The sequence below is a fragment of the Actinomadura scrupuli genome (assembly GCF_050971785.1).
Lineage (GTDB): Bacteria > Actinomycetota > Actinomycetes > Streptosporangiales > Streptosporangiaceae > Actinomadura_E > Actinomadura_E scrupuli.
Genome location: NZ_JBPCCU010000001.1, coordinates 1456568 through 1514238, shown reverse-complemented (window position 1 = coordinate 1514238; position 57671 = coordinate 1456568). Strand labels below are relative to the sequence as shown.

Annotated in this window: 48 protein-coding genes and 1 tRNA gene (2 of these 49 running past the window's edge); 24 read left to right on the top strand and 25 right to left on the bottom strand. The window is 71.5% G+C overall.

What is annotated here, in order from left to right:
• Positions 1–143 carry the 5' portion of a hypothetical protein gene (locus ACRYCC_RS06910; RefSeq protein WP_433809731.1) on the bottom strand. It extends 76 nt beyond the left edge of the window, so only the first 143 of its 219 coding nucleotides appear in the window; it begins with the start codon at positions 141–143; its stop codon lies beyond the left edge, outside the window.
• Between the two features lie 19 nt (positions 144–162).
• Here ACRYCC_RS06910 and ACRYCC_RS06905 point away from each other — a divergent pair, with 19 nt between their 5' ends.
• A complete protein-coding gene (locus tag ACRYCC_RS06905) occupies positions 163–888 on the top strand; it encodes a hypothetical protein (RefSeq protein WP_433809730.1) in 726 nt (241 codons plus the stop codon).
• 302 nt (positions 889–1190) lie between these two features.
• Here ACRYCC_RS06905 and ACRYCC_RS06900 read toward each other — a convergent pair whose 3' ends face one another.
• Entirely contained in the window at positions 1191–1508 is a 318-nt protein-coding gene (locus ACRYCC_RS06900) for a hypothetical protein (protein WP_433809729.1), read from the bottom strand.
• Between the two features lie 300 nt (positions 1509–1808).
• Here ACRYCC_RS06900 and ACRYCC_RS06895 point away from each other — a divergent pair, with 300 nt between their 5' ends.
• On the top strand, positions 1809–2219 hold the full coding sequence (locus ACRYCC_RS06895) for a hypothetical protein (RefSeq protein WP_433809728.1): 411 nt from the start codon (positions 1809–1811) through the stop codon (positions 2217–2219).
• A gap of 97 nt (positions 2220–2316) precedes the next feature.
• On the opposite strand, the gene ACRYCC_RS06890 is transcribed toward ACRYCC_RS06895, so the two are convergent.
• The 3 genes from ACRYCC_RS06890 to ACRYCC_RS06880 form a co-directional block, all read right to left on the bottom strand.
• The gene (locus ACRYCC_RS06890) at positions 2317–2619 is read right to left on the bottom strand and encodes a hypothetical protein (RefSeq protein ID WP_433809727.1); all 303 of its coding nucleotides are present in this window, start codon (positions 2617–2619) and stop codon (positions 2317–2319) included.
• Positions 2616–2894, bottom strand: a complete 279-nt coding sequence (locus tag ACRYCC_RS06885) for an isoamylase early set domain-containing protein (protein ID WP_433809726.1) — start codon at positions 2892–2894, stop codon at positions 2616–2618. The genes ACRYCC_RS06890 and ACRYCC_RS06885 overlap by 4 nt, the downstream gene beginning before the upstream one ends.
• 159 nt (positions 2895–3053) lie before the next feature.
• A complete protein-coding gene (locus tag ACRYCC_RS06880) occupies positions 3054–3503 on the bottom strand; it encodes a hypothetical protein (protein ID WP_433809725.1) in 450 nt (149 codons plus the stop codon).
• Between the two features lie 321 nt (positions 3504–3824).
• Here ACRYCC_RS06880 and ACRYCC_RS06875 point away from each other — a divergent pair, with 321 nt between their 5' ends.
• Positions 3825–4559 (top strand): class I SAM-dependent methyltransferase, encoded by a 735-nt coding sequence (locus ACRYCC_RS06875; protein WP_433809724.1) that lies wholly within the window; start codon positions 3825–3827, stop codon positions 4557–4559.
• A gap of 29 nt (positions 4560–4588) precedes the next feature.
• On the opposite strand, the gene ACRYCC_RS06870 is transcribed toward ACRYCC_RS06875, so the two are convergent.
• Positions 4589–5461: a TrmH family RNA methyltransferase gene (locus tag ACRYCC_RS06870; protein WP_433809723.1), complete on the bottom strand. Its 873-nt coding sequence runs from the start codon at positions 5459–5461 to the stop codon at positions 4589–4591.
• Positions 5462–5518: 57 nt separating this feature from the next.
• The gene (locus tag ACRYCC_RS06865) at positions 5519–6496 is read right to left on the bottom strand and encodes an endonuclease/exonuclease/phosphatase family protein (protein ID WP_433809722.1); all 978 of its coding nucleotides are present in this window, start codon (positions 6494–6496) and stop codon (positions 5519–5521) included.
• A gap of 342 nt (positions 6497–6838) precedes the next feature.
• On the opposite strand from ACRYCC_RS06865, the gene ACRYCC_RS06860 reads away from it, so the two are divergent.
• Positions 6839–9139 (top strand): substrate-binding and VWA domain-containing protein, encoded by a 2301-nt coding sequence (locus ACRYCC_RS06860; RefSeq protein WP_433809721.1) that lies wholly within the window; start codon positions 6839–6841, stop codon positions 9137–9139.
• Between the two features lie 272 nt (positions 9140–9411).
• On the top strand, positions 9412–10881 hold the full coding sequence (locus ACRYCC_RS06855; RefSeq protein ID WP_433809720.1) for a sigma-70 family RNA polymerase sigma factor: 1470 nt from the start codon (positions 9412–9414) through the stop codon (positions 10879–10881).
• Positions 10882–10931: 50 nt separating this feature from the next.
• On the opposite strand, the gene ACRYCC_RS06850 is transcribed toward ACRYCC_RS06855, so the two are convergent.
• A complete protein-coding gene (locus ACRYCC_RS06850) occupies positions 10932–12014 on the bottom strand; it encodes a phosphotransferase family protein (RefSeq protein WP_433809719.1) in 1083 nt (360 codons plus the stop codon).
• Between the two features lie 526 nt (positions 12015–12540).
• On the opposite strand from ACRYCC_RS06850, the gene ACRYCC_RS06845 reads away from it, so the two are divergent.
• Positions 12541–13080 (top strand): hypothetical protein, encoded by a 540-nt coding sequence (locus ACRYCC_RS06845; protein ID WP_433809718.1) that lies wholly within the window; start codon positions 12541–12543, stop codon positions 13078–13080.
• Here the strand turns inward: ACRYCC_RS06845 and pdxR are convergent.
• Positions 13019–14449 carry a MocR-like pyridoxine biosynthesis transcription factor PdxR gene (gene pdxR / locus ACRYCC_RS06840; protein WP_433809717.1) on the bottom strand — a complete coding sequence of 477 codons (1431 nt, stop codon included), beginning with the start codon at positions 14447–14449 and terminating at the stop codon, positions 13019–13021. The two genes, ACRYCC_RS06845 and pdxR, sit on opposite strands and share 62 nt — an antisense overlap.
• A 67-nt stretch (positions 14450–14516) precedes the next feature.
• Between pdxR and ACRYCC_RS06835 the strand changes: the two genes are divergently transcribed.
• From ACRYCC_RS06835 to ACRYCC_RS06820, 4 genes are all read left to right on the top strand, one after another.
• Positions 14517–15182 carry a pyridoxamine 5'-phosphate oxidase family protein gene (locus ACRYCC_RS06835; protein ID WP_433809716.1) on the top strand — a complete coding sequence of 222 codons (666 nt, stop codon included), beginning with the start codon at positions 14517–14519 and terminating at the stop codon, positions 15180–15182.
• A 24-nt stretch (positions 15183–15206) separates the two neighbouring features.
• Positions 15207–16379, top strand: a complete 1173-nt coding sequence (locus tag ACRYCC_RS06830) for a DUF2510 domain-containing protein (RefSeq protein ID WP_433809715.1) — start codon at positions 15207–15209, stop codon at positions 16377–16379.
• Between the two features lie 27 nt (positions 16380–16406).
• Positions 16407–17009, top strand: coding sequence for an oligoribonuclease (gene orn / locus ACRYCC_RS06825; protein WP_433809714.1), 603 nt, complete (start codon positions 16407–16409; stop codon positions 17007–17009).
• Positions 17010–17060: 51 nt separating this feature from the next.
• Positions 17061–17133 (top strand) — tRNA-His (locus ACRYCC_RS06820).
• Between the two features lie 545 nt (positions 17134–17678).
• On the opposite strand, the gene ACRYCC_RS06815 is transcribed toward ACRYCC_RS06820, so the two are convergent.
• The 13 genes from ACRYCC_RS06815 to ACRYCC_RS06755 all read right to left on the bottom strand — a co-directional run bounded on the left by ACRYCC_RS06815 (position 17679) and on the right by ACRYCC_RS06755 (position 34632).
• Positions 17679–20024, bottom strand: a complete 2346-nt coding sequence (locus tag ACRYCC_RS06815) for an ATP-binding protein (RefSeq protein WP_433809713.1) — start codon at positions 20022–20024, stop codon at positions 17679–17681.
• 209 nt (positions 20025–20233) lie between these two features.
• The gene (locus ACRYCC_RS06810) at positions 20234–21670 is read right to left on the bottom strand and encodes an FAD-dependent oxidoreductase (RefSeq protein WP_433809712.1); all 1437 of its coding nucleotides are present in this window, start codon (positions 21668–21670) and stop codon (positions 20234–20236) included.
• Positions 21667–23769, bottom strand: coding sequence for a molybdopterin oxidoreductase family protein (locus tag ACRYCC_RS06805; protein WP_433809711.1), 2103 nt, complete (start codon positions 23767–23769; stop codon positions 21667–21669). The genes ACRYCC_RS06810 and ACRYCC_RS06805 overlap by 4 nt, the downstream gene beginning before the upstream one ends.
• Before the next feature lie 54 nt (positions 23770–23823).
• Positions 23824–25011, bottom strand: a complete 1188-nt coding sequence (gene ispG, locus ACRYCC_RS06800) for a flavodoxin-dependent (E)-4-hydroxy-3-methylbut-2-enyl-diphosphate synthase (protein WP_433809710.1) — start codon at positions 25009–25011, stop codon at positions 23824–23826.
• Positions 25008–26843 carry a 1-deoxy-D-xylulose-5-phosphate synthase gene (locus ACRYCC_RS06795; protein WP_433809709.1) on the bottom strand — a complete coding sequence of 612 codons (1836 nt, stop codon included), beginning with the start codon at positions 26841–26843 and terminating at the stop codon, positions 25008–25010. The genes ispG and ACRYCC_RS06795 overlap by 4 nt, the downstream gene beginning before the upstream one ends.
• 29 nt (positions 26844–26872) lie before the next feature.
• Positions 26873–27286, bottom strand: coding sequence for a DUF6917 domain-containing protein (locus ACRYCC_RS06790; protein ID WP_433809708.1), 414 nt, complete (start codon positions 27284–27286; stop codon positions 26873–26875).
• Positions 27283–28221 (bottom strand): Gfo/Idh/MocA family protein, encoded by a 939-nt coding sequence (locus tag ACRYCC_RS06785; RefSeq protein ID WP_433809707.1) that lies wholly within the window; start codon positions 28219–28221, stop codon positions 27283–27285. Before ACRYCC_RS06785 ends, ACRYCC_RS06790 begins: the two co-directional genes overlap by 4 nt.
• Complete coding sequence (locus ACRYCC_RS06780) at positions 28221–29372, bottom strand: Ldh family oxidoreductase (protein WP_433809706.1); 1152 nt, start codon at positions 29370–29372, stop codon at positions 28221–28223. The genes ACRYCC_RS06785 and ACRYCC_RS06780 overlap by 1 nt, the downstream gene beginning before the upstream one ends.
• Positions 29369–30697: a M20/M25/M40 family metallo-hydrolase gene (locus ACRYCC_RS06775; RefSeq protein ID WP_433809705.1), complete on the bottom strand. Its 1329-nt coding sequence runs from the start codon at positions 30695–30697 to the stop codon at positions 29369–29371. Before ACRYCC_RS06775 ends, ACRYCC_RS06780 begins: the two co-directional genes overlap by 4 nt.
• A complete protein-coding gene (locus ACRYCC_RS06770; protein ID WP_433809704.1) occupies positions 30697–31563 on the bottom strand; it encodes a sugar phosphate isomerase/epimerase family protein in 867 nt (288 codons plus the stop codon). The genes ACRYCC_RS06775 and ACRYCC_RS06770 overlap by 1 nt, the downstream gene beginning before the upstream one ends.
• On the bottom strand, positions 31556–32590 hold the full coding sequence (locus tag ACRYCC_RS06765) for a Gfo/Idh/MocA family oxidoreductase (protein WP_433809703.1): 1035 nt from the start codon (positions 32588–32590) through the stop codon (positions 31556–31558). The genes ACRYCC_RS06770 and ACRYCC_RS06765 overlap by 8 nt, the downstream gene beginning before the upstream one ends.
• A gap of 9 nt (positions 32591–32599) precedes the next feature.
• Positions 32600–33631, bottom strand: a complete 1032-nt coding sequence (locus ACRYCC_RS06760) for a polyprenyl synthetase family protein (protein WP_433809702.1) — start codon at positions 33629–33631, stop codon at positions 32600–32602.
• A gap of 5 nt (positions 33632–33636) precedes the next feature.
• On the bottom strand, positions 33637–34632 hold the full coding sequence (locus tag ACRYCC_RS06755; RefSeq protein WP_433809701.1) for a 4-hydroxy-3-methylbut-2-enyl diphosphate reductase: 996 nt from the start codon (positions 34630–34632) through the stop codon (positions 33637–33639).
• A gap of 270 nt (positions 34633–34902) precedes the next feature.
• On the opposite strand from ACRYCC_RS06755, the gene ACRYCC_RS06750 reads away from it, so the two are divergent.
• From ACRYCC_RS06750 to ACRYCC_RS06700, 11 genes are all read left to right on the top strand, one after another.
• Positions 34903–36102, top strand: coding sequence for a DegT/DnrJ/EryC1/StrS family aminotransferase (locus ACRYCC_RS06750; RefSeq protein ID WP_433809700.1), 1200 nt, complete (start codon positions 34903–34905; stop codon positions 36100–36102).
• Entirely contained in the window at positions 36099–37214 is a 1116-nt protein-coding gene (locus tag ACRYCC_RS06745) for a DegT/DnrJ/EryC1/StrS family aminotransferase (protein WP_433809699.1), read from the top strand. The genes ACRYCC_RS06750 and ACRYCC_RS06745 overlap by 4 nt, the downstream gene beginning before the upstream one ends.
• Positions 37215–37276: 62 nt before the next feature.
• A complete protein-coding gene (locus tag ACRYCC_RS06740) occupies positions 37277–38080 on the top strand; it encodes a class I SAM-dependent methyltransferase (RefSeq protein WP_433809698.1) in 804 nt (267 codons plus the stop codon).
• Between the two features lie 22 nt (positions 38081–38102).
• On the top strand, positions 38103–39722 hold the full coding sequence (locus tag ACRYCC_RS06735; protein WP_433809697.1) for a class I adenylate-forming enzyme family protein: 1620 nt from the start codon (positions 38103–38105) through the stop codon (positions 39720–39722).
• Between the two features lie 213 nt (positions 39723–39935).
• Positions 39936–42122 (top strand): MMPL family transporter, encoded by a 2187-nt coding sequence (locus ACRYCC_RS06730; protein ID WP_433809696.1) that lies wholly within the window; start codon positions 39936–39938, stop codon positions 42120–42122.
• Positions 42119–43381 carry a nucleotide sugar dehydrogenase gene (locus ACRYCC_RS06725; protein WP_433809695.1) on the top strand — a complete coding sequence of 421 codons (1263 nt, stop codon included), beginning with the start codon at positions 42119–42121 and terminating at the stop codon, positions 43379–43381. The genes ACRYCC_RS06730 and ACRYCC_RS06725 overlap by 4 nt, the downstream gene beginning before the upstream one ends.
• 39 nt (positions 43382–43420) lie before the next feature.
• Positions 43421–44638, top strand: coding sequence for a cytochrome P450 (locus tag ACRYCC_RS06720; RefSeq protein WP_433809694.1), 1218 nt, complete (start codon positions 43421–43423; stop codon positions 44636–44638).
• Positions 44639–44669: 31 nt separating this feature from the next.
• A complete protein-coding gene (locus ACRYCC_RS06715) occupies positions 44670–46013 on the top strand; it encodes a cation:proton antiporter (RefSeq protein WP_433809693.1) in 1344 nt (447 codons plus the stop codon).
• A gap of 43 nt (positions 46014–46056) precedes the next feature.
• On the top strand, positions 46057–47796 hold the full coding sequence (locus ACRYCC_RS06710; protein WP_433809692.1) for an NAD(P)/FAD-dependent oxidoreductase: 1740 nt from the start codon (positions 46057–46059) through the stop codon (positions 47794–47796).
• Positions 47797–47826: 30 nt separating this feature from the next.
• Positions 47827–49485, top strand: coding sequence for an NAD(P)/FAD-dependent oxidoreductase (locus tag ACRYCC_RS06705; RefSeq protein WP_433809691.1), 1659 nt, complete (start codon positions 47827–47829; stop codon positions 49483–49485).
• Entirely contained in the window at positions 49485–50045 is a 561-nt protein-coding gene (locus ACRYCC_RS06700; RefSeq protein WP_433809690.1) for a flavin reductase family protein, read from the top strand. Before ACRYCC_RS06705 ends, ACRYCC_RS06700 begins: the two co-directional genes overlap by 1 nt.
• A gap of 121 nt (positions 50046–50166) precedes the next feature.
• Here the strand turns inward: ACRYCC_RS06700 and ACRYCC_RS06695 are convergent, their stop codons facing one another.
• The 3 genes from ACRYCC_RS06695 to ACRYCC_RS06685 form a co-directional block, all read right to left on the bottom strand.
• Complete coding sequence (locus tag ACRYCC_RS06695) at positions 50167–51699, bottom strand: FAD-binding oxidoreductase (RefSeq protein ID WP_433809689.1); 1533 nt, start codon at positions 51697–51699, stop codon at positions 50167–50169.
• Positions 51700–52144: 445 nt separating this feature from the next.
• On the bottom strand, positions 52145–52891 hold the full coding sequence (locus ACRYCC_RS06690; protein ID WP_433809688.1) for a nuclear transport factor 2 family protein: 747 nt from the start codon (positions 52889–52891) through the stop codon (positions 52145–52147).
• A gap of 211 nt (positions 52892–53102) precedes the next feature.
• Positions 53103–53870, bottom strand: a complete 768-nt coding sequence (locus ACRYCC_RS06685; RefSeq protein WP_433809687.1) for a nuclear transport factor 2 family protein — start codon at positions 53868–53870, stop codon at positions 53103–53105.
• A 248-nt stretch (positions 53871–54118) separates the two neighbouring features.
• Between ACRYCC_RS06685 and ACRYCC_RS06680 the strand changes: the two genes are divergently transcribed.
• The 3 genes in view from ACRYCC_RS06680 to ACRYCC_RS06670 are tightly spaced (at most 34 nt apart) and all read left to right on the top strand, a layout consistent with a single transcriptional unit that may run on beyond the window.
• Positions 54119–55063 carry a UbiA family prenyltransferase gene (locus ACRYCC_RS06680; RefSeq protein ID WP_433809686.1) on the top strand — a complete coding sequence of 315 codons (945 nt, stop codon included), beginning with the start codon at positions 54119–54121 and terminating at the stop codon, positions 55061–55063.
• A 25-nt stretch (positions 55064–55088) separates the two neighbouring features.
• Positions 55089–56702, top strand: a complete 1614-nt coding sequence (locus ACRYCC_RS06675; protein WP_433809685.1) for a class I adenylate-forming enzyme family protein — start codon at positions 55089–55091, stop codon at positions 56700–56702.
• Positions 56703–56736: 34 nt separating this feature from the next.
• Positions 56737–57671 carry the 5' portion of an NAD-dependent epimerase/dehydratase family protein gene (locus tag ACRYCC_RS06670; RefSeq protein WP_433809684.1) on the top strand. 10 nt of this gene lie beyond the right edge of the window, so only the first 935 of its 945 coding nucleotides appear in the window; it begins with the start codon at positions 56737–56739; its stop codon lies off the right edge, out of view.

Genomic DNA, 57671 nt, shown 5'->3' with positions numbered 1-57671 from the left:
ACGCCGTCACCGAGTCCGGGGACGGCCACACCGGTCACGACACCGACCGCCTCGGCGACGCCGAGCACGCCCACGGTGACGAAGACCCCGACCTCTCCGGCGACGAAGACCCCTACGCCGACACCGACACCGACGCCGACCAAGCCGCCTCCCCCGGTCCCGGTGCTGGAGGTCTCGACCACCCCCGTCGCGGCGGCCGCGCATCCCGGCGACAAGGTCACGCTGTACGTCGTGGTCCACGCGAACAAGGCCGTCGCGCACAAGGCGACTCTGGTGCTGTCCGCCAAGCCCAAGGCGGCCACCACTCCCACCGGCTCGTACGCCCTCGGCGATCTCACGACCACCAACAAGACGGTGACGGTGACGGTGACCGTGCCGAAGGCCATGAAGCCCGGCAAGCTCGTCCTGACCGCCAAGGTGGCGGCCGCGGCTGCCGACAAGGCCGCGCCCAGGTCCACCACCCGCACGATCAACGTCGCCGCGGCGCCCAAGGCGACACCGGCGACGACGCCGCCGGCGACGCCCGCCCTGCCCGCCACGCCCACCGGGGCCGGCGGCGCGGGGGGCTACACCCCGCCGAGTCCGGCGGGGTCCATCCAGCCGGCCGGTGTGCCGGAGGTCGCGCTGCCCCAGGTCGCGGCGGGGTCACCGTCGAGCCCGGCGGCCACGGGCCTGTCGGGCAGCACCACGGCGATGCGCGACGGTTCACCGGATGCCCAGGAGCTCACGTTCCAGCGGGTGGCCGGCACGCAGGCGGCCTGGCTGGCGGCGTTGCTGGTGATCTTCTCGGTGCTGCTGACCCAGGTGCGGCTGGTCGGCGCCCGCTCCGTGCGGCCCCGCGCCAAGGGCGGCCACCGCCGCGGCAGGCGCGGTCTCTTCGAGGGTTAGCCGGCGGCGAGCGCCGGGCCGGTGGCGACGCCGGGCGGCCGGGCGGCATCTCTCCGTCCGGGCCCGGTCGAAGACCGGCTGTTCGTCATGGCGGCTCGACGTTCCACCACCCCGATGGTCGCCGTCCGCCGCGGTCCACGTCGTCCGCGTGGCACCCATCGCATGTTCCGGGGCCCTGCCTCCGTGTCGCCTTCCGTCGCGAAGCGCGCCGTGCCTCTCACCGGCCCGGCGGGGCAGCCCTCAGGTGGCCCGGTCGGTGTGCACCGCCGGGGGCGGCGCACCCTCGTCGAGTGCGCCGTGACTCACGCGGTCGCCTGGGTCGGCAGCACTCCCAGGTGCCGGGGCGGCGGGAGAGGCTGGCCGTGCTGGCCCTGCTGGCCCTGCTGGCGCGGCGGCGGCTGCGGCGCCGCGGGCTGCTGCTGGTCCAGGCTGCGCACCATGGCGAGGGCGAGCGGGGAGTCCATGGTGATGATCACACTGGGCTTGCCGGTGGGATCGACGAAGGGCGAGATGGAGAAGGAGCCGTTCGCGCCATGCCGGGCGAGCCACTGCTGCATGTGCGCGCGGAGATCTCTGGCGAGCTCGAGGGCCTGTCGGTCGTTGTCTGTCAGGTGTGACATGCGGCTGCCTCCGGGCAGATGGGACTGTGAGAGGCGGGGCGGTTTCGAGGCAGATCGGATCGGGGAGCGGATGCGGCGGTAAGACCTATCTTGCTCCCGATCCCGTGCAGGTGCAAGCATCGATGCACGTGCGAGTGCACGTGCACTTGTGATCCGGGCGGCGTTCATACCGTCTAATCCACTAAAAAGTGGACGTCTGCCCTTATGGGACAGCAAACCATCGCTCAATCCCTCCGGGGCAGCGCCCGAAGAGATACGGTCAGTCCTGTGCCGATGATCCTTAGCATCGAGGGATGAGCCATGGATCAAATAGACGTAGACGTCGAGGACGTCAGAGATCACTTCGTGGACTACGTGAATCACGCGGTGCACCACGGAGGGATCACTCACATCACCAGCGGTGGCCGCCGGATCGCCGCCATCACCCCCACCTGGGTCGCCGAACAGGTGACCTCGATGAGCACCACGCCCACCCACCGGGCGGTGCTCGAGGCATCACGCGAGAACGACGGATACACGATCTTCATCTACCGGATCGTCACCGACGAGGACACCGGCGAGCCCCTGACCGGTGCCCCGGTCGCCCAGGATCATCCCTCCCCGAGCCTGGGCATGGCCGAACTCACCGCCTATACCGAACAGCGCCTGCCCGAGCTCGGGTACCGGGTGGTCAACCACGGAGGCGTGATCTTCGACCTGCTCGAGATCTGATCTCCCCGGGAGCCCGGCACGGCTCCCGGTCACGCCCGAGCACGGCGCCCCCGGCGCCGCTCATGGTCCTGGCACGGCCTCCCGGCCGGGAGGCCGGCTAGCGCCGGCCCTGAGGTGGTCGTCCGCGGCCGCGTACGGGCCGCATGAGGTCGAGCGATCCGTCCAGCGCGATGAGGTGTTCCCGGGCGAGCTCCTCGACGAGGTCCGGTGTCACGTCCGCACCCAGATGCAGGGCGCAGTTCCAGGTGTCACGCACCTGACGGTCGACAATCTGCCGGTCGACGGCGGGAAACTCGCCGGCGAGCCGGGAGACGATCCGCGGCGCGTCGGGCGGCGTGGCGTTCGCGTGGCGGGCCGGTACGTGCTCGGGCTGCACCTTCGGCGCGGCCCGCGAGGTCACGTGCGGATCACCCCGCCGCGATGATCGAGCAGGTCGGCGGACTCGTCGTCGAACCACTGTCCGGCGTCGCCCAGATACCGGAAGACGTACAGGCCGCCCCTGCGGAGCCCGACGGTGGCACGGCGCAGATCGCCCTCCGGCACCAGCGGGTGCGCGTAGGGATCCCAGTCATTGAAATCACCCACCACCGAAACGGGCCCGTCCGGCTCATGTGCCGGCAAGGTGAAAGTGACTTTGACCGTGCCGCCGCGTTTTGACTCTTCACGTTCGATCATCGACGCCCCCCGTCCCCGACCATTTCGGTCACTCTGCCGCGATCAGCACCTCTGTGCACGCGACGACTGAGACCGTACATACCCCGCAGAAACACACGACACGCAGCGCGTTCGTTTCCTTACCGTGAGCACGCGAAAGATCTCCCGTGGGGGCGCCGCTCAGGAGCCGGGGGTGTGGGCGTGCGGCTTGCCGGTACCGCTGTGGTCGTCGCCGGCCTGGATGGTGCCGCCGAGCTTGGCGCGGAAACCCTGCAGCTGCTGGGGAGTGCCCACGACGACCCACCGGGGGCCGACGAGGTAGGTGCCGCCCCAGTTCTTCGCCTCCGCCAGCCACTCGTCGCCGGCCTGCTGGGTGGCGAACGTCAGCACCACGTAGCGGCCCTTGTCGGTCTTGCAGGCACCCTGGCGGAATTCGGCGACGTTGTTCTGCAACTGCATGCGGCAGTCGGTCTGGGCCGCGATCTGCTCCAGGCTGAACTGTTTTCCGGTGGGTCCGGAGGGACCGTCCGAGGGGGACTTCTGCCCGGAGCAGGCGACGGCGGACAGCACGGCGACGGCCGCCGCGCAGAGTCGGACGCGGCCGCCGGTGAAGCGGTGTGGTCGTCCCATCGGAGGCTCTCCCTCGTTCGAAATACCTGAAGCTCGCCAGGACGTACGCATCCCCGCGGCGCCCGGTTCACCGTGCCGGGCCGGCACGTGTGATGGACATCTTCGTCCCGGTCGACGGTGGAGCACACCGAAACGAGAAGACTGTCATCGTGAGGCCCTTCTCGGATGGAGGGTGGCCTCGTCCTTGGTGCGTTCGGCGGTGGCCCCGCCTCGCGGTGGCCGTGACCTGCCTTCACTCACTCGTCGCCCGGCGGACCGCCGGACCGACATGCCGCCGGGCCCTTTCCCGGCCGGTTCCCGCGACGGTGAGATCGTGGACGGATGGACGAGCACTCATTTCAGGCGCAACGGCTGTCGTTCGGCGCGGCCGCCGACTCCTATGACCAGGTCCGTCCCTCGTATCCGCCCGAGGCTGTCGCCTGGGCACTCGGTGACACGCCGGTGCGGGTCATCGACCTCGGGGCGGGCACCGGCCTGCTGACGCAGGTCGTGGCCGGGCTCGGGCACGAGGTGACCGCGGTCGAGCCCGACCCGGGCATGCGGGCACGGCTGGCCGTGCGGCTGCCCGGCGCCACCGCCGTCGAGGGGTCCGCCGAGCGGATCCCGATGCCGGACGGATCGGCGGACGCGGTGGTGGCGGGCCAGGCCTACCACTGGTTCGACCCCGAGGTGGCACACGCGGAGATCGCGCGGGTGCTCCGGCCCGGCGGGGTCTTCGCCCCCGTCTGGAACCTCCGTGACGAGTCGGTGGCCTGGGTGGCCCGGCTGTCGGAGCTGGCGGGAGCCGACCGCGACGGGTCGGCGCACGCCCGGGGGCTGGCCCGGGACCAGTTCGGGGAGGCCTTCGGGCCGGCCGAGCACCGCGACTTCCGGCATGGTCAGCCGCACACTCCCGGCTCACTGCTGGCGTTGCTGAAGTCCCGGTCCTACTACCTCGTCGCGGGGCCGGAACTCCGCAGGGACATCGAGGCCGGAGTCCGGCGGCTCACCGCGGACCTCCCCGATTCGTTCGAGCTGCCGTACGTCACCAGGGTCTACCGGACGATCCGCCGCTGAGACGCGGCGCTGCGCGATGACCGGCGGTGTCAGTGCGTCATCAGACCGTGGCACGCGATGGCGGCGGCGGCGACCACGTTGAGGGAGTCGACGCCGAGTGCCATCGCGCCCGCGCTCATCGGGATGCACACCGGCTCGTCCGCCTCGTGCAACCAGCGGGACGAGAGACCGTCGCCCTCCGAGCCCAGCATGAGCGCGACCCGCTCCCCCATCGCCACCTTGTCCATCGGCACCGCCGACTGGTCCGGAGTGAGGGCGAGTAGCTGGAAGCCCGACTCACGCAGGTCCGCCAGTCCGTCATGCCAGTTGGTCATGCGGGCGTACGGGATCGCGAAGACCGCGCCCATCGAGACCTTGACCGATCTGCGGTAGAGCGGGTCGGCGCAGCGCGGCGACAGGACGATCGCCTCGATGCCCAGGGCGGCCGCGCACCGGAATATCGCGCCGACGTTGCCGTGGTCGGCCAGATCCTCCAGCACCAGGATCCGCCGGAGCGGTGCGGCGGCTCGTCCGGACGCGGTCTCACCGGGCTCCGCCGCCGGGCGGCCGGCACCGGCCAGCATCTCGGGCACCGAGGGCAGCGGCAGCCGCGCCATCGAGGCGAGCGCGCCGCGGTGCACGGCGTAGCCGGTCACCGTCTGGGCGGTGGCGTCGTCCACGACGTAGACGGGCGCGTCGACCCGGTCGAGCAGGTCCGACAGCGGCTCGACCCACTTCGCGGCCATGAGCAGCGAGCGGACGCGGTGACCGGTCTCGACCGCGCGGCGCACGACCTTCTCCCCCTCGGCGATGAACAGCCCCTCGTCGACCTCCAGGGTCTTGCGCAGCTGCACGTCGGTCAGCCGGACGTAGTCGCGCAGGCGCGGATCGCGAGGGTCGGCGACGGGAACGAGGTGGGCCACACCGCCCAGTCTGCCGTGCCTCGCCGTACGTGCCCGCCCGGGGGGGGTGACCTCGCGCTACGGCAGGCGGAGCTCGGTGAGGATCGCGCGGTGGTCGCTGCCGGGCAGGTCGTGGATCGACACCCGCCGTACCGCGCATCTCCGGTCGACCAGGATGTGGTCGAGGGAGAGCGGCGGGCCGTAGATGTCCACCCCCCACGTCGGGACCAGGCCCTTGCCCACCTGGTCGGCCACGTCGACGTAACCTCGGCTGAGGACCGATCGCAGCATCGCGTGGTCGAGGCTGGCGTTGTAGTCGCCGGCCAGGACGCGCACCGGGCCGTGCGGGTCGGCGGCGGGCAGCCCGCGAAGGTCGTGGCGCCACCTCTCGAACGCCGGGCCCGAGATCGGCGGCAGCGGATGCACCGCGGTCACCTGGAGCCGGCGCCCGCCGGGCAGGTCGATTTCGGCGTTGGGCATCGCCATCGCAGTGCCGGGCTGCGACGGCAGCGGCTTCAGCGGGAAGCGCGAGTAGATGCCAGAGCCGCCGGCCTCCCAGCGCGGGTCGAGGTTGTGGTACGGCAGCAGCCGGCCGAGTCCCGCCTTCGCCAGGCCGTCGGCCGCGTCCTGGTTGAACTCCTGGAGGCTGACCACGTCGGCGCGGGTGCGCTCGATCAGGCCGTACAGATATTCGGGGTCGACCCGGCTGAACATCAGGTTGCCGCTGAGCACCCGGAGCGCCGGGCCGGCGACCCTGGGTTGGTCGGCGGCGACGACCCTCGGCAGCACGGCCGCCACCAGCCCGGCGGCGACCACCGCGGCCACCGCGGTGGCCCGCCGCCGGCGGAGCACCGCGGCGCAGATGACCGGCACCGGCGCGGCGGCGGCCACGTAGGGAGTGAGGGAGAGCAGCGGAGTGACCGGCACCCCCAGGCCCGGCAGGCGATCGGCTCCGGTCAGCCGGACCGCCGCCCACGCGCCCCACGAGCCCACCAGCGTCCATGTCAGGACCGGGCGCCAGCGCCCCATGATCCGCCCGGGCTTCGGCTCGGTCATATCACTCCTGAAGTCGTCGATTCATCATCTACGACGGCGCAGAAGTCCGCCGAGTTGCCGCCCGGCAAGTCGGCATTGGAGATTTTCTTACTATCGGATGACTTATCCGGAATGCACACAAAATCGCAATCATGTGGGAACGTTCCGAGAAGAGCACGACCACCGACGCGGCGTGTGCTGGATCATGCACGGAGAGCGATTCCACCTCAGATCATCATGGTTAATTCCGTGGTAACTAGCGTGACCAGCAAGTTCGTCCGTTTTCGCCTCTTTGTAACACCTCGTCGGTACGGCTACAGTGCCGTGGACCATCGGTCGGTTTCATCTGAAAGAGGGCAGGCCGTGAACGGAAGTCAGGGCAACGAGTTTCCACTCGGCCGCGAGGCCAGCGGTGGCTACCCCGATCCCGTGCAACCGGGATACGGTTCGCCAGCCCAGGGCGCCGCGGCCGGTCCCGAGGGGGGCGACTGGTTCAGCCCACGTCGTGAGGGGGGCGGATCGGCCTCGGGCGCCAACGACGTGCCCGAATGGTTCACCCCTCGCGAGCCCGACCCGCCCGCCGCGCCGCCCTCCCAGCCGCAGTACGGCGGCGGCGGGTTCTCCGGCGCCTCCGACGCCGGTGGTGGCGGCGGCTACGGCTCGGGTGCCGGCGGCTACGGCTCGGGCGGTGGGAGTGGCGGTGCCGGATATGGCTCCGGCGGCTTCTCCGGCTCCGCCGACCTGGGTGGATACCGTGCCGGCTCGCCCACCGAGTCCGGCCCCTACAACCCGTACGAGAGCCAGGAGAGCCCGAGCGTCCCGAGCGGTCCGCGTGATCCCGGCGGCTCCGGCGGTTTCTACGGCGGCGGGGGTGGCGGCGGCGGGGACGACTGGAGCGGCGAGGGGCGGTCCCGGCGCAAGCGCAGCAAAGGCGCGCTGATCGGCCCGCTGGCCGGGGCGGTCGGGCTCGCGGTGCTGCTCGGCGTCGGCGTCTACGCGTTCGCCGCCGGTTCGAGCGGCTGCGGGGGCAGCGACGCCATCACCCTCAGCGTGGCGGCCTCGCCGGACATCGCGGACGCGGTCCACAAGAGCGCGGAGGACTTCAACGGCCAGAAGCAGTCCGTCAACGGCAAGTGCGTCAAGGTCGAGGTCAAGAACGTCGACCCCGCCGCCGTCACCACACTGCTGTCCGGTCAGGGCGTCTCGGAGGGCCAGGCCCAGCAGCCGGACGTCTGGATCCCCGACTCGTCGCTGTGGCCCAACCTGGTGGAGAAGTCGCAGAAGGGCAAGGGCAAGGTCCGGATCACCAAGACCCAGGTCGCCCAGACCCCGCTCGTGGTCGCGATGCCGGCGACCCTGGCCTCCGGGCTGAAGAAGGCGGGCATCCTCTCGACGCCGTCGTGGGACAACCTGCTGACCGCGGCGGGCGGCATGCCCGGCGGCGCGGTGACCAAGAACCAGACGATCCCCGCGGACAAGATCCGCCTGTCGGTGCCCGACCCCACCCGCAACGCCAGCGGCATGGCCGCGCTGATGATGCTCCGGACCCTGCTGCAGAGCGACCCCAACGCCAACACGATCTTCACCGGGATCGTGCGGACGGTCCAGCACGCCACCACGCCCAACGTCGAGGCGCAGTACAAGTCGCTCAAGCCCGACGCCCGCGGCCGCTTCCCCGTGCTGCTCACCCCTGAGCAGTCGGTGTGGAAGTACAACCAGTCCAAGCCCGGCGAGCCCGCCGTCGCGGTCTACCCGGTCGAGGGCACCGCCACCCTGGACTACCCGTACACGGTGACCACCTCCAGCGACGACAAGGTCAGCGCGTCCCAGCTGTTCGAGAAGTCGATGTCCACGGCGAACGCGCAGAGCCGCGTGCAGGCGCTCGGCTTCCGTACCCCCGACGGCAAGGGCCCGTCCTCGTTCGGCACCGCCACCGGGGTGAGCCCCCGCAAGCCCCGGCCGCTGCCCGCTCCGGACGCCGACAGCGTCGCGCAGGTCATGCAGGCCTGGTCCAAGCTCAGCCTGACCATCCGGCTGCTCAGCATCATCGACGTCTCGGGCTCGATGGCCGACAAGGTGCCGGGCAGCAACGTCACCCGGATGCAGGCCACGGCGAAGACGGCCCAGGGCGGCCTTCAGCTGATGACCGACGACACCGAACTCGGGCAGTGGGTCTTCTCCACCAACCTCGTCGGCAGCCAGCCCTGGAAGGAGATCGTGCCCATCGGCCCGCTGGGCGACCGCATCGGCTCGCTGACCCGGCGCCAGGTGATCCTCGGCCAGCTCGCCAAGGTCAAGCCGATCCCCACCGGCGACACCGGCCTGTACGACACGATCCTCGCGGCCTACAAGAAGCTCAAGGGCACCTACAAGCCGGACATGATCAACTCGATGCTCCTGCTGACCGACGGCAAGAACGACAACCCCAAGGGCACCACCCTGCCCAAGCTGCTGGCCGCCCTGAAGAAGGAGTACGACCCCAAGCACCCGGTCCAGGTCATCATGATCGGGTTCGGCAAGGGCGTCGACCGCAACGAGCTGGACCAGGTGGCTCAGGTCACCGACGGCGCGGTCTACATCGCCAACACCCCGGCGGAGATTCAGAAGATCTTCTTGCAGGCGATCGCCCGCCGCGTGTGCGCTCCGAAGTGCTCGAAGAACTAACGCGTTCAGCAATCTGCCCGGATTACTCCCGAATCCTGGTAGATCGTCTCTAAGATCCTGTCAACCGAATCACTGGGAAAGCCGTCCTGCATGGTGGAGGCCCGACGTGAGCGGGGCGTCGGGCCTCCTTCAGGTTCATCGCCAGGGTCCCCGCTCTCTCTCCCGGCCCCCGTGACGGGGGCCGGCCCCTCTCCGGGGCCCTCCTGACGAACGCCACATTGGAGGATCGTGTGTCCGGTTGGCCGAGTCTCGAGCATGTCGACGACCGCCTGTTGGCCCAAGAGCTCAGGGCGGGTGGCCCGAATGCGCTGACGAAGGTCTGCGACGCCTACGCGGCTCGCCTGTACGACTACTGTCACGCCCTGATGCGCGACCAGGAGTCCGCGACCCAGACGCTGCACGACTCGTTGCTCTCCGCCCAGGCGCACGTGGGCAGGCTCCGCGACCCCCAGCTGTTCCGCGGCTGGCTGTACGCCCTCGTACGCAGTCAGTGCCTGCGGCGGCTGGCCGACCCGAACCGGCCCACCGGCGGCCACGAGGCCCCCGAGATCGACGAACAGATCTTCGACCCCGCCGCGCGGGCCCGGCGGGAGGAGACCCGCCAGCTGGTGCACAGCGCGCTGGCCGGCCTCAACGGCAAGCAGCGGGAGGCCATCGACCTCGTGCTGCGGCACCACCTGGCCCCCGAGGAGCTCGCCGGGGTGCTGGGCCTGTCCACGGAGCAGGCGACGGAGCTGGCCTGGCAGGCCCGCGAACGGCTCGACGACGCCTTCGCCGCCGCCATCCTGGTGCGCAGCCGCCGCAGTGAGTGCCCCAGCGTCGCGGCGCTGGTGGACCCCCAGGAATGGCCGCTGTCCCCGGTCACCTCGCGCAAGCTCGTCCGGCACCTCGAGTCCTGCCCGGTCTGCGCGGAGCAGCGCCGGGCCAAGGCCTCCACGGCCGAGCTGCTGGAAGTGCTCGAAGTGCTGCCGGTCGCCCTGCTGCCCGCGGATCTGCAGCACCGGGTGCTCGCCACGGCGACCGACCCGGCCCTGGCCGCGCATCGGGACGCGATCGCGCAGGCCGCCGAGCCCCTAGACGAGTGGGGCTGGCCGGCCGTCGCCGAGCCCCCCGCGCGCCGCGGCGGTGGGCGTGGCGCACGGGAGCGGGACGGCGACGGCTCGCCGCGCATCTGGCCGGCGATCGCCGCCGCCGTCTGCGTGCTCCTCATCGTCGGGGGGGTCTACCTCATCCTGCCGACCTCGTCCAGCAGCAAGCCGAGCGCGGCGTCCTCCACGGCCGCGCTGCCCTCCGACACCGCCCTGGTCTCCCCCGACCCGAGCGAGTCCGTCACCGAGTCGGCCACGCCCAGCCCGACCACCAGCACGCGCTCGCCGTCGCCCACCCCGACCCCGACCAGGCGCACCCCGACTCCCCGGGCCACCACCAAGAAGCCGAAGCCCACTCCCAAGACCTCCGCCCCCGTCCCGGCGACGGGCACCCTGAGCGTGGGCGGCGGGTGCAGCATCCCGGCGGACGGGCCCCCGAACTGCTCGTTCTCGGTGACCGCGGTGGGCGGGAACGTCAACAGCTGGTCCGCCTCGGCGTCCAGCCCGCTCGTGGCCTCCGGCGGCGGCAGGATCCTCAAGGGCGGCACCGGAACCGTCTCCGTCACCCGGACCGGTCCCTGCACCGCCTCCGGCAGCGGCACCGTCACCGTCTCCAACGGCGGCGGGCCGGTCACCGTCACCTGGGAGTGCTGACCGGCCCGTCCCGCCCCGCCGCACCGGCACCGGACCGGCCGAGCCGGTGATCAGTACGGAGTGCGGGTGTCCAGGGTGTGGTGGGCGCGGGCGATGAGGACGGGGACCGCGTCGCCGATCTGGTCGAAGCCCTCGCCCACCGTGGCGTGCTGCAGGAACCGGGCGTGGATGCCCTCCAGCACCACGGCGAGCTTGTAGCAGCCGAACGCCACGTAGAAGTCCAGGTCCGACAGATCGAAGCCGGTGAGCGCCGCGTAGTGGGCGGTGAACTCGCGGCGGGTGAGGAAGCCGGGGGCGGCGGTGATCGTGGAACCGACCGGCAGCGTCTGCTGGTCGGTGGCCTCGGCCCAGTAGACCAGCGTGAGGCCCAGGTCGGCGAGCGGGTCGCCGAGGGTCGACATCTCCCAGTCGACGACCGCGGCGATCTCGGCGCGCGGCTCCAGCCGGGACAGCGCGTTGTCCAGCCGGAAGTCACCGTGCACCAGCCGGGTCAGGCCGTTCTCGGGGAGCCGCTCGGCGAGCCGGGCGACGAGGCGCTCGTACTCGGCGAGGGGGTCGACGGCGCGCGATCCCGCGCTGTAGGACCTCTCCCATTGCTGGCCCCAGCGCTTGAGCTGGCGGGCCATGTAGCCGGCCGGGCGGCCGAAGTCGGTCAGCCCCGCGGCCTCCAGGTCGACCGCGTGGATGGCGGCGAGGGCCTCGGCGAGCCGTTCGCTGAGCTCCCGCGCCTGGACCGGGGACAGGTCCGCGGCGTCCTCGACGGTCCGCAGCACCCTGCCCTCGACGTAGTCCATGAGGTAGAAGGGCGCGCCGATCACGGTCTCGTCGGTGCACAGCGCGAGCGGCCGGGGCACCGGGACCGTACCGGCCGCCGACAGGCCGGACAGCACGCGGTGCTCGCGGGTCATGTCGTGCGCCGTGGGAAGCACGTGCCCGAGGGGCGGCCGGCGCAGCACGATGCTCTCGGGGCCGCCGGACAGCCGGAGCCGGTAGGTCAGGTTCGACCGCCCGCCCGCGATCAGCTCGACCGCAGTGATCCGGCCCGCGTCCGGCAGCGTCCCGGCCAGCCAGGCCGCCAGGCGAGGGACATCGATGCCGGGAACCCCGGCGGGAAGCGCAGCGTCTACCGTCATGACGCCCTATTAGAACGCTACTCGGTTTGCGGTGGGAAGCCCGGCCCCCCGGAAGAGCAGGTGCGGCAGGTCACAGGCCGGATCCGGCCGCTCGCCCGGTGTTTGATGGAAGATTCAACATCCAAGCCTCTGACCTGGCCTAACACCGCCTATCCCCACCGGGCCACTCCCCTGTGACCGCAGGTAACACCATCACGGAGGTTGGTTTTTACCTGCGGAGGGGTACTCATCTGCGGCGACGGCGTATCAAAGTGGCATCTTCGGTGATGCCGTGGCTGATCACCGTCAAACCCAGCCGGGAGGACCGAACTGGACATGCCAGTACGGGTGGGTTACCAACGAAGGACTAGACCAATAGGGCCTGGACCTTGCCCGATTGGGGGGGAACGAAACCGTGGCCGACGCATGGCTGCCGGAAGCACGACGAATACCAGCGAAGCTGGACGGAGGTCCGTTGAAAGGAGGCGCACCGCGCGCTGTCTGGTTCACCAGTGAGAGTGATCCGAAGACCGTCTCCTCCCGGTCCGTGGCCGAGACCCTCATCCGGGAGGGACGCCCGGCCCATCTGGTCTGGAATCCGTTCGAGGGCGAGATCTTCCAACTGATCGCGGTGACTCTCGCCGCCCGGCTGCTGCCCGGTGATCTCGGGCGGGAGGGCCGGGTCTGCGCCCAGATCATGGTGGTGAGCCGGCCCCGCACGCCCTTCACCGACAGCCCGCTCAAGGGGCTCAGCGAGGTGATGGGCTGGCTGGACTCCTGGGGAGTGCCCCGCCGGTGGCCGGCCGGGCCCCCGCTGCCGGCGCCGCAGTCGTACCAGGCGGTGCGGGAGCGCCGCGCCTGGGCGCGCGGCGGGCATTTCGGCCACTCCCAGGTGCCCGAGGAGGTGGGTGCCGATCCGGGGGGGATCGACATCTCCAAGCTCACCGGCCCTGAGACGCCGACGGCTGAGATCCCCCGGCCGCGGTTCCCGCCAGGACAGGTCATGGTGCCGCCGCCCCGGCGGCTCACCCGGCCGCTGGAGACGGTGCCCGGGCCAGTTCCCGAACCAGTGAACATCCGCTCCTGAGGTCGGCGGGACGGGCGGTGCCGTAGCCGATGACGAGCCCGTGCGTACGGACGGGCCCGGCATGGTGGCGCTCCAGCGAGTCGAGGAGCACCCCCCGTGCCGCGGCCTCCCGTACGACCCTGCCGACGCGTTCCGCCGGCAGCTGCACCACCACGTGCAGGCCCGCCGTGTCGCCGTGCAGCGGGAGCCCGTCCAGTGCCTCCACCACGACGGCGCGCCGCCGCGCGTACTCGCCCCGCATCCGGCGGATGTGCCGGTCCAGGTCACCGCGCTCCAGCAGGATGCGGACCGCCTCCTGGGGCACGACGGGCGTGCGGTCGTTGAGCTCCTCGCGGCGCCGGGCGATGGCCTCCACCAGCTCCGGCCGGGCGGCCAGCCAGCCCACGCCGACGTCCGGGGCGAGGGTCTTGGCGGTGGTGCCGAGGTAGACCACGACCTCCGGGTCGAGGCCGTACAGCGCGGGCAGCGGCGCGACGTCGTACCGGAACTCACCGTCGTAGTCGTCCTCGGCGACCAGCGCGCCGGTGCGCCGCGCCCAGGCCAGCAGTGCCTGGCGGCGCGGCACCGGCAGCACGCCGCCGAGCGGGAACTGGTGGGAGGGCGTGGTGTGGACGAGCCGCAGGTCGTCCGGCAGCCCCTCCACGATGAGCCCGTGCTCGTCGACCGGGCAGGAGACCACCTCGGCGGCCCGGGCGCTCAGCACCGACCTGGCCCGGTGGTAGCCCGGCTCCTCCACCCCCACCCGGTCCCTCGGCGCCAGCACGGCCGCCGCGAGCAGGTCCAGGCCGTTGGTGGCCCCGCGGGTGACCATGATCCGGTCCGGCGGGCAGGTGACGCCACGGCCGCGTCTCATGTGCTCGGCGAGCGCCGACCGCAGGCCGGGGAGGCCGCACGGATCCGGCCGCGCCGCCGGGGGCACGGCCGCCGCCAGCCGCCACGCCCGCCGCCAGGCGGCGTTGTCCAGCGTCCCCACCCAGGGCACCCCGGGCCGCAGGTCGATCTCCCCGCCACCCCCGACCCCTCCGTGATCGTGCAATCGTTCGTCGATCGATTGCATGATCACGGAGGGGCCGGGGGTGGGGGTGGGGGGCTCGGGCGGGGCGGGGTCGGTGGTGATGTGCGCGACGTAGGTGCCGGAGCCGTGCCTGCCCTCCAGCCAGCCCTCGGCGTACAACTGCTCGTACGCCTCGGTCACCACGGTGCGGCTGACGCCGAGGACGCCGGCCAGCGTCCGGCTGGAGGGCAGCCGCTCCCCCGCGGTGAGACCGCCCTCGCGCATCACCGTGCGGAGCTGCCGCGTCAGCTGCGCGCTCAGGGATTCGTCCGTGTCCCGGACGACGGCCAGCGGGAGGTCCAGGTGGGCGGGCAAGTGGTCTCCGAGTCTTCGCACGAATTGGCCATTTGGAACAGGCCACTCGTCTTCTAGCGTAGTCGTCATGACGCTCTCCTCCACCGAACGCACCCGCCTCGGACGCCATCGTGAGCGTGCCCGGAGCGACCGGGCCGCCCTCTACGACGTCCTCGACGCCGGGATGGTCTGCCACCTCGGAGTGCTCGTCGACGGCACGCCGCGGGTGATCCCCACCGGATACGGCCGGGACGGGGACACCCTGTACCTGCACGGCTCGACCGGCGCCGGCAGCCTGCGCACGAACACCGAGATCTGCGTCACCGTCACCCACCTGGACGGCGTCGTGCTGGCCCGCTCCGCCTTCCACCACTCTCTGAACTACCGCAGCGCGATGATCTACGGCCGGCCCCGTACGGTCACCGACGCCGCCGAGAAGCTCACCGGCCTGCGCGCGATCACCGAGCGACTGGCGCCCGGCCAGTGGGAGGTCGTGCGGCGGCCGAACGCCAAGGAGATGGCGGCGACCACCGTCCTGGCGCTGTCGCTGGCGGAGGCGTCGGTGAAGGTACGGCAGGGACCGCCGGCCGACGACGAGGAGGACCACGCCCTCGACCTGTGGGCGGGGGTCCTCCCGGTCCGGCAGGTCTTCGGCGAGCCCGTCCCCGACCCGCTGCTGCGCCCCGGCCTCCCCGTCCCCGGCCATGTGAGGTCGCGGACGGCCGATTCACATGGCCAGGTGACCATGTCGTGACATCTCGGCCGTAGTCTGTTCGCCATGACCGGCCAGACACCGCCGGGTTGGTATCGCGACCCCTACGGCACCGCCGGCCTCCAGCGCTGGTGGGACGGCAGCCAGTGGACCCAGGCGACCCAGCCGGCCGACGAGTGGGACGAGACCGACGCGGCGTCCGACAACGCCTCCTTCACGCCACCCGGAGCCGGCCAGGCCGCTCCCGGTTACGGCCAGCAGCAGGCCGACCAGCAGGGCTACGGCCAGCAACCGGCCGACCAGCAGGGTTACGGGCAGCAGCAGGCCCCCGGCTACGGGCAGCAGGCGCCGGGCTACGGCCAGCCGCAGGCCGACCAGCAGGGTTACGGCCAGCAGCAGGCCCCCGGCTACGGGCAGCAGCCCGGCTGGGGATGGAGCGGGCAGCAGGCCCAGCCCGCCTACGGCCAGGCTCCCGGCGGCCAGGCCCCGGGCGGGCAGCCGCCCCCGCAGGCTCCGCCCAAGAGCAACAGCGGCCTGTTGTGGGCGCTGGGCGGCGGCGGAGCGGTGGTCGTGGTGCTCATCGTGGTGGCGGCGCTGTTCGCCACCGGGGTCTTCGGCGGCGGCGACCCCGACCCCACGGAGAGCCCGACGGCCGCCGTCAGCAGCCCGGCCGTGCCCACCACCGGCGGGCAGTCGCCCGTCATCGGCACGATCTCCGACAGCACCTCGGGCCTGTCCTACCCGCAGCTGGGCGGCAAGTGGTACCCCGCCACCATCACCAGCGGCGGCGGCCTGTCGGCCCTGGGCTTCGGCCGGGGCGAGGAGGCGCACGTCCAGGAGAACTACAAGAGCGAGAGCGGCCAGTACGGGCCGTACCTGGCCAACGCCTACTCCGGGACCCTGGCCCCGACCGTCACGAGCACCACCGACCTCGAGGCGGCCGCCAAGGGCCAGTTCAGCGCGGTGGAGCCGGGCTCGTATCCCAAGAACCACACCAAGCAGGACCTGGAGTCGAAGTCCTACACGGTCAGCGGCAAGCGGGCCTGGTACTACAAGGTCAAGCTGAGCTACCCGGACGCGACCACCAACGGCTGGAACTTCCAGACCGAGACCGCCGTGGTCATCGCCGTCGAGCGCGGCGCCGGGCTGCGGCCGGCGATCATGTACGTCTCGATCCCCGACAGCCATCAGAACCAGGGCGATTTCGACGTCCTCGTCGGCTCCCTCAAAGCGGAGTAGTCGTCCGGTGGCCTTAGGGTGAAGACCATGAACGACCGGCTCGTATGGATCGACTGCGAGATGACAGGGCTCGATCTCGGCCGAGACGCGCTGATTGAGATCGCCGCCCTGGTGACGGACGGCGAGCTCAACATCCTCGATGAGGGCGTCGACGTGGTGATCAAGCCTCCGGAGGAGGCGCTGCTGCAGATGTCGAAGGTGGTGCGCGACATGCACACCGCCTCGGGCCTGCTGAAGGCGCTGCCCGACGGCGTCACCATGGCCGAGGCGGAGGAGCGGGTGCTGTCCTACGTCCGCACCCATGTGCCGGAGGCCAACAAGGCTCCGCTCTGCGGCAACTCCATCGCCACCGACCGCGCGTTCCTCGCACGTGACATGCACGCCCTGGACGCCCATCTGCACTACCGCATGGTGGACGTGTCGTCCATCAAGGAGCTGTCCCGGCGCTGGTACCCGCGGGTCTACTTCGCCAGCCCGGAGAAGAAGGGCGGCCACCGCGCCCTGGCCGACATCACCGAGAGCATCCGGGAGTTGCGTTACTACCGCGCCGCCGTGTTCGTCGCGCAGCCCGGGCCGGACTCCGAGACCGCCCGCGCGCTGTCCGCCGACATCGTCGCGGCCTCTGGTTGAGCATCGCCCAGGAACCGCTACACTTTCCAGGGCCGGGTGATCCCGGTGATGGTGGGTGTAGCTCAGCTGGTAGAGCACCTGGTTGTGGTCCAGGATGTCGCGGGTTCGAGTCCCGTCACTCACCCGTTCGCAGTCACATTCAGAAGGCCGGTCCCCTGGTGGGGACCGGCCTTCTGAATAGTGAGCGTTCCCGGAGTTCCTCCGGCCTGACCGGCTGAGGCGCCGGACGCCTGGAGTCAGCCCCAAATCTGGCCACCGTCTCCGTTGACGGCCGAGGCCCAGCCCGCGCCGTAGAGAGAGTGCTGGAGAGCGCCTTCCCGTCCGGGCGCGCTCATCCATTTCACCGAGTCGAGAACGGCCATGGCTCCTCGGACGGAGCAGCGCCGGCCGCAACGGACTTCACGGAGATCAGACATGATTCAAATCCCTGCCTTTGCAATTGGCTGCCCTGACATGTACAAGTCTGGGTGAGCAGTCATGCAGGAACCAGGCATATCAGGATCAGGTAGATGTCCGGCGGCAACAGCTTCCTGCAACGCGCCCGGGTGCGGCGCGCCCGCCCGCTGCCGCGCCGGACCGCCGGGCCGATTCCGCCGGGCCGCGGCAACGCCAAGAGGCCGCCTCACCGGAGGCGGCCTCTTGGCAGGTGGAACGTGACGCGGTCGGAGCTTAGCGCCCCCGGTGCTCCCTTCCCGTCGCCCTCGCGCCCGGCTGGACGGGCGGCCCCTGCATCTTGGTCATCCAGCCCGCCACGTGGACGCGCGAGGAGCAGTCCAGCTTGCGCATGATCTTGCGCAGATGGTTGACCGCCGTCCACTCCGCGATGCCCAGCCGCCTGGCGATCTCGCGGTTGGTCATGCCGCAGGCCACCAGCTCGGCGACCTCCATCTCCCGCTGGGTCAGCGGGTTGTCGACGCCGGCGCCGCGCAGCCGCCCACTGGGCGGGGCCTGGACCGGGGCCAGCGACTCGGCGATGGCCGTCTGCGGGGCGAGGTCCCGGCCCGCCGCCCAGGCCTCCTCGAACACCTTGTCACCCAGCCGGACCCGCGCCTCCTCGGTCACCTTGCCGACGGGCTCGCGGGCGGGTCCCGGCGCCACGCACCCGGTCCGGGTGCGCAACGCCGCCGCCGCGCCGAGGCCCCGGGTGGCGCGCCGCCAGCTCTCGGTCATCCGGCCGTGCTTGGTGGCCATCGTGATCGCGAGCGTCTCCAGGCCGGTCGCCGTGGCGGGCAGGTCACCGAGGTCGTGCAGCAGGAGCAGCGCCTTGCGGCACAGCTGCTCGGCCTCGTCCAGATCGCCCGTGCCGATCGCGATGTCCGCCAGCACGTAGCGGGTCAGGGCGATGTTGCGCGAGTCCTGCTGCCGGCCGAACTCCTGCATCGCGGCCTCGGCCAGCTTCTTGGCCGCGGGGACGTTGCCCCGGACCCGGCGGCACTCGGCGAGGTCGCGCAGGGCCAGGGCGTGGCCGCGGGCGGCGTCCACCGAGCCCAGCGCCGCGACGCTCTCCTCCAGCAGCCGGTCGGCCACGGGCAGGTCTCCCCGGTGGTAGGCGAGCCGCCCGAGCTGGCGCAGCGAGACGGCCGCGCCGCCGCTGTCGCGCAGTTCCTCGTACATGGCGCGGGCGGTGCTCAGCCGCTCCTCGGCGGCCCGCATCTCGCCCTGCCACATCGACAGCTCACCGAGCACCTCGTGGACCTTGGGGGCGATGTGGTGCGGTTGCTCACCGAGCGCCAGGCTCTCCTCCAGCCAGCGGGCCCCCTCACGCAGGGCCCCCCGGACGATCCAGTGCAGGCGCAGCGAGGCGGCCAGGCTCGCGACGGCGGCCCACTCGCCGGTGTCGAGCAGGAAGCGCAGCGCGGCGTCGATGTCCTGGTGCCAGTAGCCGAGCTGGTCCAGCCACCACGCCTGGTCGGGCCCGGACAGCTCCGCCTCGGCGGTCTTGGCCATGGCCGTGAAGTAGTCGGTGTGGTTGCGCATGACCTGGTGGTAGTCGCCGGTCTGCCGCAGCCACTCCAGCGCGTACCGCCGGGTCAGTCCGAGCATCCGGAAACTGACCTCGCCGTCCGGGCGTTCCCCGGCCATCAGCAGGTTCTTGTCGACGAGCGCCGCCAGGAGCTCCTGGGTCTCGGCGGCCGAGGTCCGGCCCACTCCCTTGGCCGCGACGAACCCGAACTCGCCGGTGAACACCGCGAGCCGGCCCAGGAAGCTCTGCTCGACCCGGCGCAGCCTGGCCAGGCTCCACTCGATCGCCGAGGACATGTTGTGGTGCTGCGACATGGTGTCGGCCCGGGTGCCGGACAGGACGCCCAGGTCCTCCTCCAGCTCCGTCAGCAGCGCCTGCGGGGAGGACAGCTTCAGCCGTGCCGCGGCCAGTTCCAGGGCGAGCGGCAGTCCGTCGAGCCGTACGCAGAGCTCGGCGACGGCCGCCCGGTTCTCGCTGGTGAGGACGAAGCCGGGGCGGACCGCACGGGCCCGGTGCACGAACAGCTGGACCGCGGGGATCCGCTCCAGCTCGGTGAGCTCGCGCGGCAGCGGCGAGGCGGGGAACGCCAGCGGCGTCAGCCGCAGCAGCCGCTCACCGTAGGCCCCCATCGGCGCGGGACTGGAGACCAGCACCGACAGCCGGGTGCAGCCCGACACCAGACCGGTGACCAGAGGCACCAGGTCCTTGAGCAGGTGCTCACAGCCGTCCAGCACGAGCAGGAAATGGCGGTCGCGCAAATAGGCCGCGAGGCGTTCCGCGGGCAGGAGACTGTCGTCACCGGAAAAGCCGAGTGCGGCGGCGAATACCGCCGTCAGGTCCTGTGTCTCGTCGACCGAACTGAGGTCGAGAAAGCGACCGCCGTGTGCGAATTCCACGGCCACGTTCTCGAATAGCGCAGAAGCCAGCCGGCTCTTGCCGACACCGACCGGTCCGGTCAGTGTGAGCATCCGCACGGCCGGATCGAGCACCTTGTTGCGCAGATCGGCGAATTCCGTCTCACGACCGACGAGAGGAGTTGGCCCATAGATCATCGGTGCACTCACCCCGTCGACGAGTACGGGACCGCGCTGCGCAGGATTCTGATGAGAGGTTTGCAAGGTCTGCCCCTTTCGCTGGCGCCGACCGAGGAAATCCACCGGCACAGATAACGATAGGTTTCAACCGAACAGCTCCTATCAGCTCCTAGTGTCCGAAATCTGCAATCAGGTGGCAGCAACCTGCAGAGGCCGGTCACGGGTTGTCAGCCCGCGGCGAGCCCGGCGACGATGCGGTCCACGTCGCCGCGGCAGGTGCCGCAGCCGGTGCCGCAGCGCGTGACGGCGGCCACCGCGTCGGCGTCGGCGGCACCGCCGAGGTAGGCGCGGCCGATGTCGCCCATCGTGACCCCGTTGCACCGGCACACCGTCGCCTCGTCCGCCAGGGCCGCCGGGCCGCCCGCCGGGGCGGACGCCGCCAGGCCGCCGAACAGCAGCACCTTGGGGTCGGCGGGAACGCGCTCGCCCCGGTCGAAGATCTGCGTGACCGTGCCGTTGGTCTCGTCGTCCCCCAGCAGCACGGCCCCCACCAGCCGCTCGTCGCGGATGACCAGCTTCTTGTAGGTGCTGCGATGGGCGTCGCTGAACAGCACCACCTCCGCGTCCTCCGGGTCGGCCAGGGTCTCGCCCATCGCGACGAGGTCGACCCCGGCCGCCTTGAGCCGGGTGAGCGCCGGCGAGCCGGTGTAGACGGCCTGCGGGTCCGGCCCGGCGAGCCGGGTGGCCAGCACCCTGGCCTGCTCCCAGGCCGGCTCCAGCAGCCCGCCGACGGTGCCCTTGTGCTGCGCGCAGTCGCCGATCGCGTGGATGCGCGGATCCGACGTCCGCAGATCGTCCCCGACGACCACGCCGCGGTCGACCTCGAGGCCGCAGCCCGCGGCCAGCGCGGTCCGGGGACGGATGCCGCACGACACCACGACGAGGTCGGCGGGCACCCGGTCGCCGTCGTCGAGCAGGAGCCCGTCCGCGCGCTCACCGCCGGTCACGGCGACCGCGAACGCGTTGACCCGCGCCTCGATGCCGAGCTCGGCGTAGGTCCGCTGCAGGATCCGCGCCGCCGACGCGTCGAGCTGGCGCTCCATCAGGCGCGGGGCGGCGTGCAGGATCGTCACTGCCATGCCCCGGCCGGCCAGCCCCCGCGCGGTCTCCAGCCCCAGCACGCCGCCCCCGATGACCACCGCGTGGCGCGCCCGCCGCGCGGCCCCGGTCAGGGCGGCGCAGTCGTCGAGCGTCCGGAAGACGAACACGCCCGGACGCAGGCCGCCCCCCGGGGTCCACAGGCCGTCCATCGGGGGCAGCGCCGGGTCGGCTCCGGTGGCGAGCACCAGCGCGTCGTAGCCGGTCGCGCTCCCGTCGTCGGCGAGGACCCGCCGGGCGTCGCGGTCGACCGCCGTGACCGTGACGCCGGGGCGCAGGGCGTAGCCGCGCTCGGCGTACCAGCCCGGATCGGTCATGACGATGTCCGCGGGGGCCGCCTGGCCGGCCAGCACGTTGGTCAGCAGCACCCGGTTGTAGGGCGGGTGCCGTTCGGTGCCGAGGACCGTCACGTGGACCCGGCCCGCCGGGTCCCGTTCGCTGATCTCGCCGGCCAGCCGGGCTCCGGCCATGCCACTTCCGATGACGACGACTCGCTGGCGGCTCACGGCTGCTCCCGCTCCAGGCGTACGGCACAGACCTTGAACTCCGGCATCCGGGAGACCGGGTCCAGGGCCGGGTTGGTGAGGAGGTTGGCACGCTGGGCACCCGGCCAGTGGAAGGGCATGAAGACGGTGTCCAGCCGGCTCGTGCCGGTGATCCTGGCCGGCACGGTGACCGCGCCGCGGCGCGACACGACCCGTACGCCCTCGCCGTCCGAGACGCCGAGCCGCGCGGCCGTCGCCGGGTGCATCTCGACGAAGGCCTCGGGCGCCGCCCGGCTCAGCTCCGGTATCCGGCGGGTCTGCGCGCCGCTCTGGTACTGCGCCAGCACCCGGCCGGTGATCAGGTGGTAGGGGAACCGGGGGTCGATCTCCTCGGCCGCCGGCCGGTGCTCCGCCGCGGCGAACCGGGCCCGGCCGTCCGGGGTCGGGAACCGCTCGGTGAACAGCCGCGGCGTGCCGGGGTGCGGCGTCCCGTCCGGGCAGGGCCAGTACACGGCCTCCTCGGCCGCCACCTGGTCGTAGCGGACACCGGAGTAGTCGGCCGGACCCCCCGCGCTCGCCCGGCGCAGCTCGTCGAAGACCACCCGGGGATCGGCGGAGAAGCCGTCCTCGTGCCCGAGCCGCGCCGCCAGCGCCGAGATGATCTCCAGGTCGGTACGGACCCCGGGGGGCGGGAGGACGGCCCGGCGCCGCCGCAGCACCCGGCCCTCGAGATTGGTCATCGTGCCGTCCTCCTCGGCCCACTGGGCGGTCGGCAGCACGACGTCGGCCAGCTGGGCGGTCTCGGACGGCACCAGGTCGCAGACGGCGAGGAAGTCCAGCGCCGCCAGCCGTTCCTGGACGTGGCCGGCGCGCGGCGCCGACACGGCGATGTTGCTGCCGAACACCAGCAGGGCGCGCGGCCCGTCCGGGGTACCGAGCGCGTCGAGGAGTTCGTAGGCTGGCCGGCCGGGTCCGGGCAGCTCCCCGGGGTCGATGCCCCAGACCCCGGCGACATGGCGGCGGGCCGCCGGATCGTCGATCCTGCGGTAGCCGGGCAGCTGGTCGGCCTTCTGCCCGTGCTCGCGGCCGCCCTGGCCGTTGCCCTGCCCGGTGATGGTGCCGTACCCGCTGTGCGGCCGGCCGGGCAGCCCCAGTGCCAGCGCCAGGTTGATGAAGGCGCGCACCGTGTCGACGCCCTTGCTGTGCTGTTCGGCGCCGCGCGCGGTCAGGATGACCGCCCCGCCGGCCGAGCGCCCGGCGGCGAGCCGCCGCACCGCCGCGCGCTGCGCGCTCGCCGCCACGCCCGTGATGCGCTCGACCCGCTCCGGCCAGTAGGCCGCCGCCGTACGGCGGGCCGCGTCGAAGCCGGTGGTGCGGGCGGCGATGTAGTCCTCGTCGATCAGCCCCTCGGCGATCGCTATGTTGAGCAGCCCGTGAGCGAGAGCCAGATCGGTGCCCGGCGTGACGGGCAGGTGCAGGTCGGCGATGCGCGCCGTCTCGCTGTGGCGCGGGTCGACGACGATGAGCGTACGGGGGTCGTCGCGACCGGGCAGGTGCCCGACCAGCGGCGGCATGGTCTCCGCCACGTTGCCGCCGACCAGCAGGATCGTGTCGGCGCCGGCCACGTCGGCCAGCGGAAAGGGCAGCCCGCGGTCGACGCCGAACGCGGCACCGGCCGCGGCCGCCGCAGACGACATGCAGAACCGGCCGTTGTAGTCGATGTTGGCGGTGCCCAGCGCGACCCGGGCGAACTTCCCGAGCAGATAGGCCTTCTCGTTGGTGAGGCCGCCGCCGCCGAAGACGGCGACGGCGTCCCGGCCGTGGGCGGCCTGGGTCCGGTGGATCTCGTCGGCCACCCGGCCGAGTGCCTCGTCCCAGCCGGCGGGCTCCAGGGGCGCCCCGCGCCGCCGCCGGAGCAACGGCGTGGTCAGGCGAGCCGGGGACGACAGCAGGTCCGCCGAGGTCCATCCCTTCCGGCACAGCCCGCCGCGGCTGGTGGGGAAGTCACGCGGTTCCACCGTGACGCCGCCGTCCGGCCCGCCGCGCAGCGTCATGCCGCATTGCAGGGCACAGTAGGGGCAGTGGGTCGGGACGGCGGCGACCGGAGGCGCACTGATCATGATCTTCCTTCGCTGGGGGCTGCCGGCGGCGGAGCGCCGGCAGCCGTCGGTCGGTCAGACCGCGACCACGACCGGCCGCGCGGCGGGGTCGGCCTCGTCGCCGTCGCCGTCCACGTCGACCCCCATCTCCTCGGCGATGCGCACCGCCTCCTCGATGAGGGTCTCCACGATCTGCGACTCCGGCACGGTCTTGACGACCTTGCCCTTGACGAAGATCTGGCCCTTGCCGTTGCCGGAGGCCACTCCGAGATCGGCCTCCCGGGCCTCTCCCGGGCCGTTGACCACGCAGCCCATCACCGCCACCCGCAGCGGCACCGGGAAGTTCTCCAGCGCCGCCGTGACCTGCTCGGCGAGGGTGTAGACGTCCACCTGCGCCCGGCCGCACGACGGGCACGACACGATCTCCAGGCCGCGTTCACGCAGCCCGACCGACTCCAGGATCGCGGCGCCGACCTTGACCTCCTCCACCGGCGGAGCCGAGAGCGAGACCCGGATGGTGTCGCCGATGCCCTGGGAGAGCAGGGCGCCGAAGGCCACCGCCGACTTGATGGTGCCCTGGAAGACGGGACCGGCCTCGGTCACGCCCAGGTGCAGCGGGTAGTCGCACCGGGCCGCCAGCTGGCGGTAGGCCTCGATCATCACCACGGGGTCGTTGTGCTTGACCGAGATCTTGATGTCCTGGAAGTCGTGCTCCTCGAACAGCGAGCACTCCCACAGCGCCGACTCCACCAGCGCCTCCGGAGTCGCCTTCCCGTACTTCTCCAGCAACCGCCGGTCCAGCGAACCGGCGTTCACCCCGATCCGGATCGGAACACCCGCGGCCTTCGCCGCACGGGCGATCTGCCCGACCTTGTCATCGAAGCTCTTGATGTTGCCGGGGTTCACCCGGACCGCCGCGCACCCGGCATCGATCGCCGCGAACACGTACTTCGGCTGGAAGTGGATATCGGCGATCACCGGGATCTGCGACTTGCGCGCGATCGCCGGCAACGCGTCCGCGTCATCCTGCGACGGCACCGCCACCCGCACGATCTGGCACCCCGACGCCGTCAGCTCCGCGATCTGCTGCAAAGTCGCGTTCACATCGGAGGTCAGCGTCGTCGCCATGGACTGCACGGACACCGGTGCGCCGCCGCCCACCAGCACGGCGTTCTTGCCGTGGCCCACCGAGATCTGCCGGGAGACGCGGCGCGCCTGCGCCGGCCGCGGCCGTACCCGCGGCATGCCGAGTTCGACACTCATAGCTCCTCCTTGTTGCCCTGCGCTCCGGTGGCCATTCCGTTCGCCATGGAGCCCACGAGGTTGTCGGGCGATGACTCGAGGCCGGCGATGTACTCGACGACGGCCAGGGAGATGTCCTGCGCGGTCAGCCCGCAGGCGGCCAGGACGTCGGCGCGCTTGCCGTGGTCGAGGAAGCGCCGCGGGATGCCGAAGTCGCGCAGCGGTGTCCGCACCCCGGCGTCGCGCAGCGCCTGGGCGATGCCCGAGCCCACGCCGCCGGTGCGGCCGTTGTCCTCGGCGGTGACGACCATCCGGTGCCGGGCGGCCAGCCCGCTGAGGGCGTCGTTGACCGGGACCACCCAGCGCGGGTCGACCACCGTCACGCCGATGCCCTGGTCGGCGAGCCGGTCGGCGACCTCCAGGGCGAGCCCGGCCATCGCGCCCACGGCGACGACCAGGACGTCGAGGTCACCGGAGCGGTGCAGGATGTCGAGCCCGTTGAAGGTCGCCACCGCGGGCAGGTCGGGGCCTGTCGGGCCCTTCGGGAAGCGCACCAGGGTCGGGCCCTCGTCCCAGCCGACGGCCTCCCCCAGCAGTTCCCGCAGCCGGGCCCCGTCGCGCGGCGCCGCGATCCGCAGACCGGGGACCACCTGCATGATCGACATGTCCCACATGCCGTTGTGGCTGGCCCCGTCGTCGCCGGTCACGCCCGCCCGGTCCAGCACGAACGTCACCGGGCAGCGGTGCAGGGCGACGTCCATCAGCACCTGGTCGAAGGCCCGGTTGACGAACGTGGCGTAGATCGCCACGACCGGGTGCATGCCGCCCATGGCCAGCCCCGCCGCCAGGGTGACGGCGTGCTGCTCGGCGATGCCGACGTCCAGGACGCGGTCCGGGAAGCGGGCCTGCAGCGCGCGCAGCCCCGTCGGCTCCAGCATCGCCGCGGTGATGGCGACCACGTCCGGCTGGGCTTCGGCGATCTTCACGATCTCGTCGCCGAACACCGAGGTCCAGGAGGGCGCGGAGACGCCCACCGGGACACCGCTGACCGGGTCGGCCGGGCGGATCGAGTGGGCCCGGTCGAGCTCGTTGTTCTCGGCGTGGACGTACCCACGGCCCTTCTCGGTGACGACGTGTACGACCACGGACTCGCCGAGCGCGCGGGCCTTGCGCAGCGCGGCCTCGACGGCCTCGAGGTCGTGTCCGTCGACCGGCCCGAGGTAGGCCAGCCCGAGCTGCTCGAAGACGCCCGGCCCGGTCCGGCCCGCCCGCAGGTCCGCGAAGTGGTCCGCGAGGCCGCCGGCGGTGGGCGCGTAGGAGCGCTCGTTGTCGTTGAACACGATGATGACCGGGCAGCGCTGGGCGCCGGCGATGTTGTTCAGCGCCTCCCAGGGCATGCCGCCGGTCAGCGCCCCGTCACCGATGACCGCCACGACCGCGCGGTCGGTGACGCCGAGGAACTCGTAGGCGCGGGCGAGGCCGTCGGCGTACGCCGGGGCGGTCGAGGCGTGGGAGTTCTCGGTGACGTCGTGGCCGGACTCCGCCCGCGACGGGTACCCGGACATGCCGCCGGTCTGCCGGAGCCGCCCGAACCCGGAGCGCCGGCCGGTGAGGATCTTGTGCACGTACGACTGGTGCCCGGTGTCCCAGACGATCCGGTCCTTGGGCGAGTCGAACACCCGGTGCAGGGCGATGGTGAGCTCCACCACCCCGAGGTTGGGGCCGAGGTGCCCGCCGGTGCGGGACACGCTCTCGATCAGGAAGTCGCGGATCTCGCCGGCGAGCTCGGTGAGCTCGCCCATGGTCAGTTGCCGTAGGTCCTGGGGGCGGTCGATCTTCTCCAGCAGAGCCATCTGGCCCTCCTTTGTGGCTGGCGGTTTGCTTACGCGGTGGCGGGGCGGAAGAGGATCTCTGCCTCGGGTTCCAGCCCCAGATCCGGACCGGCCAGTGGCCGATCAGCGGTGATCAGCACGTTGTAGTGGTTGGGGAAGTGGCAGGCGTCGAAGCCCAGGACGGTGCCGACGAGCTCACCGTCGATCCAGACCTCGTCGCCCCGGTCGATGACGCCCGCGGTGCCCAGCTCGGCGAATCCCAGGAATCCCACCCGGTCGATGCGCGCGCCCGGCTCGGTCTCCCGGTGGTCGGTGGTCACCAGCTCGTGGACCTCGCCGGCGCGCACGCAGCGGCTCGCGAAGGGCTCCAGCCGCATGCCGCGATCGTCGCGGCGGTGCCGCAGGACCTTCACCAGGGCGCCCTCGACCGTTCGCTTGCGGCCGTTCTCCAGCGCCGCCGTCACGACCGGCTCCCGGCGGGGGCGGGCCGTGACCGCGCGGCGTCGTAGGCGTGGTGGACCAGCTCCAGGGCGACCAGCCCGCCCCACGAGGAGTCCGTGGCGGAGCGCACCGCCTGCTCGAAGTCGTCGAGGATGCCCGCGTACTCGTGCCACAGCGAGCCCTTGAACTCCAGGTGCCCGGCGAGCATGTCCGCCGAGTGCCTCGTGCCGTCGGCCAGCACGACGTCGACGTCCTTGCGCTCACCGTGGGGGTAGGACCAGTCGAGCTCGACCCGGGCCACGGCACCGGCGGCGGACCGCAGGGTGACCACCGACTGCCGGTCCACGCCCTGGTCGTCGTAGTCGACCTCGGCGTCCTCGACCTGGACCTCGCCGAGGAAGAGCCGGACGACGTCGAAGGCGTTGGGGCCGTTGTCGGCGACGCAGCCCCCTCCGCAGCGGTCCGGGTCGAGGTACCACCGGTCCTTGCCGACGTGCTCCTCGATGCGCTCCAGGTAGCGCACCGTCAGCGACTCGATGGGCGCCGCCGCCGCGAGCCGGTCCCGCAGCGCGAGGAGGTTGTCGTTGTAGCGCCGGTGGAACGCGGTGAACAGGGTGACGCCCCGCGCGGCGGCCGACCGCGCGAGCTCCCGGCCGTCGGCGACCCGGATGGCCAGCGGCTTCTCCACGCAGACCGCGACCCCGGCCTCGACCGCGTCCCGGCACACCTCGGCGTGCACGTCGTTGGGGACGTTGACGATGATGGCGTCGATCTCCGCATGGGCCAGCAGCTCCCGGTGGTCGCGGAAGCACTCGACCGTGCCGCGGTAGGGCTCCAGCGCCTCCTCGCGCAGGTCGCAGACCGCGGCCAGCCGTACCGACGGCGACTCCTCGATCGCCGCGAGGTAGAACCGGGAGATCACACCGAGCCCGACCACACCGACACGAAGCTGTTTCATCAGTTCTCTCCGATCTCGCCGATCTCACCGGAGGGGGTGAGAGGGACCAGTCCGAGCCGCCGGGCCACGCCGGCGAGCTCGTCGTGCAGGGAGGCCGACAGGGGCACGCCGTCGGCACGGTGCCGGCGCGCGCGCTCCGCCTCGTGCCAGCCGGGATAGCGCACGGGGGCCTGCTCGCTGAGCGGCGGGCAGGCCAGCAGGCTGCCGAACAGCGAGGTCGCGTCGGCCTCGAACTCCTCGGCGGGCCGCAGCGCGCCGGGGGCGACGGCGAGCGCCACGAACCCGATGTCGTCGTCGCGCCCGGGACGGGTGCCGGCGGCCTCCAGCGCCTCGGGCGCCGGGCCGAGGCCCGCGCCGGACAGCAGCGCGCCGAGGACCTCCACCAGCAGGCCCAGTCCGTATCCCTTGTAGCCGCCGGTCTCCGGGCGGCCGCCGAGCCACATCAGGTGCGCCTCGCCGCGGTCGAAGGCCGCCGCGTCCGTCACCGGATCGCCGTGGTCGTCCTCCAGCCAGCCCTCGGGTGCCGGGACACCGGCGCGCGCGGCGGCGCGCACCCGGCCGGTCGGCACGACGGTGGTGCTCATGTCCAGCACGTATGGGTGGTGGGCGCCCGCGGGCGAGGCGATGCTGAACGGGTTGGTGCCGAGCATCGGCACCGCCCCGCCCGGCGGCCGGATGATGCGCTGGTGCCCGCAGTTGGACGCGATGAGGCCGATCATCCCCTGGGGGACGGCCCGCGCCGCGTGGTAGCCGGCGCAGCCGATGTGGGTGCTGTCGAAGACCGACACCAGCCCGACGCCGTACCGCGACGCGCGTTCGGTGGCCAGGGCCATCGCCTCGCTCGCCACCCACAGGCCGAGCCCGCGGTCGGCGTCGAGGAGCACGGCGGCGCCGCGGTCGGTCACGATCCTCGGCTCGGCGTCCGGCTTGACCCTGCCGTCCTCGAACAGCTTGAGATAGAGCCGGGTCAGGTTGGTCAGGCCGTGCGAGGTGACCCCGGTCAGGTCGCCGTGGCACAGCGCGTCCGCCGCGGCGCGGGCGCGCTCGCCGGGAACGCCGAGCGCCTCGAACACCCCGGTCGTGAAGGCGATCAGTTCGTCGTGGTCCACGCGGACCACCTCGGACCGCGTCGCCGTCGTCGTTTGCGTCATGAGGCCTCATTCCAGATCTCGTTGCGGGCGAAGCAGTGCAGCAACCGGGCGATGTCCCTGGCGAACAGCTCGAGCTCGGCCAGGTCGGCGAACTCGCCGGCGGCGTGCGCGTTGTTGTGGCCCAGCGAGCCCGGGCCGAACACCGCGGTGGAGGTGCCGGGCACCCCGTGCATCCAGATGGCGTCGCAGGTGAAGGCGGGCACGTCGTCCGGCCAGCGGGCCAGCCCGGCCTGCCGGACCAGCAGATCGTCGACCCAGCGGTCGCCGCCGGTGAGCGCGGGCAGCCCTCGTTTGAGCCACTCCAGCCGGGTCACCAGCGCCGCCTCGGCCGCCGTGATCTCGAAGTCGCGGGTGTCGCGGAACCGTTCGCTGAACTCCGCGACCCCGGACCGGACCGCCTCGCGCAGCGTGCCCTCGAGCCGCCGGCCCGCCTCCTGCGAGCCGTAGGAGAGGTTGAGCAGCAGCCGTCCCGACCCGTAGACCTTGTTGTGCATCGGCCCGGTCTTGATCCCGGCGATGCAGACCTGCCCGTCGGTCGCGTGCGGGGGTACGGCGGTGGCCAGCCGCTGGGCGAGGAAGCCGAGCAGCACGGTCGCGTTGTGCCCCTTGCCGGGGTCGTCGTCGATGGCGTCGCGGCCGGCCACCTCGATGGCCGCGGTCATCGCGGCGGTCGAGCGGGTGAGCACGCGCAGCCCGGTGGGCTCGCAGAAGACGTTGAGCCGGCCGACGTAGCCCTGGTCCACCAGCGGCCGGGTACCGAAACTGCCCATGGCCCCGCCCTCCTCGCCGGCCACGGCCTGGATCAGCACGCCGATCTCGGTCCCCAGCGCGGGGGTGGCCGCCAGCGCGGCCCGGATGCCGGCCAGCAACCCGACCGCGGGTCCCTTGGCGTCGATGGCGCCGCGGCCGTGGAACCGGGCGCCGTCGAACCGGCCGGGCTCCCGGCCCTCGACGGTGTCGAGGTGCACGTTGAACATCACCGTCGACCTCCGGGGCAGCCGCGGCCCGAGCCGGAGCACCAGGCTGGGCTGGGAGTCGAGGAAGTCGGGCAGGATCTCGGCGCTCTCCTGGACCGCCCGCGGAACGTCGTCACCGACCAGGCAGGAGCGGTCCGCGGGCGCGTGCCGTACGACCTCGAAGCCGAGCTCCGCCGCCGCGTCGGCGTAGGCGCGCTGGGCCTCCCACAGCCGCACCGGCTGCCCGCCGCCGGTCTCCAGCGGGCCCGCGGTCGGCAGGTCCAGCAGGTGCAGCAGCAGCGCGCGGTCGTCCTCGGTGAGCCTCGCCGCGGATTCGGGTACGCGGCGCAGCGCCTGGCGGGCGGCCATCACGGACCTCCCCTGCGCGGCGGGAGGACGCTCTCCTCCACCAGCCGTTCCAGCCGCCTGCCGTAGGACACGAACTGGGTGAGCCCGTCCGGCCCGGGGTCGGTGCGGTTCTCGTGCGGCCGTACGTGCAGGTGCGGCTCGATCGAGAGGGCGCCGTGGTAGCCGTGGTCGAGCAGCAGCCGCAGGCAGTCGGCGACCCGGCAGTCGCCCTCACCCGGCAGCGTGTAGACGGGTGCGGCGGCGTCCCCGCGGCCGTCCTTGACGTGCACGTGGGCGACCAGGTCGACGATGCCGGTGAGCACGTCGTAGGCCTCGTAGCCGTGGGCGATGCCGTTGCCGGTGTCGAACAGCAGCCGCAGCGCGGGGCTGCCGACCTCCTCGACCAGCCGGCGCATCCGGGCGGGGTCGTGGGCGGCCCAGCCCGCGCAGTTCTCGTGCAGCAGCACCAGATCCGCGTCCTCGGCCTGGGCGGCGAGCTCCCGCATCCGCGCGATGACCCGCCGTCCCCAGTCGGGCTCGTCCAGGCCCGCGTTGGGATAGGACATGACCCGTACGTTGCGGGTGCCCAGGGCGGCACAGCGCCCGGCCAGCACGTGCAGCTCGTCCAGGTCGTCCTCGAACCGGCCGCTGATCGGCCGGCCCCAGTTGGCGATCCGCGAGTCCACGCAGGTCACCGAGATCCCGGCCGCCGAGAGGACCTCGGTGAGCCGGCCGAAGGCCCGGTCGTCGAGCTCCGCGATGGCGACGCCGTCGACGCTGCGCAGCTCGATCGTGTCCCAGCCGAGGGCCGACAGCGCGGCCACCTGGTCGGCCAGCCGGGGCGCGGCCTCGTCGGTGATGCCCGCATAGGTGATCTGGTCAGACACGGGACATCACCTCGGCCACCCGCGGCGCGGGCACGATCAGAGCCCCGCTCCGGCACCGGCTCTTGGCCGTGCCCAGCAGCTCCACCACCCGGCAGGCCAGCGCGAACTCGGCCTCCGAGGGCACTCCCCGGTCGAAGTCCTCGTAGACCCGCCGGAAGAACGAGGCGAGGGAGTCGTCGGCGAAGACGCTCGCTCCCGGGTGCCGCCCGCCCTCGACGCGCAGGTGCGCGTAGTGGTCGTTCTCGCTGCCCGGGAAGTGCCCGACGGCGCGGCCGTCGGTGAAGGTGAGCTCGATGCGGCGTTCCAGCACCGGGGAGACCAGGTCGGAGAAGATCTCGGTCCGGGCTCCGGCGTCGTGACGGAGCACCAGCCGGGCGGTCCCCATGCGGGGGATCACCACGTCGCCGACCCGCATATCGGTCAGGTGCGCGCCGGCGACCTGCGCGTCTCCCGCGATGCGCAGCGCGACGCCCACGGAGTGCGGCAGTTCGACGTCGAAGGCGGTCGGATGGCCTTCCGCGGTGAGCGTGCGCCGCACCCGGGGCTTGAGCTGCGCGACCGAGATGGACAGCAGCTCGCCGAGCTCGCCGGAGAGGGTCAGCTCGGCGAGCCGGCGGGTGAGCCGGCTGTCGAGCCAGTGCGCGACGACCACCATCTGCAGCCCGTGCTCCCGGCGCAGATCGTCGATCTCGCGCAGCGTGCCGGCGTCCGCGGCCAGCGGCTTCTCCACCAGGATGCGGCGGAACCCGAGCTCGGCCAGCTCCCTGAGCAGTTCCAGCCGGGCCACCGGCGGGGTGCACAGATGGACGACGGTCTCGGCCGGGTCGGCCAGCCGCCGGGCGTGCGCGAGCGAGCGGACCGGGAGCAGTCCCGCGTCCTCCGCCTCGGCGGTGATGTCCCGCTGGTCCCAGGCGAGCGCCGGGGCGTCGGAGAAGGGCCCGGCGCCGGCCTCGCGCAGCCGGTGCAGCACCCGCCAGTGCAGCCCGAGCCCCGCCCGGCCGAGACCCACGATGAAGGTTCGCAGCATGGTCGCTCCTCAGCGATTCCGGTAGGCGACGTCGATCGCCATGTCGGCGAGCTCCTCGCGCCAGGCGTGGTCGATGGGCGCCCTGCCGATGGCACGGCGGGCCCGGCCGGCGAGCTCGTCGATGTGCCGCTCGATCTCCGCGGCCGCGCCGATCTCGACGAGCAGGTCCCGCAGCGCCAGCGGGTCCCAGTCGCCGCCCGACACCAGGGCGCGTACGCGCTCGTCGCGCTGCGCCGCCCGGGTCAGCAGCAGGGTCATCTTGTGCTGCTCGAAGTCGAGGCCGACCGGCTTCCCGGCGGCCGTGCTGTCCCCGAAGGCGTCGATGAGGTCGTCGCGGAGCTGGAAGGCCTCGCCCAGGGCGGCGCCGTACTCCTCGAAGGCCGGTGCCAGGTCGTCGCGCCCGGCGAGGGCGGCGCCCAGGACCAGCGGCTGGTGGATGCTGTAGCGGCCGGACTTGCAGACCGCGATCCAGCGCGACAGCTCGGGATCCACGACGAACTCGGCCGCGACGGCCACGTCGAGGTACTGCCCGATGATGATCTCGGTGCGCAGTTCTCCCCAGATCTGGCGCGCCCTGGGCGGCAGGTCCTGGGCGAGCCGGTCGGCGTAGACGTCCGCGAGGTCGCCGGAGAGGATGGCGACCCCCTCGCCGTACCGGCGCGACTCGCCCTGCCAGCGACGGGCCGCGTGCACGGTCGTGTAGTGCGCGTGCACGGTCGCCGCCCCGCGGCGCAGCGCCGAGGCGTCCAGGACGTCGTCGTGGATGAGCGCCGCGACGTGGACGAGTTCGAGCCCGGCGGAGGCGTCCACGATGAGCTGGTCGGCGGGGTCACCGCCGGCCGCCAGGAATCCGCTCAGGCAGAAGGCCGGGCGCAGCCGCTTGCCGCCGGCCGCGACGAGGTCCGCGACCGCGTCGACCGGGCGGGCGGCCCGGACATCGACGGCGGACCAGCGGGCGTGCTCCCCCGCGAGGAACGTGCTGAGCCGCTCCTCGACCCGGGTCATCAGGTGGACGCGCGTCGCGCGCGCGGTGGGTGCCACCGTGTTCATCGTTGATCGCCCTCTTTCTCCGGACGGGACGCACCGGCCGGCGTCAGGTGTGGAAGCTTCTTGGTCAGCCGGGCCGGCGGCTCGAAGACGACGTTCTCCGTCGCGGTCCGTTCGATCTCGACGTCGGCGTATCCGAGCTCGGCGAGGCGGTCGAGGAGCTGCTCGACGAGGATCTCGGGGGCACTGGCCCCCGAGCTCACGCCGACCGTGTGCACCCCGTCCAGCCAGCTCTCGTCGAGCTCTCCGACGTCGGGGACGAGGTGCGCCGGGGTACCGAGCTTCTTCGCGACCTCGACCATGCGGATGGAATTGCTCGAGTTGTGCGAGCCGACCACCAGGACGAGGTCGCTCTGGGACACGATCGCCTTGACCGCGTTCTGCCGGTTCTGGCTGGCGTAGCAGATGTCGTCGTCGCCGGGGCCCGCCAGGTCGTCGAACCTGTCGCGGAGCACCCCGACGATGTCGCGGGTGTCGTCGACGGACAGCGTGGTCTGGGTGAGGAAGGCGACAGGGGTGTCCGCGGCCAGGTCCAGCCGCTCGGCGTCCTCGACCGACTCGATGATCAGGGTCTGGTCCGGCGCCTCACCGTAGGTGCCCTCGACCTCCTCGTGGTCGGCGTGGCCCACCAGCAGGAGCGTGCGCCCGTCCCGCGCGAAGCGGCGGGCCTCCTGGTGCACCTTGGACACCAGCGGGCAGGTCGCGTCGATGACGTCCAGCTCACGCCGCCGGGCGTTCTCCCGGACCTCCGGCGCGACGCCGTGCGCGGAGAACACGCACACCGCGCCCTCGGGGACGTCCTCCTCGGAGTCGACGAAGCGGGCGCCGCGCCGCTCCAGCAGACGCACGACGTAGTGGTTGTGCACGATCTCCTTGCGCACGTAGACGGGCGGGCCATGGCGTTCCAGGGCGAGCTCGATGATGGCGATCGCGCGGCGCACCCCGGCGCAGAAGCTGCGGGGCTCCGCGAGAACGACTTTCTTTTTGATCTGCATCACCGCTCCGGATTCGTCTCTCGACAGCTTGATGTCAGCGGACTTTCAGCTTGTTGCAATTAGCTCGAAGATGACGAGAGCGCCGTACCGGGGTCAAGTACGGAAAGGCCAGTTGGCAAGGAATAACTGCCCGAGCTAGCCGGATCTGGCTGGATATTGCCACGCGATTTTCTGCAATCCTGTCATCGCTCTGCTATTTATCGGCCGGATCACCGCCCCTTACCGTGGCAACGCAGGCAGAAACGCATGCGGAGCCGAAAAAGGAGCGCCGTGAGAACCGTCAGCGACCAGCCGCCCGGCGACACGGTCATCGCGAAGCCGGTCCCGTTCTTTTCCCAAGCCGCGACGTTCAATGACCTCTGGCCCGAGATCTCCCGCCACGTGCACGAGCTCATGGACCGGGGGAAGTACTCGCACGGCCGCAAGGTCGCCGAACTGGAGCGGGCGATCCGGTCCTACACCGGGGCCGAGCACGCGATCGCCGTCAACAACGGCACCGACGCCCTGGTGATCCTGCTGCGCGCGGCGGGGATCGAGCCCGGCGACGAGGTCGTCGTGCCGGCCTTCACCTTCGCCGCCTCCGCGACGTCGGTGGCCCTCGCGCAGGGCCGCCCGGTCTTCGCCGACATCGATCCGCAGACGTACTCGATCGATCCCGGCTCGCTGCGCGTGGCCATCACCCCGCGCACCCGGGCCGTCATGCCGGTCCATCTGTTCTGCCAGCTCGCGGACATGACCGCGGTCTCGGCGGTGGCCGGGGAACACGGCCTCACCGTGCTCGAGGACAGCGCCGAGGGAATCGGCATGCGCTGGAACGGGGTGCACGCCGGGCTGCTCGGCGCCGGCGGCGTGCTGTCGTTCTTCCCGACCAAGACGCTGGGGGCCCTCGGCGACGCCGGGATGATCCTCACCGACGACCGGGAGATCGCCGAGGTGGCGGGCACGCTGCGCCACCACGGGCGGATGGGCAAGACCATCGACCACATCGCCGGCATCTCCAACCTGTCCGGCGCCTCCGGGACCAACAGCAAGATGGACGACCTGCAGGCGGCCGTCCTGCTGGCCAAGCTGGCCCGGCTGGACGACGACATCGCCCGGCGGGCCGAGCTCGCCGCCGCCTACACCGAGCGCCTCCAGGACGTGCCAGGGATCCTCCGGCTGCCCACGGTCGTCCCCCGGGACGCCGACACCACCGCGGTCTTCTACGTCTACCTGATCGAGGTGGAACGGCGCGACGAGCTCGTCGGCCACCTCGCCCGGGACGGCATCGGGACCGAGACCTACTACCCGACCCCGCTGCACCTGCAGCCCTGCTTCGCCGACCTCGGCCACGTCCGCGGGGACTTCCCCAACGCGGAGGCGGCCTGCGAGCGAACGGTCGCGCTGCCGCTCTATCCGGATCTGACCACGGACGAGCTGGAGCGGGTCTGCCAGTCCATTCGGGACTTCTTCTCCGGGAGCCGGCGATGACACTGCCGTTCTTTCCGCCCGACCTCTTCGAGGCCGACCGCGGCGCGCTGCTCGAGATCCTCTACGAGGTCGGTACGGACCCGGAGCAGAAGTTCATCCTCGGCCGGCGTACCGCGCGGCTGGAGGAGGCACTGCGCGAGATGACCGGGGCGGGCCACGTCATCGCCTGCGGCAGCGGGACCGGCGGGCTCAACCTCGCGGTCGCCGCGCTGGACATCGGGCCCGGCGACGAGGTGATCGTGCCCGCCTTCTGCTGCCAGCCGGTCGCCAGCAGCGTGGCCAACACCGGGGCGACGCCGATCTTCGCCGACGTGGACCCCTGGACGATGGTCCTCGACCCCGCCGAGACCGAGCGCCTGATCACCCCGCGCACCCGGGCGATCATGCCCGCGCACCTGTTCTCGATCATGGCGGACATGCCGCGGATGATGGAGATCGGCCACCGCCACGGGGTGAAGGTGATCGAGGACGCGGCGGTCGCGCAGGGGGCGGTGCTCGGCGGCACGCCCGCCGGTCGCTTCGGTGACCTGGGTGTGTTCTCGTTCTTCCAGGTCAAGGCCTTCGGCACGGCGGGAGAGGGCGGCGTGGTCCTCACCGACGACCCGGCGCTGGCCGACGCGGTCCGGCGGCTGCGCAACCACGGGCAGGACGGGGTCAACCGCTTCCTGCACCACCGGATCGGCCACAACAGCCGCTTCGACGAGGTCATCGCGCAGTTCCAGCTGCACCGGCTGCCGACCTTCCCGGACCGGCTGGAACGGCGCGCGCAGATCGCCGACTACTACACCGAGCGGTTCGGCCCGCTCCGCGACCGCGGGGTGCTGGCTCCGCCGCCCGGGCGCGACGGCCGCTGCTACTACGTCTACTCCCTGCTCGTCGAGCGCCGCGAGGACCTGCGCGGCTACCTGACCGAGCGCGGCGTCGGCACCCACATCTACTACCCGGTGCCGCTGCCCCATCAGCCCGCCTTCTCGCGGTACGCACCCGAGGGCCGGACCTGGCCGAACTCCGAGCGGGCGAGCCGCCGGAACCTGGCGATCCCGATCTGGCCGCACCTGCGCGACGCGGACGTCGAGTACATCGCCGACGCGGTCTGCGACTTCTTCGACTGACGACGGCATGCGGCGGACGGCATGCGACCGACAAGGCATGACGAGACAAGGGACTGACGACCATGACCGTGCAGGACAGCGCTCAGGAGTACGTCTTCGACCCCACCTGGGACCTCGAGACGGAGCGGTTGATCACGAACGAGGCGATCTGGGATCCCGGGACGATCGAACGCCTGGAGCGCCTGGGCGTGGCCCCCGGCTGGTCCTGCCTGGAGATCGGCGCCGGGCACGGCGGGGTGGCCGAGTGGCTGGCCGACCGGACCGGGCCGCAGGGCCGGGTGGTCGTCGCCGACCTGGAGGTCGAGCGCCTGGAGCGGCTGGCCGAGAAGGGCGTGGAGGTGCGGCGGCACGACCTGCGGACCGACGACTTCCCCGCCGCGGCCTTCGACCTCGTGCACGCCCGGATGCTGGTCCAGCACCTGCCCGACAAGGAAGCGGCGATCGCCCGCATGATCCGGGCGCTGCGCCCGGGCGGTCTGCTGTTCCTGGAGGACACCGACTCCCTGCCGCTCTTCCGCAGCCACCGGTCCGAGCGCTTCCTGTCCGACATCAAGGCGGCCGGCTACGGGATCATGCGCCGCGCCGGCCATGACCCGCGCGGCGGCCACTTCGACCTCGAGATCGCACTGAACAGCGAGCTGGTCGACGTCTCCGCGGAGGGCCGGGTGGTCATGGTCCACGGAGGCTCACCGCAGGCCCGGCACTACCAGCTGTGGCTCGAGTTCATGCGTTCCAAGATCGTCGGCGAGGGGCTCCTCGACGACGCGCGCATCGATGAGGCGGTCGCCGAGATGGGCGACCCCGCCAACCGCTGGCTCAGCCAGGTCCTGATCTCCACCTACGGCCGCAGGCCGGAAGTCCCCTAATCATCCGCAGGGAGAAGCAACCATGACGAAGAAGCAGGGGAGACAGCCCAAGAACATCGGGCTGGTGTTCGAGCACTTCGCCGGCGCCAAGACCCCGGTGTTCCACCTGGACCGGCCCTTCGATGTCGCGCCCGACGAGGGCTGCCACCACACCGTGGCCGACCTCGCCGACCTGGTCGCCCGCCTGTCGGCGGCGCTCTACCAGGCCGGGCTCCGCAAGGGAGCGCATCTGGCCATCATCAAGGACAACCACTTCGACACGGTCCTGCTGGCCGCCGCGGCCGCCCGGATCGGCGCCGTCGGGGCCATGATCTCCGCCACCATCCGGCCCGAGCACCTGAAGACGATGATGGGCCGGCTGCGGCCCCGGGTCCTGGTGGCCAGCCCCGGCACGCTCGCCGCCGCGGGCCGGGCGGGCGTCGCCCTGGTGGAGCCCGAGGTCTCCGTGATCGCCGCCGGGGCCGGCGACGTCAGCCCCGGCGTGCAGACCTTCGCCGACCTGCTGGACGCGCCCGTCCCCCCGGCGCAGCCCTGCGCTGACGACGAGCCGATGATCTGCACCCACACCTCCGGGACCACGGGCGTCCCGAAGCTGGTCGTGCACTCCCCCAACACCCTCCTCGGCGTGCTCGCGCGCCTGGAGACCCTGCCGCTCCCGCGGCTGTCCATCCGCAAGGACGACGTGGTGGCCTCGTGCATCTCGTTCGTCCACGGGCGCGCCATCACCTGGACGGCGGCCCAGCTGGCCCGGCCACCGGCAAAGGTGGTCATCCTCTCCGACTCGGACCCGGCCGACGTGGTCACCACCCTGAGTGAGCATCCGCCCACCACACTGGAAGCCTGCCCCAACATCTTCCAGCGGTGGGAAGGACTCTCAGCCACCCATCCACACCTGTTCGGCCGGGTCCGTACCTACTTCAACACCTTCGACGCCATCCACCCCCGGACCGTGCGGACCTTCCTCGAGGCGTCCGACCACCGCGGCCCGATCTGGGTGCAGGTCTGGGGCCAGAGCGAGGTCGGCCCGGTCAGCCCGGGCATCTACTCGCGGCGGAAGATCCGGCGGGCGGCGGGCGCCGCGTCCTCGGTCACCAGCGACGTCGGCCGCCCGTTCCCCATCCTGACCCGGGTACGGGTCGTGGACGCCGTCACCCGGGAGCGGCTGCCCCGCGGCAAGGAGGGCATCGTCCTGGTGAAGACCAAGGGACTGTGCATCACCTACCTGGGCGAGGACGACCGGCACCAGGAGAAGCTGTGGGACGGCTGGTGGAACACCGGTGACATCGGGATCCACACCCGCTCCGGCGGCGTCCGCATCCTCGACCGCGAGGTCGACATCATCCCCGGGATGAGCGGCATCGAGCTGGAGAGCCTGCTGCTCGAGCGCATCCCGACCTCCACCGAGGTCATCGTGCTCGGCGTGCCCGGCCGCCGGCCGGTCCCGGTGATCAGCACCCAGGACGGCCGGCTCGACCCCGCCGTCTGGCGCGAGGCCGCCGCCGGGCTTCCCGGGCTGGACGACCCGATCATCATCGGCTGGGACGAGTTCCCCCGGACCGCCACCTGGAAGGTCCGCCGTTTCGAGCTGCGCGAACAGCTCCTCGGCTCCACCCAGATCTATGGCAGCGGCCGCTGGACCTGACCCGCCACCGACGCCGTTTCGCGGCCGAACCCTAACGCATGTCTGCAGTTCCTCTGCCGTGGCTCTGATACGCGATCAGTTGAACTGGTCAGTAGAGGCGAAAACGCCTCACTACGGCAGAGGACCCATGACACCCCCGCCATTTATCAGGAGGGAAGCGAGATGTTGGCAAAGCTGACCGGCTTTACACTTCATCGTCCCAAAACCGTTCTGTTGATCACACTGTTCGTCATCCTCACCGCGGGAGCCCTGGGATCGGGGCTGCAGAAGCGGGTGACCGCAGGAGGTTACGAGAACCACGGATCCGAGGCCACCAAGGCGACGGCCTATCTCGAGCGCACCTTCGGCCAGAGTGAGAAGAACCTGGTGCTGGTGGTCTCCGACGGCCGCGGGGTCGACGAACCTGCCGTGGCCGCCGCCGGTCAGGCCCTGACCCAGCGGCTCTCCCGCGAGCCCGGCCTCACCGACGTGACGTCGTACTGGTCGCTGGGCAAGCCGCCGGTCCTGCGCAACAAGACCGGGGGACAGGCGCTGGTGCTCGCCCACGTCAGCGGCGAGTTCGACAAGATGATCGACCGGGCCGAGGAGCTCAGGCCCCGCTACACCGGGACCGTCGACGGTCTGCAGGTGCGGATGGGCGGCTCGGCGCTGATGTGGCAGGAGAACATCGCGCAGTCCCAGAAGGACGTGACCAAGGCCGACGGGCTGGTCTTCCCGATCACCCTGGTCGTGCTGGCGATCATCTTCGGCAGCATCGTCGCGGCGTGCGTGCCGCTGGCGGTGGCCTTCGCGACCATGCTCGTCGCGATGGCGCTGATGTTCGGCCTGACCTTCGCCACCGAGCCCTCCAACGTGGTGATCAACCTCACCACGTTCCTGGGCCTGGGCCTGGCCATCGACTACAGCCTGCTGATCGTGTACCGCTACCGGGAGGAACTGCGGCGCGGCAAGGCCATCAACGAGGCGATCACCACCGCGGTCCGCACCACCGGCCGCACCGTGATCTTCTCCTCGACCACGATGGCGATCGCGTTCACCGCGCTGCTGGTCTTCCCCTACGCCTTCCTGACCTCCATCGCGTGGGCCTGCATGGCCACCGCACTGACCGCCGCCGTCGCCTCGATCGTGGTCGTGCCGGCCCTGCTGGCCTGGCTCGGCCCGCGCATCGACAAGTGGCGGCTGGTCCGCCGCAAGGAGCAGCCCGGCGGCGCGAGCGAGAACGGCTTCTGGCACCGCACGGCGACCTTCGTCATGCGCCGGCCGGTCACCGTCTCCGGCCTGGTGCTCGTCCTGGTGGTGCTGATCGGCATGCCGGCGCTGGACATGAAGATGCGCCTGCCGGACGAGCAGATGCTGCCCAAGTCGGCCCAGTCGGCCGAGGTGGCGCAGACCATCCGCACCCAGTTCAACACCCGTGAGCTCGACGCCGTCCAGGTCGTCGTACCGGACACCGCGGGCCGCACGGGCGACCTGCCCGGCTACGCGCAGCGCCTGTCCGCGCTGCCGAACGTCTCCCGGGTCGACGCCCTCGTCGGCAGCTTCGCACGCGGCCAGAAGGTCGCCGAGCCGACGGCCGCCTCGCGGCAGTTCAGCGCACAGAACTCCACCTACCTGACGGTGGTGCCGTCCGTGGACGGCTACTCCGAGAAGGGCAAGGCGCTCGTCGACGACATCCGCGCCACCTCGGCGCCGTTCGGCGTCATCGTCGGCGGCACCCCGGCCGTCAACGCCGACACCTTCAGCACCCTCTACGACCGGCTCCCGATCGCCGGCGCCATCCTCGTGATCGGCATGTTCCTGCTGCTGTACCTGCTGTCGGGCAGCGTCGTGCTGCCGCTGGTGGCGATCGTGCTGAGCGCGCTGAGCCTGTCGGCGACCTTCGGCGCCGTGGTGTTCATCTTCCAGGACGGGCACCTGCAGTGGCTGGTCGGTGACTTCATCACCACCGGGGCGCTGATCTGGCTCATCCCGATCACCATCTTCGGGATCGCGTTCGGGCTGTCCATGGACTACCAGGTCTTCATGCTCTCCCGGATCAAGGAGGAGTACGACCGCACCGGCGACCACACCAGGGCAGTCGCCGTGGGACTGGAGCGCACCGGCCGGGTCATCACCTACGCCGCGCTGCTGCTGTCCACGGTGTTCGTCGTCTGGATCAGCTCCGGCCTCAACTACATGAAGGCGTTCGGGGTCGGCATCCCGCTGGCCATCCTGATGGACGCCACCGTCATCCGCGGACTGCTCCTGCCCGCCATCATGAAGCTGCTCGGCAGGGCCAGCTGGTGGGCACCCGCACCGCTCCGCGCTCTCCACGCCCGGCTCGGGCTCCGCGAGGCGCCCGACGAGCCGACCACCGCGCCTGACCCCGCAGGCCCCAACCCGATCAAGGTCGCCCCGTGAGCAAGGTCGTCGTCATCGGCCAAGGGTACGTCGGGCTGCCGCTCGCAGTGGCGGCAGCCCGCGCCGGCCACACCATTGTCGGCTACGACGTCGACCTCCACCGCGCGAAGCGGCTGGCGGCAGGCGAATCGTACGTGGAGGACATCACCAGCGAGGTCCTCCAAGAGGTCATCGCGGCCGGTAGCTACCGGCCGTCGTCCGACGAGGCGGATCTCGCGGACTTCGACATCGCGGTGATCACCGTCCCGACGCCCCTCAAGGAGGGGGTCCCGGACCTGTCCCACATCGAGTCCGCGGCGGGCGCGCTCGCCCGCCACCTGCGGCCCGGCGCGACGGTCGTCCTGGAGTCGACCACCTATCCGGGCACCACGGAGGACCTCCTGGCGCCGCTGCTGGAGGAGGGCTCCGGGCTGACCGCGGGCACCGACTTCCACCTGGGCTACAGCCCGGAGCGGATCGACCCCGGCAACCAGAAGTTCGGGCTCAAGGAGACGCCCAAGGTGCTGTCCGGGATCAACGAGAAGTCCACCCAGATCATCCAGGACTTCTACCGCGAGATCGCCGACACCACGATGGCGGTCAGCTCACCCAAGGTCGCCGAGCTGGCCAAGCTCATCGAGAACACCTTCCGTCATGTCAACATCGCCCTGGTCAACGAGCTGGCGATGTACGCGCACACCCTGGACATCGACATCTGGGAGGCGATCGACGCCGCGTCCAGCAAGCCGTTCGGCTTCATGCGCTTCACCCCCGGCCCGGGGGTGGGCGGGCACTGCCTGCCCATCGACCCGGTCTACCTCTCCTGGCGGGTGCAGCGGACGGTGGGACGGCTGTTCCGCTTCGTGGAGCTGGCCAACCACATCAACGGCCACATGCCGCAGTACGTCGTGCAGCGGCTGCTGACCGCGCTGAACGCCCGCCGGCGCACCGTGAACGGCTCACGGATCCTGCTGCTCGGGCTCGCCTACAAGCCCAACACCGGCGACGCCCGCGAGTCGCCGGCGCTCCGGGTGGCCGAGCTCCTGCTGGAGCTCGGCGCCGACGTGCACGCCGCGGACCCCCACGTCGTGGAGGCCGCGCCGGTGGACGAGCGGGTCACCCGGGTGGAGTTCTCCACCGCGGAGCTGGAGGCGGCGGACGCCGTCATCATCCTCACCGACCACAGCGAATTCGACTACGAGCTGGTCGCCCGGCACACGTCGTACGTCCTCGACTGCCGGCGCCGGCTCACCGCCGGCCCCGGGGTCGAAATCCTCTGACGATCACTCGCACGTCACCCGAAGGGTGGTGAACTTGACATGGCCGAACCCGCCGTCCTGCCCGACCTCAAGTCCCTCATCGGATTCGATCCGACCGACCCGGGCTTCCGGGCGGACCCCTACCCCCACTACGCCCGGCTGCGCCGGGAGACCCCGGTGCTCCGCAGCCCGCTGGGCTTCTGGCTGCTGACCCGCTACAGCGACTGCTTCCAGGTGCTGCAGGACGACCGCTTCGGTTACCCCGAGGGCGATCAGGGCGACAGCTTCTTCGTCGCGGGCTTCGACAAGCAGCGCAACTTCCTGTTCTTCATGAACCCGCCGGACCACACCCGGATGCGCCGTACGGTCCGGGAGGGCCTGACCCCCAAGGTCGTCCACGCGCTGCGCCCCTACGTCCAGCGCGTGGTGGACCAGCTGCTCGACCAGGCCCTGGCCGACGGCACGGAGTTCGACCTGGTGTCCGAGCTGGCCCACCCGCTGCCGTTCGGAGTGATCTGCGAGCTGCTGGCCGTCCCCGAGTCGGACCGGCCGATGATCCATCGGCTGGCCCAGGAGTACCTCGCCGGCATCGGGGCGAAGTTCTCCGTCACCGCCGAGCAGGAAGTGGCCCGCGACATCGCGCTGGAGGAGCTCAACGACTACTTCGGGGCGCTCGCGGCCGAACGGCACACCACCCCGGGGCACGACGTGCTCACCCACCTGGTGAAGTCCCGGGAGGCCGGCGGCCTGAGCGAGGACGAGCTGCTCGGCACCTGCGTGCTGCTGTTCGTCGCCGGCCACGGCACCACCACCAACATGATCTCCAACGGCGCGCTGGCCCTGATGCGCAATCCCAGCCAGCTCGCCCGCTTCCGGAGCGAACCGGAGCTGGAGTCGAACGCGGTCGAGGAACTGCTCCGCTACGACGTCTCCACGCACCAGTCGTTCCGCATCGCCCGCACCGACGTGGAACTGCCCGACGGCCAGGTCATCCGCCAGGGCGAGCAGGCACTGGTGGTCCGCGCGGCCGCCAACCGGGACCCGGCGGTGTTCGACGACCCGGACCGGCTGGACCTGGGACGCAAGGACATCCGCCATCTGTCGTTCGGCACCGGGCGGCACATCTGCCTGGGCTCCGCGCTGGCGCGGATGCAGATCCGGGTGGCCCTGCAGACCCTGTTCGACCGGGCGCCCGCGCTGCGCCAGGCCACCACCGACCTGGAGTACTACCCGAGCCTGCTGCAACGCGGGCCACGCTTCCTGCCCGCCGTGCCGTAACGAACGGCCCGAGGAGACCCGAGGAGACCTCATGGTGCACGCGGCGAACCCCGTCGCCCCCATAGCGGCACACCAGTTGCTGATCTTCCTGTTGCAGGCAGGTCTGCTGCTGCTGCTCGCCCTGCTCATGGGCCGGCTGGCGATGCGCTACAAGATGCCCGCTGTCGTCGGAGAGCTGTCCGTGGGCGTGATCCTCGGGCCGTCGCTGCTCGACCACGTGGCGCCCGGCCTCACGCACTGGCTGCTGCCCAAGGAGCCGGGGCAGTTCCACCTGCTCGACGCCTCCGCGCAGATCGGCCTGCTGCTGCTGGTGGGCCTGACCGGGATGCACATGGATCTCGGGCTGGTGCGGCGCCGGGCCGCCACCGCCGCGGGCATCAGCATCGCGGGACTGCTCATCCCGCTGGGCCTGGGCATCGGCGCCGGTTACCTGATGCCCGCGGAGTTCCTGGGCACCGGAGGGCACCGGTCGGTCTTCGCCCTCTTCCTCGGGGTCGCGATGTGCGTCAGCGCGGTCCCGGTCATCGCCAAGACCCTGCTGGACCTCAAGCTCGTCCACCGCAACATCGGGCAGCTGACGCTGACGGCAGGGATGGTCGACGACGCGGTCGGGTGGGTGCTGCTGTCGGTGGTCGCCGCCATGGCCACGACCGGAGTGCGGGCGGGCGACCTCACGATGTCGCTGGTCTGGCTGGTCGTGGTGATCGCGTTCGCGGCGACCATCGGCCGCCCGATCGTCCGGATCACCCTGGGCCTGGCGGCCCGGTCCCGGGACGCCGGCCCCACCACCGCGGTGTGCGTGGTCATCGTGCTGCTCGCCTCGGCGGCGACCCAGGCGATGAAGCTGGAGGCCGTCTTCGGGGCCTTCGTGGCCGGCATCCTCATCAGCTCGTGCGGAGGCATCGGGCCGGCCCGTCTCGGCGCCCTCCGGACGATGGTGATGGCCGTGCTGGCGCCGCTGTTCTTCGCCACCGCGGGACTGCGCATGGACCTCACCGCGCTGGGCCGGCCGCGGGTGCTGGTGGCGACACTGGCCCTGCTGTTCATCGCCATCGCCGGCAAGTTCGCCGGCGCCTACCTCGGAGCGCGGCTGAACCGCCTGAACCGGTGGGAGGCCCTCGCCCTGGGCGCCGGGATGAACGCCCGGGGAGTGGTCGAGGTCGTCGTCGCGATGGTCGGCCTCCGCCTCGGCGTGCTCGGCACCGAGACGTACACGATCGTCGTCCTGATCGCGATCGTGACCTCGCTGATGGCCCCGCCGATCCTGCGGACCGCCATGTCGCGGGTCGAGTACACCGCAGAGGAGCAGCTGCGGAAGAACAGCCACGAAGGTTCCCTCTCCGCGGCCGACGGGGATCGCGAGATGGCCGCGTGACGACCGTCCGGCCCTTGTCTCCGCACAACGATTGGAGCAGCTGATGCCGAAAGATTCATCCCCGGCCGCCCGCCGGCCGGAGACCGATGTGGTCATCCTCGGCTCGGGCATCGCCGGGACCGCGCTCGCGGCCGTGCTCGCCCGGGGCGGCGCGAAGGTCCTGATCCTCGACGCGGGCAGCCATCCGCGGTTCGCCATCGGCGAGTCGACGATCCCCTACACCTCCATGCTCATGCGGCTGGTGGGCGAGCGGTACGACGTGCCCGAGTTCAAGCTGCTCACGACCTTCCACAACGCCCAGGCCAACATCACCAGGAACGGCGGGATCAAGAAGAACTTCGGGTTCCTCTACCACCGTGAGGGCGAGGCGCAGATCCCGGAGGAGTCGCACGAGTTCCCCATCCCGAAGATCACCCACACCGAGAACCACTTCTTCCGCCAGGACCTGGACTCGTGGCTGCTCACCGTGGCGATGCGGCACGGCGCGCAGGTCCGGCAGCAGGCCAAGATCAGTGACGTCGACTTCGACGACGACGGCGTCACCGTCATCTCCGACAGCGGCGAGACCTTCCGGGCCCGGTACGTGGTGGACGCCAGCGGCTTCCGGTCCCCGGTCGCGGCCAAGTACGACCTCCGCGAGACGCCGAGCCGGCTACGCCACCACTCACGCTCGATCTTCACCCACATGATCGGTGTCACGCCGTACGAGGAGACCGTGGCGCCCGGCACCTTCAAGACCTTCAACAAGTGGAGCGAGGGCACCCTGCACCACGTGTTCGAGGGCGGCTGGATCTGGGTGATCCCCTTCAACAACCACGCGCGGGCCACCAACCCGCTGGTGAGCGTGGGGCTCCAGGTCGACCCGAGGATCCACCCCCAGCCGGAGGGGCTCACGCCCGAGCAGGAGTTCCGCCAGTTCATCGAGCGGTTCCCCAACGTGCGCAAACAGTTCGAGAACGCGCGCTCGGCCCGGGAGTGGATCGCCACCGGCCGGCTGCAGTACTCCCCCAAGCAGACCGTCGGCTACCGGTACTGCCTCACCTCGCACGCCGCGGGCTTCATCGACCCGCTGTTCTCCCGCGGCATGTCCAACACCTTCGAGATCATCAACGCCCTCGGCTGGCGGCTGCTGGACGCGCTGCGCGACGACGACTTCTCGGTCGAGCGGTTCGCCCCCGTACAGCAGCTGGAGCAGGGGCAGCTGGACTTCAACGACAACCTGGTCGCCAACGCCTACACCGCCTTCTCCGACTTCGGGCTGTGGGACGCCTGGTGCCGGGTCTGGGCGCTGGGCCAGTTCCTCGGCACCATGGAGATCAACCGGGCGTACGCGAAGTTCCTCCACTCGCACGACCTGTCGGTGCTGGAGCCGCTCGAGCGCATCGCCCCGGACGGCGCGGTGCCCGAGTACGAGCCGCTGCGCACGATGTACGCACAGGTCAGCCAGGCGGCCCGCGACGTCGCCGAGGGCCGCAGGGACGCCGCCTCGGCGACGAAGAAGATCATGGATCTGCTCGCCGCCGCGGACTACGTCCCGCCGGTGGGCCTGAACGATCCGGCGTGCCGCTACTTCGGAGTGACGTTCTCGGGTGCCCGTACGTCCATGCAGTGGGCCAAGCGGGAGGCTCCCGAATTCATCGGGCAGCTCATGCACGAGGGCCTCACTCTCTTCATCCGCCACCGGCTCGACCGCAAGGAGTACAACCTCGCGGAAGAGCTCAGGTACGCCGTCGCGGCCCGCAAGCACCTCGGCAAGCGGCTGCGCGTTCCCGCGCCGCGCTGACGCCGGCCCGAACTGCCACAGGGAGAGACCATGAGCCCCGACCAGAAGACCTACGACATCATCATCCTCGGCTCCGGCCTCGCCGGGTCCATGCTGGGGTCCGTCCTCGCGCGGCGCGGCGCCGACGTCCTGATCCTCGACGCCCGCTCGCACCCCCGGCCCGCCCAGGGCGAGACCGTGTCACCGCGCGCCGCCGCCGCGCTGCGCGCGCTCGCCGAGCGGTACGGCGTGCCGGAGATCAAGACCCTGACCACCTACGACAACTGCAGCCAGATCATCAACTGCACGTTCGGCGTGCGCCGGCACTTCGGGTTCATGCTGCACGAGGCGGGCCGGCCGCAGGACCCGCACAAGGTCAACCAGGCCACCAACGGCCCGCTGGAGGACCCCGCGCACCTCTACCGGCAGGACAGCGACGCCTACCTGTTCCACGCCGCCGTCCGGTACGGGTGCGACACCCGGCAGAACTACCGGGTGTCCGGCATCGACGCCGACGCCGCGGGTGTCACGGTCCACGGCGCCGACGGCAGCTCCTACCAGGGAAGTTACCTCGTGGACACCGCGGGCCGGCAGTCGCCGGCGGCGAAGGCGTTCGGGGTCCGCGACGAGACCCCGCGGTTCCGTCACCGGTCCCGCTCGCTGTCGACGCACCTGATCGGGGTACGCGACACCGACGAGGTGTACGCGGGCCGGCGGTCCGGGGACGTCCCGCCGAAGCCGTGGCACTCGGGCACGATGAGCCACCTGTTCGACCACGGGTGGGTGTCGGTCGTCCCGTTCGACAACGAGCCGCGCTCGCGCAACCGGCGGTGCAGCGTGACCCTCACGCTCGACCCCCGGCACCACCCGAAGGACCCCGGGGTATCCGCGGCGGAGGAGTTCGCCGCGTACACGGCCCGGTTCCCCGACCTGGCCCGGCAGTTCGAGCACGCGCTGCCGGTCCGCGAATGGGAGGTCACCGAGGAGGTGCAGTACTCCTCGAGCCGGGTCACCGGCGACCGGTGGTGCCTGATCGGCGAGTCCGCCGGCTTCGTCGACCCGCTGTTCGCCCGCGACCTGTCCGACACCGCCGAGGTCATCAACGTGCTGGCCTGGCGGCTGCTGCGCGCGATCGGCGACGGCGACTTCTCCGCCGAGCGTTTCGCCTACGTCGAGCAGCTCCAGCAGGGCCTGCTCGACTTCGACGACCAGCTCGTCGACTCGGCCTACAGCGCCTTCTCGGACTACCCGCTGTGGAACGCGGTCTTCCGCATCTGGGCCTGGGGCACGGGCGCGGGCACCTTCCGGCTGCAGGAGGCGATGGCCAGGTTCCTGTCCGACGGGCGCGACGAGCACTTCACCGCGCTCGAGGACGTGCCGTACCCCGGCTTCTTCTGGCCGGACCACGACGGCTACAAGAAGCTGTTCGAGGAGATGGTGGCGCGCTGCCAGGCCTACGACGCCGGGCTCGTCCCCGGAGGCGAGGCGGCGGCGGAGCTGTACGACGCCATCGGGCAGTCGAACTTCTTCCCCAAGTACCTCGGGTTCGCCGAGCCGGAGGTGCGCTTCCTGCACCCGACCCCCAAGGCGATCGTCAAGTCGCTGCGGTGGGCCTCCCGGCAGGCCGACCCCGAGCTCAAGCGGCTGCTCGTCGGGAACATGAAGCACGTCGTCAGGTCCAAGCTGCGCCGCCGCCTGGGAAGCGCCTGATGGTACCGCTGAGCCTGATGCCGTACCGCACCGAGATCGAGATGCCGGGGCCGGCCGTGCCCAGCGACCAGTTCCGGCAGATCATGAAGATCTTTCCCAGCGCGGTATCGGTCGTGACCACGCGGGACGGCGAAGGCCGTCCCCGTGGTCTGACCTGTAGTGCGATCTGCAGCCTGTCGATGGATCCGCCGACCATGCTGATCTGCGTGAACCGGCGCAACGGGAGCCTCGCCGCCATCCGGGAGAGCGGGGGGTTCGTCATCAACCTGCTGCGCTCCGGACGGCGGGGCATCTCCGAGATGTTCGCGTCCGCCTCATCCGACAAGTACGCGGAGCTCACCTGGCGGCCCGGCCCCAGCTCCGGGATGCCCTGGCTGCCGGACGACGCCCTGGCCTACGTCGAGTGCCGGCTGATCGCCGATCTGGCGGCCGGCTCGCATGCGATCCTGCTGGGCCTGGTCACCGGCGGCCAGGCCCACCCGGCCGGCGAGGGGCCGCTGGTCTACTGGCACCAGAGCTACGGCCGCTGGGCCGACGACCTCGAGCACCCATCGCCTTGAGCCGCGCCCCGACCCCCGCCACCGTCCTCCGCACCCTGCCACCACCCCGGCCGCGGGAACGTCCCGACCATGTCAGAGCCTGGTCGAGACGTCCCCGCGGCCCTTTCACGAGCCCGGCCCCTCAGGAGCCGATGGACTGCTGGAAGTGGAAGAACCCGTCCGGGTCGTACCGCCGCTTGACCTGCACCAGCCGCCGGTAGTTCTCCCCGTAGTAGGCCTGCCGCCAGTCGGCGAGCGACGGGTCCATGAAGTTCTGGAAGGACTCCCCGTTGGAGTACGGGTCCATCGCGGCGAAACCCTGGTCCAGCACGCCCAGCATGGCCGCCTTGTCGTCCGCGGTCGCCGCCGGGTCGATCAGCACGTACGCCAGGCCGAGGTAGAACTTCGAGGTGCGGTGCACGAAGGCGGTCTCGGTGCGCGACTTCTCGTTCACCTTCCCGCCCATCGCGCGGAACGACAGGACGCGGGCCTGCCCGGCCCGGCGGGCGCCCTCGAAGGCCGTCAGCAGGCTCGCGATCCCGTCCTGCGGGATCGAGCGGCCGAAGAACCGCCCCCGGTGCATCGCGAAGATGTTGCGCGGCAGCTCGGCCTCGGGGTTGTGCCCGACGCGGTGACACTGCGCCGGTGTCTTGGTGGGGCATCCCCACAGCGCCATCATCGTCTGCCGGTAGGGCTGGTCGAGCACGGCGCGGGCGGCCGGCGCGGTGCCGACCAGGGCGGCGAGCTCGTTCAGCTCGGTCTCCAGGTCGGCCTGGGTCCCCAGGGACGTGCCCGACACCTGCACGATCGGCACCACGCCCGGGGCGGCGTTGGGCAGCGTGATGAGCAGGTTGGCGGCCACGTCCGGGGAGAGCGCGGTGAGCCAGTCCTGCCAGGCCCTGATCACCTGCGGGGCGGCGTCCCACGGCCAGGAGAGCAGGTAGCTGACCATGGTGGTGACCGGGACCGGCCGGATCCGGTACTGGGTCACCACGCCGAAGTTGCCGCCGCCCCCGCCGCGCAGCGCCCAGAACAGGTCCGACTTCTCGTACGGGCTCGTGGAGATGATCCGGCCGTCCGCGGTGACCACCTGCGCGCCGACGAGGTTGTCGCAGGCCGCGCCGTACTTGCGGGTCAGCGGGCCGATCCCGCCGCCGGTGACGAAACCACCCGCGGCGACGGTGGCGCAGGTCCCGTTGGGAGTCGCGAGCCCCTGCGGCGCGAGCACGGTGAGCGCGTCGACCGCCTGGGTGCCCGCCCCCATCGCGACGGAGGTCGATCCGACGGCCACCTGGTCGAGCCGTGACACGTCGACCACCATGCCGGTCGTGGTGGAGTAGCCGGCGTTGCAGTGACCACCGCTGCGCAGGGCCACCTGCAGGTCGAGATCCTGGGCGAACAGCAGGCAGTCGCGTACGTCCGAGGCGGTCTCGCAGTACACGATGCCCTGCGGCCTGATCGTGTCGTACGCGGCCACTTGGAGATGGGTCGCCTCCTCGTAACCGGCGTCACCGGGCAGGAAGACGTCACCGGACACGGTGGCCCGCAGGACGTCCCAGCTCGCCAGCCGGGTACGGACCGGTCCAGGGCCCATGGAGGCGGGGGCACGGCTCAGCTGGCTGGCGACGGCGGCCGAGGCACCCAGCCGCAGGAAGGACCTTCGGTCCACGGACATGGCAGACTCCTTGTGGCTTCAGGGCGTGGCATCAGGGCGTGGCATCAGGGCGTGGCATCAGGGCGTGGCATCAGGGCGTGGCAGCGGGACGCGGCTTCGGGTGGTGGCCTGGGGCCTTCGAGCGGGACCTTCGAGCGGGGCCTTCCGGGGCGGGGTATCCGGGGCGGGGTATCCGGGGCGAGATGGTCTCCGGCGGACGGCCCGGCGACCCGGACCGCCCGCCGGAGGTGCGCGACCCCGCAGGAGGAGACGAACCCGCCGGGGTGCGCGCCGGCCGCGCGGCGCTGCGCGCCCGGCGGCGTGGTGCCGTCCCTCCGTGATCATGCAATCGATCGTCGATCGATTGCATGATCACGGAGGGAACGGCCCGGGGGAGGAACGGCCCAGGGGAGGGAACGGCCCGCGGAGGGGAACGTGGTGGGGATCCGGGCTCCTGGGCGCGGGGTCAGGAGACGAACAGCGAGTTGTTGTGCGGCAGCACGTCGGGGACCTCGCCCACCGTGTCCCAGTGCTCGACGATCTTGCCGTTCTCGAGCCGGAAGAGGTCGTTGAAGGCGTACGGCTTGCCACCGACCTTGCCCTCGGACTGGGCGTAGACGAAGTTGCCCTCGGCGACGAGCAGGTGCAGCCGGTCGTACTGCCGGGTCTGCCGGACCAGGGAGAGCAGCCCGGAGACCCCGTTGGGCACGTTGGGGCTGTGCTGGATGAGGTTGTCGCCGTCGAACAGGTCGCCGGGCTCCGGGTCCTGGCCGCCGATGAAGATCTCCTCCATCACGCGCCGGACGAGCTCGCGGTTCTCGTCGGTCCGCTCCTTGTCCGCCACCAGGGTGGGGCCGTCGACCAGGCCGTTGCCGTTCACGGTGTCGGCGATCGCCGGCTGCACGACCTCCCAGTGCTCGATGATCCGGTCATCCTGGACCCGGAAGAGGTTGAAGGCGACCAGGTGCTGGGACACGCCGTCGCAGTGCGCGTGGAACACGACCCATTCGCCGTCCGCGATGGCCCGGTCGATGTGGTACCGGAGGCCTACGGTCTTGAGCTGCACGATCGTCGACCTGAGCCCCGCCCGGTCGTCGGGCACGATGGGGCTGTGCTGCACCAGGTTCTCGTGCCAGTGGCGGTACACCGCGTCGGGATCGAGCTGGACGAACAGTTCGGTGATGCCGTAGACGACGCGACTCTTCGGGTCCATGTGCTCCTCCAGGAGTAATGGTTGGTGGCCGGATTTCACTGAAGCGGGGCACTGAGGCCGATTTATGCTCACTTGTCAGTACACCGGATGGGCGGTAAGAACCTCTGCAGCGGAACCGCAGAGGGACGTCAAAGTTGCCGCTGATTAAGGAAACGGCGCTCCTCGCCTTGCGGGGCGAAAAGCGCCGTTCCGGGAGCGGCCGAGCCGATGGTCAGAACACCCCGTTGTCGTGCGGCAACTGAGCGGGCACCTCGCACGCGACGTCCCAGTGCTCGGCGACCTTTCCGTCGGCGACCCGGAAGATCTCGTAGAAGGAGTGCGGAACGCCGCCCAGCTTCCCCTCGGACTGGGTGAGGACGAAGTTCCCCTCGGCCACGATGCGGTGCAGCTTGGTGTACTCGACCGTCCGGCCCTCCTGCGCCAGTTCGTCCAGCGCCTTGGCCAGTCCCGACACGCCGTCCGGGATCAACGGGTTGTGCTGGATGAGCGCGTCACCGTCGAAGTACTCCCCCAGCGCCTGGGCGTCGCCGCCGACGAAGACGTCCTCGATCAGCCGCCGGACCAGCTCACGGTTCTCGTCCGTGCGGTCCAGATCGGTGGGCTCGGTCGGGCCGTCGACCATCCCGTTGCCGCTGACGGTCTCGGTGGCCTCCGGCTGCATCCCCTCCCAGTGCTCGGCGATCTTCCCGTCCACGACCCGGTAGAGGTTGATCAGGATGAGCGGCACCGGGGCGAAGCCGATGACCCGGGCGTGCAGCACGGCCAGGTCGCCCTCCCCGAAGGAGCGCAGCAACTCGTACGTGGCGCCCTGCTGCTTGGCCTGGTTGATCGAGGCCTGCAGGCCGTCGTGGCCGCCGGGAAAGACCGGGCTGTGCTGGATGAAGTCCTGTGAGTAGTAGCGGCCGGCCGCGGCGGCGGTGTCCGGACCGCCGGTCAGCTCGAGGACGCCCTCCGCGACGAGGGCTGAGATTTGCGTCATCTTCTGTCCCGTTCCTTCCAGAGCCGGATGTCGCATGAATGAGGTCAGCCTGGCAGTGCGGGCCGCGCCGCCTCCACGGCACGGAAATGACATCTTCCTGCTCATTGCCAGGGCAGGGCAGATCCCTGCCCTATCAGCCGTACGCAATTGATTGCCATCGTCGTGCCATTTTCCCAGGAATGGCGCCGGACGTACGTTTATTTCCTCACCACATATGCAGGGAAGCTCCATCCGAAGGACGGCGACTCATGGCGACGACCCTCATGCCCGCGGCCTCCAAGCAGCGCATGGGCGCCTACGCGAGACTGGCCAACCTTTATTTCTACGACTATTACCTGTGCGTGCTGGTGGTATGGAGCCTGGTGGCGGCGACCGCGCGCTTCCAGGGCGACACCCTCGTCACCCTCCTGCTGGTCGATCTGGGCTGGGTGGGGGTCGTGGCCGCCACCGTCACCTTCGACGACGTGACCGGCTATCGCGACGGAAGCGACGACCGCAACTACGCGCCCGAGCAGGCGACGCTGCGCAACCGCGCCAACAAACCGCTGCTGGCCGGGGATCTCACCGTCGGCCAGGCGGTGCGCTTCGGCTGGGCGGTCTCCGCCTTCGGCGCCGTGATGTGGGGCCTGTCGATCGCGGTGGCCCCGCATCGGCCCGGCTGGGCGATCCCGGTGGCGCTGTTCGTCCTGCTGATCAGCGTGCAGTACTCCTACGGCCTGAAGCTGAGCTACCACCGGGCCCAGGAACTCGTGCTGCTGCTGAGCCCCGGCCTGCTGGTCCTGCTGCCGTACGGCCTGCTCACCGGCCGGGTGACGGGTCTGGTGCTCCTGGAGAGCTACCTGTTCGGGCTGTGGAGCCTGCTCGTGTCGGTGTACTCCAACATGAACGACATGGCCGGCGACCGGGCCGCGGGCCGCCGGAACCTGGCGACCACGTGCTCGCCGCGCGCCTACCGCGCCGTGGTCGCGGCCATCAGCGCCACCGAGGCCGCCGCCATCGCGGTCGCGCTCGCCGCCGGAGCCGTCTCGTGGTGGTTCCTGGCGTTCGTCGCACCGGTCCTGGTGATCCGAGTCCGGCAGCTGCGGGCCGGCCTGCTCCGGGACGACTTCCTCACCGCCCGGAAGCTGGGGATCACCGCGCACCGGGTCGGGACCGTCGTGCTCATCATCGCCAATCTCGCGCTCGTCAACTAGCGGACATCCCGGAGGACCTGAGCTCATGAGCGACAAGCAGGGGAAACGGCCCAACAACATCGGCCTGGTGTTCGAGTACTTCGCCGGCTCCCGGAACCCGGTCTTCCACCTGGACCGGCCCTTCGACATCGCGCCCCGGGGCGGCACCCGGTACACGGTCGGCGAGCTGGCCGGGCTGGTCGCCCGCGTCTCCGCCGGCCTGCACGAGGCCGGGCTCCGCTACGGGGACCGCCTGGCGATCATCAAGGACAACCACTTCGACGTGATCCTGCTCGCCGCGGCGGCCGCCCGCATCGGCGCGCTGCCCGCGATGATCTCCGCCACCATCAAGCCGGAGAACCTGCAGATCATGATGGAGCGGCTGGACCCGGCGGTGCTGGTCGCCAGCCCCGGCACGCTGGCCGCCGCCGGCCAGGCCGGGATCTCCCTGGTCGGCCCCGACGTGGCGATCATCGCCGCGGGGGCCGGCGAGGTGCCCCCGGGCCTCCGGACCTTCGACGACCTGCGGTCCGGTCCCGTACCCCCGGCGAACCCCCGCCCGGACGACCAGCCGATGGTCTGCACCCACACCTCGGGGACGACGGGCGTGCCGAAGTTCGTGGTGCACTCGGCCAACACCACCGTCGGCGTGAACACCAAGCTGGAGACCGCGCCCATTCCGCGGCTGTCCATCCGCAAGGACGACACCGTCGCCTCCTGCATCGCGTTCATGCACATCCGGGCGATCACCTGGACGGTCGCACAGCTGGCCCGGCCGCCGGCCAAGGTCGTCATCCTGGCCGACCCGACCCCGGAGACGGTGATCAGCACGCTGGCCGAGCACCCGCCGACCACGCTGGAGGCCTGCCCGAACATCTACCAGCTCTGGGAGGCACTCACCCGCAGCCATCCGGACCTGTTCACCCGGGTACGGACCTACTTCAGCACCTTCGACGCCATCCACCCGCCGACCGTCCGCAGGTTCCTGGACGTCTCCGGCCGCCGGGGACCCCTGTGGGTGCAGAGCTGGGGGCAGAGTGAGGTCGGCCCGGTGAGCCTGGGCGTGTTCAACCGCCGCATGGTCGCCCCCGGGCGGGCCGGCTCGGCGGAGAACAACGTCGGCTGGCCGGTCCCCTTCGTCACCCGCTTCCGGATCGTCGACCCCGTGACGCGCCGCCGCGTCCGCCGCGGCCAGGAGGGCATCGTGCTGGTCCGCACCCGGGGCCGCTGCCTGACCTACCTCGGCGAGGACGAGCGGCACCGCGAGAAGGTCTGGCAGGGCCGGTGGAACACCGGTGACATCGGCGTACGCACCCGTAACGGGGCCATCCGCATCCTGGACCGCGAGGTGGACGTCATCCCCGGCACGAGCGGCATCGAGCTGGAGAGCCTGCTGCTCGACCGGATCGAGAGCGCCACCGAAGTGATCGTCCTCGGGGTGCCCGGCCAGCGACCGAAGCCCGTGCTGTCCACCGAGGACGGAACCCTCGACCCGGCGGTGTGGCAGGCGGCGACGGCGGGGCTGCCGGAGCTCGACGACCCCGTCGTCATCCCCTGGGAACAGTTCCCCCGCACCGCGACCTGGAAGGTCCGCCGCTTCGAGCTCCGTGAGCAGCTGCTCGGGTCGACCCAGACCCACGGCAGCGGCCAGTGGACCTGACGGCGCCCTCCCGGGCGCGGACCGGAGACGGCAGATGAACAAGATCGAACCGGGCATGACCGTCATGGTCACCGGCGCCACCGGCTTCGTCGGCGGCGCCGTCGCCCAGGCCCTCTGCGCGGCCGGCTACAAGGTGATCGCGGTCGTCCGCTCCCCGCGCCGGGCGGCGCACCTGCCGCCCGAGCAGACCATGACGCTGATCGGCGACATGCTCCGGCCGGAGACGTACCAGCCGATGGTCGAGCAGGCCGACGCGGTCGTGCACGCCGCCCAGCTGCGGGTCCCCGGGCGGATGACCCGGACGCGGCTGGCGCGGCTGGACGCCGCCGAGGAGACCATGACCGCCGCGCTGGTCAGCGCCTGCACGCGGGCCGGGCGCCGGCTCGTCTACACGAGCGGGTGCTTCGGCTACGGCGATCGCGGCGACGAGTGGATCACCGAGGAGACCCCGCTCTCCCCCTCCCCGCTGGGCGTCGGCCACGCACGGCAGGTCGAACTGCTGCGCGCCCTCCGGGGCGGCGGGCTCGACGCCGTCGTCCTGCATCTCGGCTTCGTCTACGGCCCCGGCGGGAACTTCGCGAGCGCCTTCCACGCCCAGGCGCGGGCCGGCCGGCTGAGGTGCATCGGCGGTGGCGCCAACCACTGGAGCTGTGTCCATGTCGACGACGTGGCCGCCGCCTATGTCGCCGCGCTGGAACGCGCGCCCGCCGGTGCCGAGTACAACATCGTCGACGACGCCCCGGTGACGCTCCGGAACTTCGTCGACGCCATCACCGGCGCGATGGACCTGCCCCGGGTGGGGAACGTGCCGGCCGCGCTGGCCAACGTGATCGTCGGCCGGCCGGCGGTGCGCTCGCTGGTCACCTCCTATCGGGTGCGCAACGCCAAGGCCCGCGACGAGCTCGGATGGACGCCTGGATTCCCGACCGTCGGCACCGGTCTTCCTTCAGTCATCGCCGACCTCGATAA

Excerpts from the sequence above, each read along its gene's own strand:
- ACRYCC_RS06900 (WP_433809729.1), bottom strand. The coding sequence starts at position 1,508 with ATGTCACACCTGACAGACAACGACCGACAGGCCCTCGAGCTCGCCAGA.
- ACRYCC_RS06895 (WP_433809728.1), top strand. The coding sequence starts at position 1,809 with ATGGATCAAATAGACGTAGACGTCGAGGACGTCAGAGATCACTTCGTG.
- ACRYCC_RS06885 (WP_433809726.1), bottom strand. The coding sequence starts at position 2,894 with ATGATCGAACGTGAAGAGTCAAAACGCGGCGGCACGGTCAAAGTCACT.
- ACRYCC_RS06880 (WP_433809725.1), bottom strand. The coding sequence starts at position 3,503 with ATGGGACGACCACACCGCTTCACCGGCGGCCGCGTCCGACTCTGCGCG.
- ACRYCC_RS06875 (WP_433809724.1), top strand. The coding sequence starts at position 3,825 with ATGGACGAGCACTCATTTCAGGCGCAACGGCTGTCGTTCGGCGCGGCC.
- ACRYCC_RS06865 (WP_433809722.1), bottom strand. The coding sequence starts at position 6,496 with ATGACCGAGCCGAAGCCCGGGCGGATCATGGGGCGCTGGCGCCCGGTC.
- ACRYCC_RS06850 (WP_433809719.1), bottom strand. The coding sequence starts at position 12,014 with ATGACGGTAGACGCTGCGCTTCCCGCCGGGGTTCCCGGCATCGATGTC.
- ACRYCC_RS06835 (WP_433809716.1), top strand. The coding sequence starts at position 14,517 with ATGACGCTCTCCTCCACCGAACGCACCCGCCTCGGACGCCATCGTGAG.
- ACRYCC_RS06830 (WP_433809715.1), top strand. The coding sequence starts at position 15,207 with ATGACCGGCCAGACACCGCCGGGTTGGTATCGCGACCCCTACGGCACC.
- orn (WP_433809714.1), top strand. The coding sequence starts at position 16,407 with ATGAACGACCGGCTCGTATGGATCGACTGCGAGATGACAGGGCTCGAT.
- ACRYCC_RS06815 (WP_433809713.1), bottom strand. The coding sequence starts at position 20,024 with ATGATCTATGGGCCAACTCCTCTCGTCGGTCGTGAGACGGAATTCGCC.
- ACRYCC_RS06805 (WP_433809711.1), bottom strand. The coding sequence starts at position 23,769 with ATGATCAGTGCGCCTCCGGTCGCCGCCGTCCCGACCCACTGCCCCTAC.
- ispG (WP_433809710.1), bottom strand. The coding sequence starts at position 25,011 with ATGAGTGTCGAACTCGGCATGCCGCGGGTACGGCCGCGGCCGGCGCAG.
- ACRYCC_RS06795 (WP_433809709.1), bottom strand. The coding sequence starts at position 26,843 with ATGGCTCTGCTGGAGAAGATCGACCGCCCCCAGGACCTACGGCAACTG.
- ACRYCC_RS06785 (WP_433809707.1), bottom strand. The coding sequence starts at position 28,221 with ATGAAACAGCTTCGTGTCGGTGTGGTCGGGCTCGGTGTGATCTCCCGG.
- ACRYCC_RS06780 (WP_433809706.1), bottom strand. The coding sequence starts at position 29,372 with ATGACGCAAACGACGACGGCGACGCGGTCCGAGGTGGTCCGCGTGGAC.
- ACRYCC_RS06775 (WP_433809705.1), bottom strand. The coding sequence starts at position 30,697 with ATGGCCGCCCGCCAGGCGCTGCGCCGCGTACCCGAATCCGCGGCGAGG.
- ACRYCC_RS06765 (WP_433809703.1), bottom strand. The coding sequence starts at position 32,590 with ATGCTGCGAACCTTCATCGTGGGTCTCGGCCGGGCGGGGCTCGGGCTG.
- ACRYCC_RS06755 (WP_433809701.1), bottom strand. The coding sequence starts at position 34,632 with ATGCAGATCAAAAAGAAAGTCGTTCTCGCGGAGCCCCGCAGCTTCTGC.
- ACRYCC_RS06745 (WP_433809699.1), top strand. The coding sequence starts at position 36,099 with ATGACACTGCCGTTCTTTCCGCCCGACCTCTTCGAGGCCGACCGCGGC.
- ACRYCC_RS06740 (WP_433809698.1), top strand. The coding sequence starts at position 37,277 with ATGACCGTGCAGGACAGCGCTCAGGAGTACGTCTTCGACCCCACCTGG.
- ACRYCC_RS06735 (WP_433809697.1), top strand. The coding sequence starts at position 38,103 with ATGACGAAGAAGCAGGGGAGACAGCCCAAGAACATCGGGCTGGTGTTC.
- ACRYCC_RS06720 (WP_433809694.1), top strand. The coding sequence starts at position 43,421 with ATGGCCGAACCCGCCGTCCTGCCCGACCTCAAGTCCCTCATCGGATTC.
- ACRYCC_RS06715 (WP_433809693.1), top strand. The coding sequence starts at position 44,670 with ATGGTGCACGCGGCGAACCCCGTCGCCCCCATAGCGGCACACCAGTTG.
- ACRYCC_RS06710 (WP_433809692.1), top strand. The coding sequence starts at position 46,057 with ATGCCGAAAGATTCATCCCCGGCCGCCCGCCGGCCGGAGACCGATGTG.
- ACRYCC_RS06705 (WP_433809691.1), top strand. The coding sequence starts at position 47,827 with ATGAGCCCCGACCAGAAGACCTACGACATCATCATCCTCGGCTCCGGC.
- ACRYCC_RS06700 (WP_433809690.1), top strand. The coding sequence starts at position 49,485 with ATGGTACCGCTGAGCCTGATGCCGTACCGCACCGAGATCGAGATGCCG.
- ACRYCC_RS06695 (WP_433809689.1), bottom strand. The coding sequence starts at position 51,699 with ATGTCCGTGGACCGAAGGTCCTTCCTGCGGCTGGGTGCCTCGGCCGCC.
- ACRYCC_RS06690 (WP_433809688.1), bottom strand. The coding sequence starts at position 52,891 with ATGGACCCGAAGAGTCGCGTCGTCTACGGCATCACCGAACTGTTCGTC.
- ACRYCC_RS06685 (WP_433809687.1), bottom strand. The coding sequence starts at position 53,870 with ATGACGCAAATCTCAGCCCTCGTCGCGGAGGGCGTCCTCGAGCTGACC.
- ACRYCC_RS06680 (WP_433809686.1), top strand. The coding sequence starts at position 54,119 with ATGGCGACGACCCTCATGCCCGCGGCCTCCAAGCAGCGCATGGGCGCC.
- ACRYCC_RS06675 (WP_433809685.1), top strand. The coding sequence starts at position 55,089 with ATGAGCGACAAGCAGGGGAAACGGCCCAACAACATCGGCCTGGTGTTC.